The 57,671-nt window shown below is 65.7% G+C and carries 48 protein-coding genes and 2 pseudogenes (1 of these 50 running past the window's edge); 26 read left to right on the top strand and 24 right to left on the bottom strand.

All coding sequences use genetic code 11. The annotated features are described in order from the left end of the window. On the bottom strand, positions 1-501 hold the start of the coding sequence (locus AC27IO_RS01145) for a M23 family metallopeptidase (protein WP_284398334.1). 861 nt of this gene lie to the left of the window's left edge; 501 of the gene's 1,362 nt are visible here — the first part of the coding sequence; the start codon lies at positions 499-501; its stop codon lies beyond the left edge, outside the window. A 179-nt stretch (positions 502-680) separates the two neighbouring features. On the opposite strand from AC27IO_RS01145, the gene tyrS reads away from it, so the two are divergent. After that, positions 681-1,916, top strand: coding sequence for a tyrosine--tRNA ligase (tyrS, locus tag AC27IO_RS01140; RefSeq protein ID WP_284398336.1), 1,236 nt, complete (start codon positions 681-683; stop codon positions 1,914-1,916). 34 nt (positions 1,917-1,950) lie between these two features. Here the strand turns inward: tyrS and AC27IO_RS01135 are convergent, their stop codons facing one another. Further along, positions 1,951-2,943: a LysR substrate-binding domain-containing protein gene (locus AC27IO_RS01135; RefSeq protein WP_272565107.1), complete on the bottom strand. Its 993-nt coding sequence runs from the start codon at positions 2,941-2,943 to the stop codon at positions 1,951-1,953. Positions 2,944-3,061: 118 nt separating this feature from the next. Here AC27IO_RS01135 and AC27IO_RS01130 point away from each other — a divergent pair, with 118 nt between their 5' ends. The 6 genes and pseudogenes from AC27IO_RS01130 (at position 3,062) to AC27IO_RS01105 (ending at position 7,632) form a co-directional block, all read left to right on the top strand. Beyond that, complete coding sequence (locus tag AC27IO_RS01130; RefSeq protein WP_498736825.1) at positions 3,062-3,589, top strand: DUF2917 domain-containing protein; 528 nt, start codon at positions 3,062-3,064, stop codon at positions 3,587-3,589. A 194-nt stretch (positions 3,590-3,783) separates the two neighbouring features. Then, positions 3,784-4,083, top strand: coding sequence for a DUF2917 domain-containing protein (locus AC27IO_RS01125; RefSeq protein ID WP_498736823.1), 300 nt, complete (start codon positions 3,784-3,786; stop codon positions 4,081-4,083). Positions 4,084-4,368: 285 nt separating this feature from the next. Further along, positions 4,369-5,139: a Crp/Fnr family transcriptional regulator gene (locus AC27IO_RS01120; protein WP_284413751.1), complete on the top strand. Its 771-nt coding sequence runs from the start codon at positions 4,369-4,371 to the stop codon at positions 5,137-5,139. 167 nt (positions 5,140-5,306) lie between these two features. After that, positions 5,307-6,743, top strand: coding sequence for a bifunctional UDP-N-acetylglucosamine diphosphorylase/glucosamine-1-phosphate N-acetyltransferase GlmU (glmU, locus tag AC27IO_RS01115; RefSeq protein ID WP_498736820.1), 1,437 nt, complete (start codon positions 5,307-5,309; stop codon positions 6,741-6,743). A 3-nt stretch (positions 6,744-6,746) separates the two neighbouring features. Further along, positions 6,747-6,992 (top strand): annotated as a pseudogene (locus AC27IO_RS01110) (sensor histidine kinase); the annotation flags it as partial. 223 nt (positions 6,993-7,215) lie between these two features. Continuing rightward, on the top strand, positions 7,216-7,632 hold the full coding sequence (locus AC27IO_RS01105; protein WP_498736818.1) for a sensor histidine kinase: 417 nt from the start codon (positions 7,216-7,218) through the stop codon (positions 7,630-7,632). Between the two features lie 33 nt (positions 7,633-7,665). Here AC27IO_RS01105 and AC27IO_RS01100 read toward each other — a convergent pair whose 3' ends face one another. Continuing rightward, positions 7,666-8,178, bottom strand: coding sequence for an Lrp/AsnC family transcriptional regulator (locus tag AC27IO_RS01100; RefSeq protein ID WP_498736816.1), 513 nt, complete (start codon positions 8,176-8,178; stop codon positions 7,666-7,668). Positions 8,179-8,316: 138 nt separating this feature from the next. On the opposite strand from AC27IO_RS01100, the gene glmS reads away from it, so the two are divergent. From glmS to wecB, 4 genes are all read left to right on the top strand, one after another. Next, positions 8,317-10,239, top strand: a complete 1,923-nt coding sequence (glmS, locus tag AC27IO_RS01095; protein ID WP_498736814.1) for a glutamine--fructose-6-phosphate transaminase (isomerizing) — start codon at positions 8,317-8,319, stop codon at positions 10,237-10,239. A 414-nt stretch (positions 10,240-10,653) separates the two neighbouring features. Continuing rightward, entirely contained in the window at positions 10,654-11,844 is a 1,191-nt protein-coding gene (locus AC27IO_RS01090) for a glycosyltransferase family 4 protein (protein ID WP_284429768.1), read from the top strand. 248 nt (positions 11,845-12,092) lie between these two features. Beyond that, the gene (locus AC27IO_RS01085; RefSeq protein ID WP_498736812.1) at positions 12,093-13,502 is read left to right on the top strand and encodes an undecaprenyl-phosphate glucose phosphotransferase; all 1,410 of its coding nucleotides are present in this window, start codon (positions 12,093-12,095) and stop codon (positions 13,500-13,502) included. Positions 13,503-13,516: 14 nt separating this feature from the next. Further along, entirely contained in the window at positions 13,517-14,650 is a 1,134-nt protein-coding gene (wecB, locus tag AC27IO_RS01080) for a non-hydrolyzing UDP-N-acetylglucosamine 2-epimerase (RefSeq protein WP_498736810.1), read from the top strand. 142 nt (positions 14,651-14,792) lie between these two features. On the opposite strand, the gene AC27IO_RS01075 is transcribed toward wecB, so the two are convergent. The 18 genes from AC27IO_RS01075 to AC27IO_RS00990 all read right to left on the bottom strand — a co-directional run bounded on the left by AC27IO_RS01075 (position 14,793) and on the right by AC27IO_RS00990 (position 35,349). Then, on the bottom strand, positions 14,793-16,082 hold the full coding sequence (locus AC27IO_RS01075; protein WP_498736808.1) for an O-antigen ligase family protein: 1,290 nt from the start codon (positions 16,080-16,082) through the stop codon (positions 14,793-14,795). Between the two features lie 40 nt (positions 16,083-16,122). Further along, a complete protein-coding gene (locus AC27IO_RS01070) occupies positions 16,123-16,860 on the bottom strand; it encodes a WecB/TagA/CpsF family glycosyltransferase (RefSeq protein ID WP_498736806.1) in 738 nt (245 codons plus the stop codon). Next, on the bottom strand, positions 16,857-17,930 hold the full coding sequence (locus AC27IO_RS01065; RefSeq protein WP_487087543.1) for a glycosyltransferase family 4 protein: 1,074 nt from the start codon (positions 17,928-17,930) through the stop codon (positions 16,857-16,859). The genes AC27IO_RS01070 and AC27IO_RS01065 overlap by 4 nt, the downstream gene beginning before the upstream one ends. 4 nt (positions 17,931-17,934) lie before the next feature. Next, positions 17,935-19,257 (bottom strand): O-antigen ligase family protein, encoded by a 1,323-nt coding sequence (locus tag AC27IO_RS01060; RefSeq protein ID WP_498736804.1) that lies wholly within the window; start codon positions 19,255-19,257, stop codon positions 17,935-17,937. Then, the gene (locus AC27IO_RS01055) at positions 19,254-20,510 is read right to left on the bottom strand and encodes a hypothetical protein (RefSeq protein WP_498736802.1); all 1,257 of its coding nucleotides are present in this window, start codon (positions 20,508-20,510) and stop codon (positions 19,254-19,256) included. Before AC27IO_RS01055 ends, AC27IO_RS01060 begins: the two co-directional genes overlap by 4 nt. Further along, positions 20,497-21,495, bottom strand: a complete 999-nt coding sequence (locus tag AC27IO_RS01050; protein ID WP_317352997.1) for a class I SAM-dependent methyltransferase — start codon at positions 21,493-21,495, stop codon at positions 20,497-20,499. The genes AC27IO_RS01055 and AC27IO_RS01050 overlap by 14 nt, the downstream gene beginning before the upstream one ends. Positions 21,496-21,522: 27 nt before the next feature. Further along, positions 21,523-23,334 carry an asparagine synthase (glutamine-hydrolyzing) gene (gene asnB, locus AC27IO_RS01045; protein ID WP_498736800.1) on the bottom strand — a complete coding sequence of 604 codons (1,812 nt, stop codon included), beginning with the start codon at positions 23,332-23,334 and terminating at the stop codon, positions 21,523-21,525. A 17-nt stretch (positions 23,335-23,351) separates the two neighbouring features. Continuing rightward, positions 23,352-24,761 carry a hypothetical protein gene (locus tag AC27IO_RS01040; RefSeq protein WP_498736798.1) on the bottom strand — a complete coding sequence of 470 codons (1,410 nt, stop codon included), beginning with the start codon at positions 24,759-24,761 and terminating at the stop codon, positions 23,352-23,354. A 342-nt stretch (positions 24,762-25,103) separates the two neighbouring features. After that, a complete protein-coding gene (locus AC27IO_RS01035) occupies positions 25,104-26,060 on the bottom strand; it encodes an NAD-dependent epimerase/dehydratase family protein (RefSeq protein ID WP_498736795.1) in 957 nt (318 codons plus the stop codon). Next, positions 26,057-27,325, bottom strand: a complete 1,269-nt coding sequence (locus AC27IO_RS01030) for a hypothetical protein (RefSeq protein WP_498736794.1) — start codon at positions 27,323-27,325, stop codon at positions 26,057-26,059. Before AC27IO_RS01030 ends, AC27IO_RS01035 begins: the two co-directional genes overlap by 4 nt. A gap of 131 nt (positions 27,326-27,456) precedes the next feature. Continuing rightward, on the bottom strand, positions 27,457-28,704 hold the full coding sequence (locus tag AC27IO_RS01025) for a lipopolysaccharide biosynthesis protein (RefSeq protein WP_498736792.1): 1,248 nt from the start codon (positions 28,702-28,704) through the stop codon (positions 27,457-27,459). Positions 28,705-28,726: 22 nt separating this feature from the next. Next, entirely contained in the window at positions 28,727-30,481 is a 1,755-nt protein-coding gene (locus AC27IO_RS01020) for an ABC transporter ATP-binding protein (RefSeq protein ID WP_498736790.1), read from the bottom strand. Then, complete coding sequence (locus AC27IO_RS01015; protein WP_498736788.1) at positions 30,478-30,930, bottom strand: lasso peptide biosynthesis B2 protein; 453 nt, start codon at positions 30,928-30,930, stop codon at positions 30,478-30,480. Before AC27IO_RS01015 ends, AC27IO_RS01020 begins: the two co-directional genes overlap by 4 nt. A gap of 183 nt (positions 30,931-31,113) precedes the next feature. Further along, positions 31,114-32,286 carry a nucleotidyltransferase family protein gene (locus tag AC27IO_RS01010; protein WP_498736786.1) on the bottom strand — a complete coding sequence of 391 codons (1,173 nt, stop codon included), beginning with the start codon at positions 32,284-32,286 and terminating at the stop codon, positions 31,114-31,116. A gap of 127 nt (positions 32,287-32,413) precedes the next feature. Beyond that, positions 32,414-33,271 (bottom strand): sulfotransferase domain-containing protein, encoded by an 858-nt coding sequence (locus tag AC27IO_RS01005; protein ID WP_498736784.1) that lies wholly within the window; start codon positions 33,269-33,271, stop codon positions 32,414-32,416. After that, positions 33,268-34,170 carry a hypothetical protein gene (locus AC27IO_RS01000; RefSeq protein ID WP_498736782.1) on the bottom strand — a complete coding sequence of 301 codons (903 nt, stop codon included), beginning with the start codon at positions 34,168-34,170 and terminating at the stop codon, positions 33,268-33,270. Before AC27IO_RS01000 ends, AC27IO_RS01005 begins: the two co-directional genes overlap by 4 nt. 49 nt (positions 34,171-34,219) lie before the next feature. After that, the gene (locus tag AC27IO_RS00995) at positions 34,220-34,501 is read right to left on the bottom strand and encodes a PqqD family protein (RefSeq protein ID WP_317352968.1); all 282 of its coding nucleotides are present in this window, start codon (positions 34,499-34,501) and stop codon (positions 34,220-34,222) included. Positions 34,502-34,584: 83 nt separating this feature from the next. Then, a complete protein-coding gene (locus AC27IO_RS00990; protein ID WP_498736780.1) occupies positions 34,585-35,349 on the bottom strand; it encodes a class I SAM-dependent methyltransferase in 765 nt (254 codons plus the stop codon). A gap of 234 nt (positions 35,350-35,583) precedes the next feature. Between AC27IO_RS00990 and AC27IO_RS00985 the strand changes: the two genes are divergently transcribed. Both AC27IO_RS00985 and AC27IO_RS00980 read left to right on the top strand, forming a co-directional pair. Beyond that, positions 35,584-35,739 (top strand): hypothetical protein, encoded by a 156-nt coding sequence (locus AC27IO_RS00985; RefSeq protein ID WP_317352963.1) that lies wholly within the window; start codon positions 35,584-35,586, stop codon positions 35,737-35,739. Positions 35,740-35,768: 29 nt separating this feature from the next. Next, a complete protein-coding gene (locus tag AC27IO_RS00980; protein ID WP_498736778.1) occupies positions 35,769-37,688 on the top strand; it encodes an asparagine synthase-related protein in 1,920 nt (639 codons plus the stop codon). A 256-nt stretch (positions 37,689-37,944) separates the two neighbouring features. Here AC27IO_RS00980 and AC27IO_RS00975 read toward each other — a convergent pair whose 3' ends face one another. Next, positions 37,945-38,856: a LysR family transcriptional regulator gene (locus AC27IO_RS00975; protein ID WP_317352957.1), complete on the bottom strand. Its 912-nt coding sequence runs from the start codon at positions 38,854-38,856 to the stop codon at positions 37,945-37,947. Between the two features lie 124 nt (positions 38,857-38,980). On the opposite strand from AC27IO_RS00975, the pseudogene AC27IO_RS00970 reads away from it, so the two are divergent. The 13 genes and pseudogenes from AC27IO_RS00970 (at position 38,981) to AC27IO_RS00910 (ending at position 55,324) form a co-directional block, all read left to right on the top strand. Continuing rightward, positions 38,981-41,117 (top strand): annotated as a pseudogene (locus AC27IO_RS00970) (3-hydroxyacyl-CoA dehydrogenase NAD-binding domain-containing protein). Positions 41,118-41,267: 150 nt separating this feature from the next. After that, the gene (locus tag AC27IO_RS00965) at positions 41,268-42,446 is read left to right on the top strand and encodes an acetyl-CoA C-acyltransferase (protein WP_498736776.1); all 1,179 of its coding nucleotides are present in this window, start codon (positions 41,268-41,270) and stop codon (positions 42,444-42,446) included. Positions 42,447-42,525: 79 nt separating this feature from the next. After that, positions 42,526-43,722, top strand: a complete 1,197-nt coding sequence (locus AC27IO_RS00960) for an acyl-CoA dehydrogenase family protein (RefSeq protein ID WP_498736774.1) — start codon at positions 42,526-42,528, stop codon at positions 43,720-43,722. A 100-nt stretch (positions 43,723-43,822) separates the two neighbouring features. After that, positions 43,823-44,983: an acyl-CoA dehydrogenase family protein gene (locus AC27IO_RS00955; RefSeq protein ID WP_498736772.1), complete on the top strand. Its 1,161-nt coding sequence runs from the start codon at positions 43,823-43,825 to the stop codon at positions 44,981-44,983. After that, the gene (locus AC27IO_RS00950) at positions 44,980-45,786 is read left to right on the top strand and encodes an oxepin-CoA hydrolase, alternative type (RefSeq protein WP_498736770.1); all 807 of its coding nucleotides are present in this window, start codon (positions 44,980-44,982) and stop codon (positions 45,784-45,786) included. The genes AC27IO_RS00955 and AC27IO_RS00950 overlap by 4 nt, the downstream gene beginning before the upstream one ends. A gap of 40 nt (positions 45,787-45,826) precedes the next feature. Beyond that, entirely contained in the window at positions 45,827-47,074 is a 1,248-nt protein-coding gene (locus AC27IO_RS00945) for a CaiB/BaiF CoA transferase family protein (RefSeq protein WP_498736768.1), read from the top strand. Positions 47,075-47,182: 108 nt separating this feature from the next. Continuing rightward, the gene (locus tag AC27IO_RS00940; protein WP_317352939.1) at positions 47,183-48,187 is read left to right on the top strand and encodes a Bug family tripartite tricarboxylate transporter substrate binding protein; all 1,005 of its coding nucleotides are present in this window, start codon (positions 47,183-47,185) and stop codon (positions 48,185-48,187) included. Positions 48,188-48,264: 77 nt separating this feature from the next. Beyond that, positions 48,265-49,278 (top strand): tripartite tricarboxylate transporter substrate binding protein, encoded by a 1,014-nt coding sequence (locus AC27IO_RS00935; RefSeq protein WP_284429799.1) that lies wholly within the window; start codon positions 48,265-48,267, stop codon positions 49,276-49,278. A gap of 125 nt (positions 49,279-49,403) precedes the next feature. Beyond that, entirely contained in the window at positions 49,404-50,153 is a 750-nt protein-coding gene (locus AC27IO_RS00930; RefSeq protein WP_284404994.1) for an electron transfer flavoprotein subunit beta/FixA family protein, read from the top strand. 2 nt (positions 50,154-50,155) lie between these two features. Further along, the gene (locus tag AC27IO_RS00925) at positions 50,156-51,088 is read left to right on the top strand and encodes an electron transfer flavoprotein subunit alpha/FixB family protein (RefSeq protein ID WP_498736765.1); all 933 of its coding nucleotides are present in this window, start codon (positions 50,156-50,158) and stop codon (positions 51,086-51,088) included. A 79-nt stretch (positions 51,089-51,167) separates the two neighbouring features. Next, positions 51,168-52,958 (top strand): acyl-CoA dehydrogenase, encoded by a 1,791-nt coding sequence (locus AC27IO_RS00920; protein ID WP_498736763.1) that lies wholly within the window; start codon positions 51,168-51,170, stop codon positions 52,956-52,958. 106 nt (positions 52,959-53,064) lie between these two features. Further along, positions 53,065-54,021 carry an NAD(P)H-dependent flavin oxidoreductase gene (locus tag AC27IO_RS00915; RefSeq protein WP_284399013.1) on the top strand — a complete coding sequence of 319 codons (957 nt, stop codon included), beginning with the start codon at positions 53,065-53,067 and terminating at the stop codon, positions 54,019-54,021. 160 nt (positions 54,022-54,181) lie between these two features. Then, a complete protein-coding gene (locus AC27IO_RS00910) occupies positions 54,182-55,324 on the top strand; it encodes an acyltransferase family protein (protein ID WP_317355925.1) in 1,143 nt (380 codons plus the stop codon). A 65-nt stretch (positions 55,325-55,389) separates the two neighbouring features. On the opposite strand, the gene AC27IO_RS00905 is transcribed toward AC27IO_RS00910, so the two are convergent. Continuing rightward, positions 55,390-55,794 (bottom strand): hypothetical protein, encoded by a 405-nt coding sequence (locus AC27IO_RS00905; RefSeq protein ID WP_284431424.1) that lies wholly within the window; start codon positions 55,792-55,794, stop codon positions 55,390-55,392. Between the two features lie 157 nt (positions 55,795-55,951). Continuing rightward, the coding region (locus AC27IO_RS00900) for a glycoside hydrolase family 94 protein (RefSeq protein WP_498736759.1) at positions 55,952-57,671 on the bottom strand (1,720 nt) is incomplete at its 5' end.

The raw sequence follows: 57,671 nt of genomic DNA, 5'->3' as shown, positions 1-57,671 counted from the left end.
GTTGCCCTTGCGCTGCACGACCAGCCGGCGGAAATTGCCGCTGTCGTCCTGGACCCAGCGCGCTGTGAGGCTGATGAGGCGGTGATCGTCCGTGGTTTCTGCCGATACGGACCGGCCCGAGCGGCCCAGCAGGGTCTGGCGCACCTGGCCGTCGCTGCGCAGGAACGCGGCGGCCGCCGGGTCCGCCACACCCAGGCGCTGCAGGATGGCCTCGGCGGTGTCGCTGCTGCGGGTCTGGTCCGAGCGGTAGAGGGAATAGTTGGGAATGTCCACCAGCGCTGGCAGGGACTGGTCGCTGGCCAGCGAATCCACCGCGTATTCGACCGTGCTGCGGGGCAGGTCGGCGGGGTCCGGCGCGAAGGAGGCGACGGCGAAAGCGCCGCCGCCGCCCGTCAGCAACAGCGTTGCGATGGCGGCGGTGATGCGTTTGGGATGGGTCTGGGCGATGCGCGATAGCCGGTCCAGCAGTGCGAGGCTGGCGGATGTCAAGCCATTGTTCAAAGTGTCTTACCCCAGGGTGAGGTGCGTTCGGGCCGGGTGGGGGCGGAACGCACGAGCTTAGGTCAGGCTGCAGCCATTCGGTGCAAGGGTCCGAACCGGCAGGACCACTAGAATCCGCCACTGCAAATGTGGGCCGGAGTATAACGACGAGCGCCCCGGAAACCCCCAAAAAAACCCTTATGAATCAATCTGCTGTTACAACATTCCCAATCACCGATGGTGTAGGACGGGCGCTTGAGGTATCGCTCCGGGGCGCTGACGAATTGCTGCCCCGCGACGAATGGACGAAGAAGCTGGCACGCTCCGAGGCGACCGGCGTGCCGCTGCGCATCAAGCTGGGGCTGGATCCGACGGCGCCGGACATCCACATCGGCCACACCGTGGTGCTCAACAAGATGCGCCAGCTGCAGGACCTGGGGCACCAGGTGATCTTCCTGATCGGCGACTTCACCAGCCTGATCGGCGACCCCTCCGGCCGCAACAGCACCCGGCCGCCCCTCACCCCCGAGCAGATCAAGGCCAATGCCGAGACCTACTACCGCCAGGCCAGCATGGTGCTGGACCCGGCCAAAACGGAGATCCGCTACAACAGCGAATGGAGCGAGCCGCTGGGCGCGACCGGCATGATCCAGCTCGCCGCCAAGTACACGGTCGCGCGCATGATGGAGCGCGACGATTTCCACAAGCGCTTTTCGACCGGGCAGTCGATCAGCGTGCACGAATTCCTCTACCCACTCATGCAGGGCTACGACTCGGTGGCACTGAAGAGCGACCTGGAACTGGGCGGTACCGACCAGAAGTTCAACCTGCTGATGGGTCGCCATCTCCAGCAGGAGTACGGCCAGGAACCGCAGTGCGTGCTCACCATGCCGCTGCTGGTGGGTCTGGACGGCGTCGACAAGATGTCGAAATCCAAGAACAACTATATCGGCATTGCGGAAGACGCCAACACCATGTTCGCCAAGGTGCTGTCCATCTCCGACACGCTGATGTGGGACTGGTACACGCTGCTGTCGTTCAAGTCCCTCGCCGAGATCGCCGCGCTCAAGGCCGAGGTGGAGGCCGGCCGCAACCCCAAGGACGCCAAGGTGATGCTCGCCAAGGAGATCACCGCGCGCTTTCACAGCGCGGCGGCCGCCGATGCGGCCGAGGCGGACTTCATCAACCGCAGCAAGGGCGGGGTGCCCGACGAGATTCCCGAGGTGGCCCTGGCCGGGGCGCCGCTGGGCATTGGCGCGTTGCTGCGCCAGGCCAACTTGGCGCCTTCCGGCAGCGAGGCCAGCCGCCTGATCGATGGTGGTGGCGTGCGGGTGGACGGCGGTGTCGTCAGCGACAAGGGGCTCAAGCTGGAAGCGGGCACTTACGTGCTCCAGGTGGGCAAGCGCAAGTTCGCGCGGGTCACGCTCAGCGCCTGAACGCGCCTGAACGCGCCTGAACGCGGCACGCGCCTCAGTCCAGGTTGTCGCTCAGGTCGGGGTCAGGCACGTCGCCGATGGCCTCGCGCGTGGCCTGTGCCTGCAGGGTGAGCCAGGCGCAGAACGCCCGGATTTCCGGCCGCTGCCCGCTGCGCGGCCCCACGAGCAGCCAGTACGCCAGCGGTGAATCGAGCCGGTAGCCCGGCAGCACTTCCACCAGATCGCCCGACGCCAGCGCGTCGGCGATGAGCGGCATGCGCGCCAGGGCCAGGCCCTGGCCGGTGAGCGTGGCCTGCACGATCTGATGGGCGTAGTTGAAGTACAGCCAGCGCTTGGGCTGCAGCTTTTCCTGCCCGTTGAGTTCGAACCAGCGGCGCCAGGTGAGCCATTCGAGGTGCATGGTGCGGTGCGCATCGCCCGCTTCGATGAGCGTGAAGCGCGCCACGTCCGCGGGCCCGCGGATGGGCGGATTGCTCTTGATGAGCCAGGGGCTCGCCACCACGGCCAGCTGCTCGCCGAACAGGCGCTGCGAGCCGCTCATGTTGGCGCTGGGCAGGCTGTAGCGCAGGGCCAGGTCCACGTCGGCGGTTTCCAGGTCCACGGCCACATCGCTCGCGTCGATGCGAATGTCGATGTCGGGGTTTTCGCGCTGGAACTCTTCCATGCGGGGAATGAGCCACATCGAGGCGAAGCTGGCCCAGGTGGTGATGGCCACGCTTTTGCGGCCCGCGGTCTGCCGCACCAGCCGCACGCAGGCATCCATGCGTTCAAGAGCCGGGGCGACGGCCCGCTGCAGTTGCGCGCCGGCGCTGGTCAGCTCCACCGCCCGGGTGTGGCGCAGAAACAGCGGCACGCCCACTTCTTCTTCCAGCGCCTGGATCTGGCGGCTGACCGCCGACTGGGTAAGCGACAGCTCTTCCGCGGCCGCCCGGAAGTTCAGGTGGCGGGCCACCGCGAGAAAGGCACGCCAGTGGCCGACCGCCACTGGCCGGGTGCGCAAGTGGGTGATGGGGGCAGGCAGATTCATGGCTGGGATTGATGAGGCTTGGGAATCAAATTATCTCCGGCTTTTCATTGGACCGGATGGGGGTGATGGGCCGAATATCCAGTCCTGTCAACACCGAAATTCATGCAAGGAGCGCTCCATGTCAAACCCTTCCGTTCTGGAATCGCAACAATCCCGGGTGGGCGCTGCGTCGGCCCGGACGATGGCGGGTTGCTGGATTTTGCCCCCACGCCGCGCCTTGGGTTTGTATCCCACCCAGCGGTCGCGGCTGCGCATCGAGCGCGGCGGTGTCTGGCTCACGGTGACAGGGGGCAAGGGCGCACTGCCCGGCGACTGGTTCCTCCGCGAAGGCGATGAGCAGATGCTCGAGCCCGGGGTCCATGCCGTCATCGAGCCGTGGCACGGCGGTCGGGCCGCGCTTTCGGGTGGCGTGCTGGCCGAAGGCGTGCAATTTCGCTGGGATCCGGTCGCCCTGCCAGCGCCCGCAGCGCACTCCGAGGCTTGGTCGCGAGGCGTCGTAGTGCCTTGGGCGGACTTGGTGGGGGCTTTGCGCGGGGCGGCGTGGGCTGGGGCTCGGCTGGTGAAAGGGCTGCTGCAGTGGGCGGGAGCAGGCCGTTGGGCGCCAACGACTGCACCTCGGACCTGCATTGATGCGCAATGCGAATAGATCAGGGAGGTCTTTTGCATTGATGTGGTTCCGGCATGAATCGCCTGGGGCGTTTTCATTGGACGGTGCCACATTGCCAGACGCATGATAGGCGCATTGCTAGGGTTTTCCAGGAGAAAGAAATGACCGCTTCAAATGTTCTGAATTTTCAACAATCCGCTGTCTTGCCTCGCGGAGAGGCGAAAGACATTTGCATGCTGGCCATCGGCAATGCCCACAGCCTGCGCCCCCGTGTGCCGATGGCCCTGCGCGTGATGTCCGGCCATGCCTGGGTCACGCTCGACGACGGCCCGAACGGTGAACGCGACGTGGCAGCCGGCGACGTCTTTCTCAATGCCGGCCAGACCTTGTGGGTGGCGGCCGGCCAGCACGCCGTCATTGAGCCCCTGGGCCGCGATGCCGTGCAGTACCGCTTCAGCGCTTCTGCGGTGGTGCGCCATGCGGACAGTGCCTTGAAGTCCCGCTCCACGCAAGGCGAGGCCTGCTGCGCCTGAAGTCCGTCTTGCTGCCGTTCCCCCAGGGAATCGCAGCGAGGCGGCAAGAAACTGGCGCGGTGGCGCTGAAGGCGGGCCGGAAGCTGTCAAAGCTCCCGGCCCGTTTGACATTTCAGGGCCGGTCGGCAGGCTGATGAAAGACCTCCCAGCGGGGGAGAAAGTCAATCGGCGCTGGTGCGCCGGCGCAAGGTCTGTGGCGTGCGGTGCACAGTGTCAAAAGACATAGGGAGGAGTACCCTGGTGTGCCTAGAATCGCCGCCCACCAGTTCTCACCGATTCGCCTTTATGAGCGTGGACTTTGCTTCTGAATCCCTGGCGCACGCCATTCCGCGCCATTGCGATGCCTGCCGGTTGCGCAACACCCCTTCCGCTTTCACTCCGGTATCGCCGCAGGAGCTGCAGTTCATCGACCAGTTCCGCTGCGGCACCGCCACCGTGGCGGCTGGGGGCACGCTGATCCGCGAGCACCAACCCAACGGCAAGCTCTACACGCTCTACACCGGTTGGGCATTCCGCTACAAGACGCTGTCGGATGGGCGGCGCCAGATCCTCAACTTCCTGCTGCCGGGCGACCTGGTGGGGCTGCAGCAGGAGTTCGGCGACACCGCGATGCACGGCGTGGAGGCCGTCACCCCTTGCGCGTTCTGCGTGTTCCCGGCCGACGGGCTGTGGTCGCTGTTTCGCGACCATGGCCGGCTGGGCTACGACGTGACCTGGCTCGCGGCGCGCGGCGAAGGCATGGTGGACGACAACCTGCTCACCACCGGCCGTCGCAATGCCACCGAGCGCGTGGCCATGCTGCTCATGCACTTGTACCGCCGGCTCGACCGCCTGGGACTGTCCGAGAACGGCACCGTCGAATTCCCCATCACCCAGCAACACATCGCCGACTCGCTCGGGCTGTCGCTCGTGCACACCAACAAGACGCTGCGGCGCCTGGCGCAACTGGGTCTGCACGAGATCGCCGATGGGCGGCTGCGCATCATCAATCCGCGCGCGCTGGCCCGCATCGCCGAGTATTACGACGCCATCCCCCGGCCGGTACCCCTGCTCTAGGCTTTGGGTGAAATCGGCCTCCAGTGCAATAAGTACTAGGGCATATTGCTATTAATTTTGTAGCAATCTTAAAACCCCTGGCGGGCGCGGCAGGGCGCCGATAATCGGCGGATTCCCCTGGGACGCCGGTCGCCGTGCCGCGCGGCCGAAACCGAACGGACCCTTTCATGACAGCACTGGACATCATCATCATGGCGGCGGGCAAAGGCACGCGCATGAAAAGCCGCACCCCCAAGGTCCTGCAGCGCCTGGCGGGGCGCCCGCTGCTGCGCCATGTGCTGGACCAGGCGGCCAGCCTGCGGGCCCGGCGCGTGGTGGTCATCACTGGCCATGGCGCGGAGCAGGTGGAGGCCGCCGTCGCCGGCGGTCCGGGGGGCGATTCCGGCGCCGGTTTCGAATTGAAGTTCGCCCGCCAGGAGCCGCAGCTCGGCACCGGCCATGCCGTGCAGCAGGCGATGCCCGCGCTGGCGGGTGACGGCACCGTGGTCGTGCTGTCGGGCGACGTGCCCCTGACCCAGGCCGCCACCTTGCATGCGCTGGTGGAGGCCTCGGCTCGGGAGCGGCTCGCGCTGCTTACCGTGACGCTGCCCGACCCGGCCGGCTACGGCCGCATCGTGCGCGATGCCGCCGGTGCGGTGCAGGGCATCGTGGAGCACAAGGACGCGAGCGAGGCCCAGCGCGCCATCACCGAGGTGTACAGCGGCATCATGGCCGTGCCGGCGCAACGGCTGGCCGGCTGGCTCGCCCGGCTGCGCAACGACAACGCCCAGGGCGAGTACTACCTGACCGACATCGTCGCCATGGCCGTGGCCGATGGGGTGCCGGTGGTGGCCCATCGCATCACCGACGCATTGCAGGTGGCGGGCGTGAACAGCCCACTGCAATTGGCGGAGCTGGAGCGCGCGCACCAGGCCCGCCAGGCCGCGGCGCTGATGGAGCAGGGCGTGCGCCTGGCCGACCCGGCGCGCTTCGATCTGCGCGACGATGCCCGCCTCGGGGTCCGGGGCCGGCTGGTCTGCGGGCAGGACGTGGAGATCGACGTGAACTGCGTCTTCACCGGCCACGTGGAGCTGGGCGAGGGCGTGCAGATCGGTGCGCATTGCTGCATCGCCAATGCCACCATCGCGGCGGGCGCGGTGGTCCACCCCTACACCCACATCGACGGCGAGAAAGCCGGCGTGCAGGTCGGCCCGGGCGCCCTCATCGGGCCTTTCGCCCGACTGCGCCCGGGTGCCCAACTGGGCCGGGAGGTGCACATCGGCAACTTTGTCGAAGTGAAGAATTCCACGCTGGCCGATGGCGCCAAGGCGAACCACCTGGCCTATCTGGGCGATGCCACGGTGGGCGAGCGCGTGAACTACGGCGCGGGCAGCATCACGGCCAATTACGACGGGGCCAACAAGTTCCGCACCGTCATCGAGGCCGACGTGCACATCGGCAGCAACAGCGTGCTGGTGGCGCCCGTCACCATTGGTGCCGGGGGCACGGTCGCCGGCGGCTCCACCATCACGAAGGACGCCCCGCCGGGCGCCTTGAGCGTGGCGCGCGGCCGGCAGGTGACCATCGAAAACTGGAAACGGCCCGCCAAGCTGCCCAAGGCCTGAGCCATGGACGGGCTCGGTGATCTGCCCGGCGACGAACGGGGTCAACAAGCGCAGGCCGATGAAGTGGCGCGCCTGCGGGCGGAACTGGACGCGGCGCGGCAGGAGCAGGAGGCGTTCCTGCGGGCCGTGTCGCACGACCTGCGCGCGCCCGTGCGCCACATCCTCGCCTACGGCCGGCTGGTGCGGGAGACCGTCGCACAGAGCAATGCCGATCCCGAGGCGTTGCAGTTTCTGGACACCATCGCACAGGCAGGCCAGCAACTCGGCAGCATGATCGACGGGCTGATCCAGCTGGGGCGCATTGGCTCAGCGCCTGTCACGCCGGGCCCGGTCGCGCTGGGTCCGGTGCTGCAGAGCGCGGTGGCTGCGGCGCGGACGGCCGCCGCTGCGGCACCTGCGCTGAAAAAAAAGCGCGGCCGCGAAGGAGCCCGCCTCTTCCGGGGAGGGTGTGGCCAGCGCCTGGATCGACACCGTGCATTGGGATCTGCCCGCGGCCGAGGCCTGCCCCGTGCTGTGGGCGGACGCGGGCTGGCTGCAGGAGGTGCTGGTGGCCTTGTTGGACAACGCCCTCAAGTTCTCGCGCGGTGCCCAGCCGCCACGCATCGCCGTGCAGGTGCGGCCGGCACCCGGCGATCGGGTCGACATCACGGTGCAGGACAACGGCGCCGGCTTTCCTGCCGCGCAGGCGGGGCAGTTGTTCCAGGTGTTCCAGCGGCTGCATCCGGCGAGCCAGTTCGAGGGCCTGGGCCTGGGGCTCGCGCGGTGCTGGCGCCTGGTGGCGCGCATGGGCGGCACCATTGGCATCAGTGCAGCGCCCCACCAAGGGTGCACCGTGTGCCTGCAATTGCCGGCCGCGAGGTCGGCTGGGCCGGACGCCGCTGCCAGCTGAGCGCGGCGATGGCCGCCTCGCCCGTCCGGCGGCTCATGGCGTGCGGGGGGGCGGGCTCTCCGGACGCACGCACGGCAGCTTCGGCTCGAATTTGCTGCGCTTGAGGCTGAAGAAGGCCTTCACGTTGCGCACGTTGCCGTCGCTGGAAAACAGGCGCTGGGCCAGGGTCAGATAGCCCGGGATGTCCTGCGCGTAGATCACCAGGATGAAATCGGGCCCCGGCGAGACGCGGTAGCACTGCTGCACCGCGGTTTCCGGCTGCATGCGCTGCTCGAAGGCTGCCAGGCGTTCGGTGTCCTGCCGGTCCAGCGTCACTTCCACGATCGCGGTGATGCCGTGGCCCAGGTGCTGTGCCAGGGCATCGGGCTGGACCAGGGCCACCTCCCGCTCGATCAGGCCCGCCTCGCGCAGGCGCTTGACCCGGCGAAGGCAGGTGGGAGGCGACACGCGAACCGCTGCGGCCAGGTCCTGATTGCTGGCCGTGGCATCGTCTTGCAGGGCGTTCAGCAGTTGAAGGTCGGTGTCGTCGAGAAATAATGATTCCATGGTGTTAATTTTATGGAATTAAATTTCAATTTGTGTTTTGAGGGAAATTTAATTCCAAATATTTTTCGAATAATTTATACATATTTCTTTACGCCCTGCCTACCATCGCCCATCCACATTCCTTTCAGGAGATCGTCCATGTGCGGCATCGTCGGCGCGGTATCCACGCGCAACATCGTCCCCATCCTCGTGCAGGGCCTGCAGCGCCTGGAGTACCGCGGCTACGACTCCTGCGGCGTGGCCATCCACGATGCCAGCCTGGGCGCCTCCCGCACGGGCGGCCTGCGCCGCGCCCGCAGCACGGCCCGCGTGGCCGAGTTGCTCGAGCAGGTGAACGCCGAGCAGGTCGAGGGGGCCACCGGCATCGCCCACACCCGCTGGGCCACGCACGGCGCCCCGGCGGTGCACAACGCCCATCCGCACTTCAGCCATGGCACGGGCACGGGCGATCCCACGGCGGATGAGCCGCTGCGCCTGGGCCGCGTGGCGCTGGTGCACAACGGCATCATCGAAAACCACGAAGAGCTGCGCGCCGCCCTGCAGGCACGTGGCTACACCTTCACCAGCCAGACGGACACCGAAGTCATCGCCCACTTGGTGGACAGCCACTACAGCGGCGACCTGTTCCAGGCCGTTCAGGCCGCCGTCACCCAGTTGCATGGCGCCTATGCCATCGCCGTCATCCACAAGGACGAACCCCACCGCGTGGTGGGCGCACGCGCCGGCTCGCCGCTCATCCTGGGCGTGGGGGAGGGCGAGCATTTCCTGGCCAGCGATGCCATGGCGCTCGCTGGGGTGACCGACCAGATCGTGTACCTGGAAGAGGGCGACTTGGTGGACCTGCAACTGGGCCGCTACTGGATCGTGGGCAAGGGCGGGCAGCCGCTGGAGGCCCATCGGCGCCCGGTGCGCACCGTGCAGGCGCACAGCGGCGCCGCCGAGCTGGGCCCCTACCGACACTACATGCAAAAGGAGATTTTCGAGCAGCCCCGCGCCATTGCCGACACGCTGGAGGGCGTGCGCGGCATCGTGCCCGAGCTGTTCGACGGTGCGCCCGGCCCGGACGGCGAGCCCGGCGCCGCCGCCTGGCGCGTGTTCAAGGACATCGACTCCGTGCTCATCCTGGCCTGTGGCACCAGCTACTACAGCGGCTGCGCGGCCAAGTACTGGCTGGAGTCCATCGCCGGCATTCCCACCCAGGTGGAAGTGGCCAGCGAGTACCGCTATCGCACCAGCGTGCCGAACCCGCGCGCGCTGGTCGTCACCATCAGCCAGTCGGGGGAAACGGCCGACACGCTGGCCGCGCTGCGCCACGCGCAAAGCCTGGGCATGCTGCACACGCTCACCATCTGCAACGTGTCCACCAGCGCCATGGTGCGCGAATGCAAGCTGGCCTACATCACGCGTGCGGGCGTCGAGATCGGCGTGGCCTCCACCAAGGCCTTCACGACCCAGCTGGCGGGGCTGTTCCTTCTCACCCTTGCCATCGCGCAGTCGCGCGGCCGCCTGACCGACGACCAGGAGGCCGAGCACCTGAAAGCCATGCGCCACCTGCCCGTCGCGCTGCAGGCCGTGCTGGCGCTGGAGCCGCAGATCATCAGCTGGGCCGAGGACTTCGCGCGCATGGAAAACGCGCTCTTCCTGGGGCGCGGGCTGCACTACCCCATTGCGCTCGAAGGCGCCTTGAAGCTCAAGGAAATCAGCTACATCCATGCCGAGGCCTACCCGGCAGGCGAGCTCAAGCACGGCCCCCTGGCCCTGGTGACCAGCGCCATGCCGATCGTGACCGTCGCGCCCAACGACACGCTGCTGGAAAAGCTCAAGAGCAACATGCAGGAAGTGCGCGCGCGCGGAGGCGTGCTGTATGTGCTGGCCGATGGCGACACACGGATCGAAAGCGGCGAAGGCCTGCACGTGATTCGCATGCCCGAGCATTACGGCCCGCTGTCGCCGCTGCTGCATGTGGTGCCACTGCAATTGCTCGCGTACCACACGGCTTGTGCCAGGGGGACGGATGTGGACAAGCCCCGCAATCTGGCCAAGAGCGTGACGGTGGAGTGAGTGCCTGCGGCGGCCGACACGCGAATGAGCTCGTGAATCAGCCTCGGCATCCAGGTGGGTGCTCCGGCTCCAAGCCCATGCCTTTTCCTGGTTGATGCTCCCATATATGAATTGGTGTGGGTATCAAGGAGCCTGCATAGAAGAGCGTTCTGAATGTTCCAGCCATGGCCTGCACAAGGGGCTGGGCCACTGGATCGCTCTTCGGCAGCCCACATACAATCAACGCCACTCTGAACATGACAAGCCGCCATGTTCAGACGCCACCAGCTGCACTCTGGCATTTTCCCGCACTCCTTTGGAATGCAGGGATGCCAGTGCAGTCGCTGTCGAGCGCCCCGGCAGGCTCGTCAATGGCACATCCGCAGCCCCTGTGTCCACCAGGGAGATCCCGTCAACTCGAGAGGTGAGTCGGCAGTGAACGTCATTCTGGCCACGGAATCGATCCGACACCCGTTGACCGGGATTGGCCGCTACACGCACGAACTGGCACGGCATCTTGCCGAACTGCCGCAGATCGAATCCTTGCGGTTCTTGCACGGGCATCGGCTCAGTGAACAGCTGCCAAAGCCCGGGGTTGCAAGGACCGTCATCCCTTGGATTGGAGATCGTCTTTCACGGTTTCACTGGACTCTCGACACGTATCAGCGTTTGAATCAAGTCGCCAAAGCGCAGGCGCTACGCGGTTCAGGCGCCGCGATCTTTCACGGTTGCAACTATTCTTTGCCGCATCACGACGGGCCCTGTGTCGTGACTTTTCACGACATGTCGATTTACCGCTGGGCGCAGTGCCACCGTGCAGATCGGGTGCGTTACATGCGCAAGGAAGTGGCTTTATCGTTGCGCCGGACGCAGCTCATCCTCACGGTGTCGGAGTTCTCCCGACGCGAAATTGCGGCGCAGTTTGATTGGCCGCTGCAGCACATACGGGCCATACCGCTTGCATGCAGCGGTGCTTTCCGTCCTCACAATGAAGCGGAACTGGTTGCGCCTTTGCAAGCGGCAGGATTGAGGCAGGATGGCTACAGTCTTTTCGTGGGCACGATCGAGCCACGAAAGAACCTGCTGAACCTCATGGACGCTTATGCCCAATTGCCTGCGGCATTGCGTGCAAGATGGCCGTTGGTGGTCGTCGGTCATCCTGGCTGGAACAGCTCGGCTGAACACGAGCGCATGCGCCTGGCCGAACAGGCCGGTTGGCTGCGTTACCTCGGCTATATCGAAGACATTCGCCTGCCCGCACTCTTCGCTGGCGCACGGCTCTTCGTTTTCCCTTCGCTGTACGAGGGGTTCGGCCTGCCGGTCTTGGAGGCCATGGCCACGGGCACACCGGTTCTGTGCTCGGATGCGGCGGCGCTACCAGAAGTCTCCGGCGAGGCTGCAGCCTTGTTTGAACCGATGGACGTGAAAGCGCTGGCTGCCCAGCTGGCGCGCGGCTTGGAAGACGAAGCCTGGCGCACTGCCGCAAGCGCCGCAGGGCGTCAACGCGCCGCGCAATTCAGCTGGCAACGGTGTGCCGAACTCACCGCTCAAGCCTATCGTGACGTTCTCACGGGGACAGGTGCCGTACGGCGAACGACCGGCTCCCTTGTCTCCGCCACGACCTGACCGCCCATGAACTGCGAATTGGCCGGCAGCAAGCCCAGTAACGCGTTGACGCGGCGAGTTGACGGTGTGCGCGAGCATGGGCCTGCTGTCTGCGGCAAAGCTGAAGTCTTAAGATTCTGTATGCATCGCCCTGGAGGTTGGGGTGCATGCGACCAAGGCAACCACAATACAGAAGACGGTATGGAGGAGAACCAGTTGCGGTTCATTTTCGCGACGACCCGCCCGCGCGCCCCGAAGGACTATCCCGCATGAGCGTGATGGAGCGACTGTTGGCCCACGTGGCCGTGTCCCCGCGCGCGGCAGGCGACGGCATGGCAATGGCCGCGGCAGTGTTGAAACTGGCGGACATGGCGGTGGTGGTTGCCAGCGGGTTACTCGCGTACGCGTTGCGGACAGGGCATGTCGAGTTGCCTGATGCGCCCCACTATTTCTATGCCCTGCTGGCCGGAGCACTTCTCAATTTGTTCGTGTTCGTGCAACTGGCGCTGTATCAAAGCTGGCGCTTGGCGCTTCCCTCCATGGTGCTGGGGCGGCTGCTGTGGGGATGGTGCCTGGTGCTGGTCGCCCTGGCGTCGCTGAGTTTTTTAAGTAAAACGGGCCCGAGCTTTTCCCGTCTGTGGTTCTTGTACTGGGCGGGGATCGGAATCCTCGGTTTGGTCGGCGCACGGGTGCTGCTGGATCGACTGCTGCGCTGGCTGCACGCCCGTGGCATCGGCAATCGGCGGGTTGCGCTCCTGGGGCCGCCGGACAGGGTGGCGCAGGTGTCGGAGCGCATCCAGCGTGGCCCCTGGTCAGGCATCGAGGTGATTCCCGTGCCGCCCGTGATCAATGCGGGGGACTTCGCCGCTTTGCCAGACTGGTTGAGTCAGCACAGCGTCATCGAAGTCTGGCTGGCTTGGCCGATGCGCGACGAGCGGCTGATTCGCGAGAGCGTGCGCAATCTGGACGCCAGCTGTGTCGAGATTCGATGGATTCCGGACATTTTTGCGTTCCGTCTGATTCACCATGGGATGGCTGAAGTGGTCGGAACTCCCATGCTGGAGTTGTCGGTACGCCCCTTGTCCCTCACCTCGCAACTCGTCAAGTTGGTGGTTGACAAACTGATCGCCAGCGCGGTGCTCGTTCTGGCGAGCCCGTTGCTGCTGGCGCTGGCCGTGGGCGTCAAGCTCTCGAGCCCGGGGCCTGTGATTTTCCGGCAGATGCGGCATGGGTGGGACGGGAAGGCTTTCGAGGTGTGGAAGTTTCGGAGCATGCATGCCCACGATCCGGCAGAAGCGCCGCTTCAGACCTCGCGCACGGACTCGCGGGTGACCCGCTTTGGTGCGTTCATGCGCCGTACCAGCCTCGATGAGCTGCCGCAGTTCGTGAACGTGCTGCAGGGACGGATGTCAATCGTCGGGCCGCGGCCGCATGCACTGCGACACAATGCGGAATATCAGGATCTGATCCCGAACTATCTGCAGCGGCACCGGGTCAAGCCGGGCATGACGGGATGGGCGCAGGTCAACGGGTTGCGCGGAGAGACCCACTCGCTGGAAAAGATGCGCAAGCGTGTGGAGTACGACCTGTACTACATCCAGCATTGGTCGCTCTGGCTGGATCTGAGCATCATTGCGCAGACCTGCGCGATCGTGCTGTTCGATCGCGATGCTTACTGACAAGGCCGGAGTCCATGCGTTCTCAGATTGCCTATGTGCTAGGCACACGCCCAGAAATCATCAAGATGTCTTCCCTGATTGCCGCCAGTCAGCGGGAGGGCATTGGCCATAGCGTCATTCACACCAACCAGCACTACGCGGAATCCATGGATCGCGTCATCTTCGAGCAACTGGATCTGCCGCCGGCCGGCATTCATCTCGGGGTGGGGTCTGCACCGCAAGGCGAACAGATAGGGCGCATGCTGTGTGGCCTGGCGCCTGCCCTGGCGGAGATGCAGCCGGACATTGTGGTCGTGCAGGGCGACACCAACAGTGCCTTGGCCGGTGCATTGGCTGCCAGCAAGCTTGGTATTCCGGTGGCGCACGTGGAAGCTGGGCTGCGGAGCGGTGACCGGCGCATGCCAGAGGAAATCAACCGCATCCTGATCGATCAGATGGCGGACCACCTGTTCTGCCCCACCCCGCTGCAGGCGCAGATTCTGCGTGACGAAGGGGTGTCCGAAAGGCGCATCCACGTGACAGGCAACACGGTGGTCGATGCGACGCTGGCCTATGCACCGGCTGCACGGCAACGCTCGGACGTCCTGCGCAGGTTGTGCTTGCCCAGCAACGGCTATTGGCTGCTGACGTGTCACCGCCGTTCCAATACCGAAGAGCAAACGCATTTCGAGAGGCTGATGGACGCCGTGTGTGCGATGTCGTGGTCTGCAGGCATGCCTCTGGTGTTTCCGATGCACCCGCGCCTGGCCGCCATGGGGCGTTCTACGCTGGCTGGCCGACCTGGGCTGCTGGCCATCGAGCCGGTCGGCTACCTGGACATGCTGGCGTTGTTGCAGGGCGCTGCGCTGGTCATGACAGACAGCGGCGGCGTGCAGGAGGAAGCCTGCATCTTGCAGCGCAAGTGTCTTTTGCTGCGCACCAGCACCGAGCGCCCGGAGACGCTAGAGCGTGGCGGTGCCGAGCTGCCGGCCAGCCTGAGCGACGGTGACCTGCGGACGGCTTTGGAAAAGTTGCTGGCGCGTGCAGTGGCATGGAGCAATCCCTTGGGTGATGGAAACGCCTTCCGGCGCATTCTGGATATCCTGCTCGCGAAGGGCCAGGAAGACACATCGTCCCCACGCCATCGGCACCACAGAACCACTCACTGAAGACCGGCCTGGGCAGGCAAGCCGGCTTTCACGATCAGACGTCAGCGCAACCCTTCGTCCAAGAGATCCGGCGGCGGATGCAGCGCGACATGCACGTCGGTGCACAGACCGCACACCCAGACCGTGCGCTTTGGCTGAACCGTCAAGTTGTGGATCGTGATACGCCGTCGGCCTGCGAGGGCGCGCACTGTCCCGCGTGCAGTGAGGCCACTGCCAATGCGGCATGCATCGAGAACGGGAAAAACGGGAAGTAAAAATCAAACGTGCTCAGACCCAGCACGAGAATCAGCCACGCGATCGCCCATTGACGCTCGGCCGCAATGCGCAGCAGGGGACGCCACAGCGCAAAAATCAGCGCCAATCCGGCAAGCAGGCCGAAGAGTCCCGTTTCGGACAGTGCCGCCAGCAACAGGTTGTGAGCGTGCAATTCGCCGCGGTGGAAGCGGCCGCCGGTGTAGTCCGGAACCATGAACTGGAACACGCCTGCCCCAAGACCGAACCAGGGGTGGTCGCGCCAAGCATCCAGCGCGCCGCTCCAAAGGTACGTCCGCCCTAGCGTGAAGGCCGTCATCATGTTTTCCTGTGCCGCGCTGGTCATGTCTGGATAACGTAGCCACAACACGAAGACGGCAAGCACAGCGATTCCGCCCAACGCCACGCGTGCGATGTGGCGCTGTCTATTGGACGTGCATGCCCTTGGCCATGCCCACCATGCCATCAGCACCCCGACGGGCAGCAGGGTGTTGCGTACCTGGGTCAACGCCAGCGCCAACACGGCGCCCACCAACGCGAGCGCCAGCGAGATCCTCCCGACTTCACCCCGCTGCTGCAGCCTCAGCACCAACAGCAGCACCATGGCCGCGGACGTGGCCAACAGTGCAGGGTGCTCGTACATGCCCGAAATTCGCGGCAGGTACTTGAAAGTCTCTTCTGGATGGAATGCCAGGGCCACGCGCAGCGCCCCAGGCCATTGGAACCAGACGGCCCCGGCCAGCGCCAGGTTGAACCACACGGCGATGAGTGCTGCCAGCGTCGCCGCACGCGGCCAGCGCGGGCAGGCCGCAGCGAGGTTGAGCATGGCCCAAAGCGCCAAAAGACTGGTGGCATACCGCACGGCGAATGCGCATGCCAGCCCGATGTGGTTCGAAGCCAGGACCGATGCGGACAGGGCCGCGATGCACATCAGGATGGCCAGCAGGGGACGTCGCAATTCAGATGGCACGCCATGCCGCACGAGCGATCCTGCGGAAATGGCGAGCATGCAGCCCAGCATCGTCACGGACCCCAGTGACAGGGCCATGCCGAAAAACCGAAACGGCAGCACGATCTGCTGCAAGCAAAACAGCAGATAGAGGGCCAGGCAAATGCTCACCAGGAGCAGTTGCCCGCGCGGCGGTACGGCCGCCGGGGAGGGACCGAAACGTGAGTTCATGCACCCGTGCGGACGATGGCACGCGAACGATGTCGTCTGCTCATGCGCGCGCGTAACAGCAGCAGTAGATAGCGCAATTGGTTCGCAGATACCGGGCGAACAGGCGCCTGGGCTCCAGCCACAAACGGAACATCCATTCCATGCCGAATCTCTGCATCAGCAGTGGAGCGCGCGGCAGCATGCCGGACACGACATCGAACGATCCTCCCACCCCCATCGCCAGTGCCACGCCCAGTTCATACCAATGCCGCTGCAAAAAGAGTTCCTTCTTCGGCGAGCTGATGCCGACAAAAAGATAGCGCGCTCCCGAGTTCCGGATCGCAGCGACGACGTGCGTCACTTCGTCGTCCCGGAAATAGCCGTCGCTTGTCCCGGCGATGTGAAGTCCGGGAAACATCTCGCGCAGCCGTTGAGCGGCCGCCAAAACGATGGCCGGCCGCGCACCCAGCAGGTAGACCCCGACACCGGACTGTGCAGCCTGGCCGCAGAGGTCTTGCATCAGGTCAATGCCGGCGCGTCGAGCCGGGGGATCGACTCCCAGCCAGCGCAGGCCAGCACTGATGCCGCTCCCGTCGATGTGAACCAGCTCGGCCTCATCCAGTGCGTCACGCAGCAGTCCCTGCGCTCTTGCGTCGATCAGCTTGGCCACATTGAGCCCTTCGATGCGAACCGGGTCTCCACCGTGGGCGGCCTCCTGTGCACGCTGCAGCAACTGCGTGGGAGAGACGAGATCCAATGGGCAATCGAAGAAACGAATCCGTTCGGGACGGTGTATCAAGGCGCAGGCTCCTTTTTCGGCGCATCGTACAGTGCCCCTACACGCGATCGCATGTGCTCCCACGTGAAGCCTGCGCGAACCTGCGCAATGGTGTGCGGCAACACGCGTCGTTGCCGCTGGGTGGCTGCGCAGGCTGCCAGTGCGGCGACGTTACCGAGTGGATAGAGGGCATCGGACAGTCCGACTGCCTCCAAAATCGCCCGGTTGCCTGGGATGTCGCTGGCCACGACCGGGCAACCGAGCAATAGCATCTCGATCAGTACCGTCGGCATGCCCTCCATCGCCGATGGCATGACGAACAGATCGGCGACCGAGGCCATGGCGGCCACATCGGCATCGTCGACAAAACCATGGAGCCGCACCCGATCGGCCCATCCGCGTGTCTGTGCGAAAGATTCAAGCCGCGCGCGATCCGGCCCCCGCCCAACCACATGCAGAACTGCATGTTCCATGCCCGGCTCGCCCAGCAGCGCGATGGCATCGTGCAGGCGCTTCACCGCGTCGAGCCGCCCCACGGAGAGCAAAGCCGGCGCCCCTTCCAGCCCTGGTACTTCCATTGGTGGAGCGTGCAATTGCGCCTCAAGCACCGCATTGGGCAGCAGCACCGGGTGCGCGGGACGGAGACCGCGCCGCGTCAGGTAGTCCTGCCAGTAGGCCGACAGGAGCACCACCCGGTCTGCGCCTCGCAGCAGCGCGCGCTCGATCAATCCGTCCCAACACCGTTTTCCCAGGCGCTTGCCCAAAGCGGGATCGTCGTCGTAATAGCAGTGGGGCGTATAGACCAAGCGCTTGCCAAGCAGCCAAGCCATTGACGCTGCCAACGCGGAAATGGGGGTCCGCGCGCCATGGACATGCACGGCGTCGGCCCAGCCGATGTGCTGCCACATCGCCCGGGCACTCACGCGCACCACTTCGTAGGCGTGCACGTGCCCGCTCGCAGCCGACGGTGCCGCAACGCGCACGGCATGGCCTGCTTCCACGGCCAGCACGGCCAGCCCATGGATATGCCGGGCGACGCCGCCGCCCCCGCCATGGGGGGCAAAGTCTTTGTAGACGTGCAGGATGCGCATGGAGTCACGCCCTCGCCGCATGGATGCACGGTGCGCGGATGGTTCCGGGCTCGACAGCCGCGCCGAAGCGCGTGGCTGCTGCGCATTGGCGCAGCACGCCACCGAGCAGCAGCCAGAATCCGCCGGCGCCGGAGACGGTCAACGCATTTTCGGAAGACACGAAGGTCGTCACCATCCCGCACAGCAGCCAGAAAGTGGCCAATGCCAGGCGGTCACCGTGCCGGACGTGGGCTTGCCACAGGGTGCGCAGGCACCAAAAGACAAGGCCAAGAAACAAAAGCGCGCAGGGCACTCCCATCTGGTAGGCGATGCTGAACAAGGCACCTTCCCCGCCTCCCAGATCGGTCAGCGCTTGCCGGGCGGCGAAAGCGCCCTGGCGTCCCAGACCACCTCCCCACAGAGCGACTTGGCCCAGGTCGGCCAGGTTGCGCTGCAGTGCCCACCAATGGCCAATCGTGGAGCCGTCACGGAAATTCCACGAGGCCACCACAATGCCGTAGGACGCCCAAACCATCGCCACCAACGCGGCGCCGACCAGCAGCACCCGCGCAGTGGCGGAGCGGACCAGACCGCGGCTGGTCAACAAATAGCCGAGCAGCGCAACGATGCCTGCGAGCATCGAGCCACGGGTTCCCGACATCCACACGCCGACGAAAAGCCCGGCACACACCAGCAGTGCGCGCCAGGGCCAGCGCGTCTGCCACAGCCCCAGCGCTGCCAGGCCCGCAGTGACCAGGAACTGCCCCTGCGCCAGCGGTGCCGCCAATAAGCCGCCAGCGCGGCGCGCATACGTTTCTCCGCCAAAAAAATTCCATGGCAGGCCGGTATGGGGATCGGTGTCCTTTGGCATCACGCCCTTGATGTTCGCAAGGTAGTCAGGCAGGCGTACGGTGTCCACCCAGAACTGGGTGTTGACGATTTCCCACATGCCAAACAAAGTGCTGGCCAAGCCCAGCCAGACCAGGGCGGACGCGCCGAAACGGAGATTCCGAGGTGTCGAAAAGCAGCCGTATCCCGCCAACAGGAACACCATCGGCACCAAAATGACGCCAAGCGATCCCAGTACCACCCCGGCTGGAAGGCCATGCACGAGGCCCACCGGCGCGTAGGCAAGCGCCAATCCGCCGAACGCCAGCAACGACACCAGCAGCGCCCGCGGCATGCGCACCGTCAACAGGCACAGCGCTGCCAGCGCCAACACTGTGAGGTCCCGTATCGGGCGCAGCCAAGTGGCCTGCAACCAGGTGCCACCGCCGTACAACCACGCCACCAGCGGATCGCCGACATGCACCCAAAGGATGAGCAACGCCAAGCCCCAGCGTTTCATTGGCTGGCTCCAACATGGCTGGGCCAGTCTGGGTCGGAAGCGAAACTGCGTGACAGCCATTGTTGCTGCCGTTCAAGGAAAGCGCCGCGCGTGCAGGCATCCTCTCGCAGTCGGCGGACCAGTTCGCACAACGTCGTCACGTCGGGCACCTGCTGGGCCGGCCGCCCGATCTCCTGCGCATCCGCAGACCCTGAGGCCGGCCATGCCAGGCCGATGACATAGTGGCCTCGACAAGCCGCCTGCAACAGCGCAGTGGAACAGAAACCCACTACCAGCGCGGGTGCTGCGGTGTCCTCCAACAAGGCATGTGGCGGCGGCCGGCACAATGGGGCCATCGCGCTTTTAGCGTAGGGATGACCGTTGCGCACTTCCTCGGGATGCAGCAGGATTTGCAATGTGATGCCCTCGAGCCGGGCCTGGATCAGGGCGTCTGCCAGGGCTTGAAAATAGCCCGCGAGCGAGAGCCCATACACCGGTGTGTGCGTTTGCGATACGAGATACAGAACTGAAGGCGCGGCATGGGCACTGGCTTCAACCTGGGGACGCGCCGGACCGTAGCTGCACGCATGTGCGGCCACACCATGCCGGGCGTAGACCTCTGCGCTGCTTGGTCCCCACAGCAAATGGTGCTGGGCCCGCACGGGAAAGAATTCTTCGGTAGGCAGGCCGTGCTGTACGCAGATGCTGCGCCAGCCGGTGCCGGCGGCCTGCTGCGCCGCCACGGCGTAGAGATCGAAATCGTTGTGCAGCAGCAGCGTGGCGGTCGTGCCCGAGCACATCACGCTCGACCATGCGCCGCACCAGAGGCGTTGCCGAAACACGCAGCAGCGCACCAGCCAGGGCGCGGCGACCGGTGTCGTGCCTGGCGCATGCCGGAGCCGCCAGGCTGACCAGGCATGGCGCCAAGCCGATGCTGGCGGCCGGGCCGGAAGCTGTCCAGCGACCTGCCCGCGCAGGCGCGGATGTATGAGGACGGTGCAGGCGATGCCGCGCCGGGCTAGATCGGCAACGCACGGTGCGAGGGCGCCCCAGCCATTGCTGCCCGGTAGGGTGGCCAGCGCGGCCCATCCCGCCACTGGCATCGCGCGCCGTGGCAGCGTCGCACACAGCCAGGCATCCCGCAGCAAAGCGAGTACGGCACGCAGCACTGCGCTGCGACCTCGCAAGGACAGGAAATAGACCTCGTGGCGCACTGCTGCGGCGTCTTCGCCATACTGGATCCGCAGGGTCCGATGGAAGTCACCGAATTGCATCGCATTCCTCTTGCAACACACGCCACTGGTTCCGCCGACGCTGCAGTTCTCCAACCAGGCCACTGCCGAACAGACTCACGATGGCCTGCTTGAGCACGCGCCGCATCCGATCCCGCAGCGCCCAGGACACGCGATTGAGTTGCCGATCGAGCAGGCGCACCTCCTGTGCGGTTGCCGCCGCCAACGGCTTGGACACACAGGCGTGCCGTGGACGCCGCAGGTGCAGCCACAGGTTGTCCGCCAGCATGCCCCCGCCAGGGTAGGCACCGCAGTAGATCACATCCAGTCCTGCGGCTTGCGCCAGCCGTTGCAACAGCGAGGCCGAGAAATAGCTCAGATGTGCAGGATGCACGTAGTTCCGCGAACGCCAGTCGCTCATCACGTCCGGCACCTCGATCCATGCCTGACCGCCAGGGACCAACACCCGTGCCACCGTTGCCAGGAAATCGCGCGGATCCGGTAAATGCTCCATCACGTGGAAGGCCACGACCGCATCAAGCGTGGCTTCGTCCATCACCTGCTGCTGGGGCAGGAACTGAACGCGGGCGCCATCCAGCAGGCGCTCGCGGTGCGCCATATCCGGCTCCGACGCCAGTAAATGCAGGTCCGGACGCACCGCAGCGGCGGCGCCCAGGAAGGCACCAAAGCCAGAGCCCAACTCGAACAGGCGCGCACCCCTTGGAAGATCCGGCGAAATCCGGCGCAGCCGACGATTTGCGACCAACCGGTCGCCGCGCAAGGCGAAGAAGCGTTCCTCGCTGCGCCAGGGCACTTCCATCGGAAACAAGCGGCGGTAGTCGTGCGCGTAGAAGCGCGCCAATGCCTCCTCGCTGAAGTCGGGAGCGAGGTAGGCAGCAGCACACAGTCCGCAGCGCCGCAGTTCCTGGCCGCTGCCGAGGTACACCTCCCGCCACACCGTGCGCTGCGCGCAGGTCGCGCCGCAGCAACGGCAACGGCCGTCGTCAGGAGCGAAGTCTGCATTCATTGACCGCCTCGGTTGACCAGACAGACGCTATGCATAAATGCTCCGGTGCCACAGGGCGACTGACACCGCGAGCCAGAGCGTGGTGTGCGCGCGTCCCCGGGCCAGTTCGGTTCGCAGCCGGGGCACGTCGAGGAATTCGCCCAACTCCGGCGGCAGCGATGACAAGGTCCGCTGCACGGGCATGCGGTCCAACAGGAATTGCTCGGCGTGACCAAAGCCGGTGCTCTTGCGCCGTTCCACGATGCGCGGAGGCATGTCGGCAGCGAAGGCCCGCCGCAGCAGCGCTTTGCCGTGGTGGTCGCCCATGCGGGTGTCTGCCCGGGTCGCGAGCGCACGCTCCACCAGCCGGTAGTCCAGGAAAGGCGCTCGCACCTCGATACCGGCGGACATGCTATTGCGATCGGCCATGCGCAGCACCATTGGCAGATTGGTGGAGAGCACGTCACTGCGCATGCGCATCTCCACGCCAGCCCGGCGGTCGACCTGCAATGCGCGCAGGCGCGGCGACTGGTCGTGCCAGAGCGCGCCGGACATGCAGGCCACGCTGGGCCGGTTTCGCCGCAGCATCGCGCCCAGCAGCGGTCCCGGCAGATCCCAGGCCAGGCGGTGGAGCAACGCACGGGGCAGCACGGCGCCGCTGGCAAGCAGTTTCACCAGCGCAGGCAGGTGTGCGCCGCGCAGAGCGTCCCGTGCGGCCAGGGGTAGGTACAAACCCACATAACCGCCAAACAACTCGTCGGCGCCTTCTCCGTTGAGGACCACCTTGTATCCTGCCTCGCGGATCGCCCGGTACATGCGGAAGCTGGCGAAGATCGATGGAGTGCAGAAAGGCGCTTCCTGCGCGACCACCAGCGCCCGCAGTTCCTCCTCGTCCGGGACCGCGTGGGCGCGATGAACGTGGTGCCGGGTGATTTGACCCAACTCCTTCATCAGGGCGGCGGCGTCGGCCGTTTCATCGAACGCTGCATGGGCAGCATCGCAATATCCGTAGGTGAACGCGCCTGCAAAACAGGTGCGCGGTGCGGAATCGGCTTGCAGGCTGATGCGGGTCAGGATGGAACTGTCCAACCCGCCGGACAGGAGGGTCACGGTGGGAACATCTGAGCGCAGACGCAGGCGCGTGGCGTCTTCGAGCAGGGCCCGGGTTGCCTCTGCGTCAAGGGGATCGGCGGCGCCTGGAGCGGGCCAGTCGTGATAGCGGTGGCGGCGGCTGTGGCCAGTTGGCGATACCCGGTACAGCCAGCCAGGGGGCACGGCGCGGATCCCCTGGTAGAAAGTGTCGCAATTGTGATCGGACAGGCCCGCGACGAGGAAGTCGAAGATTGCGGCCGGGTTGGGTGGCGGGTACCCGCCCAGTGCACAAGCGATCGCACGGATTTCGCTCGCCAGCACCAATCGCTGGCCGTCGTGGTGCATGTAGAGCGGCTTCACGCCAAGCCGGTCGCGGCAGTACACCAGTTCGCCGGTCGCCTGTTCCAGGAGCACCACAGCCCACATTCCGTTGCAGCGCGTGAACAATGCCTCGCCCCATGCTCGCCAACCGTGCAGGATCACCTCGGTGTCGCTGTCAGTGCGGAAGCGATGGCCGAGCGCTTCCAGTTCGCGGCGCAACTCCAGAAAGTTGTAGATTTCTCCATTGAACACCACCACGTTGCCGCTCTCCGCACACCGCATCGGTTGCGTGGCAGCGTCACTCAGATCGAGGATCGCCAGCCGGCGGTGGCCCAGCGCCGTCGGTACGGGCTGGTCCAGGCACAGCAGACCTTGTGCATCCGGCCCGCGGCTCGACAGTGCATCCAGAGCATGCTGGGCGCGTGGCTGCAGCGCCGAATCGGCCACGAAACTCCGCAGGGCGACTATTCCGCACATTGAACAAAACCCAATCGGTTACCGAGTGCCGCTACCAGGAGATCGCACGCCATCGCGCAGATCGTGCGCTGGCGCGCAAAAAGATTGTGGTGGCGCCACGCTTTCCATGCGGTGGCTAGCAGGAGGATGGCGGCAATTCCGCGTCCAACAGGACTGCTCCAGAGAGCCGCTGCTAAGAGCACAGACAGCAGCGCGGCGTACCCGCCCAGATTCAACCACAGACCGCACAGGCGCAGCGCTGCGCCAGCCATTCCCAGAAGACACAGCAGACGTGCCCATAGCAACCACTGCGGCGCTGTCCAGGCCGCAGCGGCCAGTTGCAGCAAGCCGCTGCACAGGAAACCCAACAACAGCACCCGCAGCAGCGCGGTTTCGCGATGGCGCCCGATCAGCAGTGCAGACAGTACGCTGCTGGGCAGAATCACCATACCAGCGGCCAGTACCGGAGCAACCCAGACAATCCAGGCCCGTTGCTCTGCAGTGCCCGCCGCATCGATGACCGCGACCAGCAGTTGCATGCCCAGCGCGGAAAAGCCTAGCACCAGTGAAATCAGCGCCGTGGCCCAGCGCTCGCCCACCTCGCTGCGCGCCTCGATCAGCAGGAGCCGGTTGAACTGATTGAAAACGCCACTGGCTCCGTTGACCAAATATCCAATCATGAGATAAATCGGCAGAAATGCTGGCGCGATGGCGGCCAGAAGCAGGGGCGTCAGGCGGTCGTGCAAAGTTCCTACCATTCCCATCAAGGACAGTTGCAGCGACATCCCGAGCATCTGCCGGGAGCGGCCTGGACTGGGGCATAGCAATTGCCAGCGCATGCCGAACGCAGCCACATTGACCAGTGCTTGCACCAGATATCCCACGCTCACGGCCAGGCCTGCACCGGCTGGCCCGGCGCTCTCCGGATGCAGATGCAAAACCAGCCAGGCCAGTATCGCCACCGGCATGGCGACCTGTTGAACCGCGAATCCGAGCAGCCGTTTACCCTGCGCCAGCAAAGGCGCGGAATAGCCGACCAGGCCGAGCAGCGTTGCCGGGAGCACGGCGATCGTGTATTCAAAGGCGTTTCCCTGCCCTCCATAGCTCCACCATGCCGCTGCAGTCCATACCAAGTCGAGGAACAGTGTGGCAAGAAGGCGGTGGAACAGGGCACGCCGCCATCGATCGCCCCAATCGGGAGACGCCGGATCCTCGCGCAGGAACCAGGATGCATAGCCCAGATCCGCCACGAACAGCACGCTCATGAGCCAGAGGTGCGCCAGCCCCACCTCGCCATAGCCCTGCAGGCCGAACTGGCGTACCAGGAGCCACTGGAACAGCAGCGTGCAACTCTGGCCGAGCGTGTACAGGGCTGCTCCGGCGACGAAGCCCGCCTGCATGCGGGCGGTCGTGTTCACGGAAACACGGCCCCCACGCCGGATGGCGCATGGTCTGGACGGGTAGCGCAAGCCGGGCGAACACCGTGATCGCCGACGCAAAAGACGCAGGAATGGGTGCTAGGGCAAACACGATGGAGCGCGCGCCATGCCAACACACAATGAAGAAAGCCGGCATCCAACTCTGAATCTCCGACGGGCGCATGGCACGCCCTGAGCAACTGGTTAATACGGTTCTGCCGATGTGCGCGGAATTTTCGCATGCGAGCGTTCACCAGCAGATTTGCCAAACCACACGAAGGGGATCATGCGCATCGGCTGCCTGCGCGGAGCGCCCGCGACAGCCCGAACTTCCTGCAGCAGCTAGCCCATACGGCCATCGACATCCGAGGATGGGGGATCGAGCGTCATCTGCAGCGCCTGGTGCAGGCTCCATCGCGTGCGCCAGCCCAGACGTGACCACGCCTTGCCAGGATCGCCCAATTGGTGGGCGCGGTCGTTGGGCCGCTGGCGTTGTGGATCCACCTCGATCCGTGGACTGCGTCCCAGCAATTTGCCGATTTCTGAGACGAGATCGCCGACCGAATGCTCTACGCCCGAACAAAGGTTGAAAACATCGAAAGCCGGTGTCAGATGGGGATCGTCGAGCAGTGCCAGAACGCCGGCTGCCGCGTCGTCCGCATGCATGTAGTCGCGGCAAGGCTGAAGATTTCCAAGTCGCAATACCGGCTCCGTCCCCGGGTCCGCCCGGAATTGAGCCAGAACGTCTGGAATCAGATGGGCATTCGGATCGTCGTGCGCGATGCTGTTGAAGATTCGCGCCACGCGCCCGCGGCGTCCTTGGGCGCGGGAGCACCACAACCGCAACTGGCTCTCGTTGCAAAGTTTGGACAGCGCATAGTTGTCGCGTGCTTCGGTGGGGCTGTCGGCCTCGGTCAGCATCTCGCGGCCCCACGCGTAGACAGCGCCGCTGGATGCGATGACCACCTGTTGCAGACCAGTCTGCGTCGCGGCATGTAGCACGCTTTCGGTGCCTTCCACGTTCACCCGCAGACAATGCATGCGCTGTGTCTCGCATGTGGGAATGTGATGCACCGCCGCCAGATGAACGATGGCGTCCGCACGGAGATCCCTCAGCGCGGCCTCCACGGTGGCGGTATCGCACACATCTGCCACCACACTGAGGGTCAGTCCCAGCGGCATCGGCATGCCACTGGACAAATTGTCCAAGCCCGCCACGGCATCGCCACGGCGCAGCAAGGCGGAAACGAGGCGGTGCCCAATCATGCCGGCCGCACCGGTGACAAGCACCCGCCTCACGCTGGATCCTTGTCGTAAGCGATGGACGCCCGCTCCGGCAGCAGCCTGCGCCGCAGGCCGGCGGGCAACCAGGCAAACAATGGGTCGCTATGGGCCGACCATGGCAGCTGCGCTGCGCTGTCCCTGCGACGCAGTGCCGCGTAGGACGCAAGCGCCAGAGACAGCACACCCAGGGTGCACAAGAACGCCGCCAAGGCCACCAGCCACGGCCGGCGCAACGGCACCGGCGCTGCCGAAATCGCCGGCTGGGCCTTGTAGCGCAATTGCTCGGCCTTGTATTGCAGTTGGCCCAAGGTCATCTGTATTTCGCTGCCAACCTGTTGCTGAGCCGCATCCACGGTGGCGTCGGGTGGAAACATCTCATGCTGGTTCAGCCGAAGCCAGTCCGCCAGCGCAGTCCCCGAATACAGGCTGCGCATGCGTGCATCGACCCGGCCGAGATAGCGCTGCTTCCAGTCCAGTTGTTCGAGTTCGCGCTGCCCCTTGCGCAGGCTGGCCCGTGTCTCCGCGACAGTGGACTGCAATGCGACCGTTTGCGCGAGCGGCGACAGGTACTTGCCGCCTCCATCGCCGACGGATACCACCGTGCTGAAACCGTTGCGCCGCAGCTCAGGGTACTGCTGCAGCAGCTTCTGCATCTCTTGGACCTGCTTCAGGTTTTGTTCGATGGAGAACTGTTGCCTGATCTGTTCGATCTGCAGACGTGCGCGCTGCTCAAGTACCTCGAGCTGCAGCTTGTCCAGGTATTCGCGCAGGTCCGACCACCACATGACCTGGCGGATGTGCTGCGCGATCAGTTCGAACTGCTGGGACGCCGCCGCGTCGTCGCGTACCAGGAGAGACACTTCCAGTCCCAGCGCGCCCACCTTTTTGGGATCGATGTTGATCTGCTCGCGGATGTCATCGCGCCCCACGGTGCTCCGGTAGCTCACGCGGGAACTCCAGTAGCGCGGTTGCTGAAACTGCATCAGCAATCGGTCTCGCTGTCCAGCAGGCAACTTTGCTTCGGCCAACGACGCAGCGACCAAATGCCGGTCCGACAGCATGGGCTGTAGCCTGCGCCACTGGTCCAGCGGCATCTGTGCCGTGTCCAGCAGGGCGACGGCGCTGTAGACCGGCACCAATGCGACGGCTGCCCCGGCGACCAAGGCAAACAGCAAAGCGACCGGGACCAGCAATCGGCCGAATTCGCGGTAAAAGTGCAGCAGTTCCAGCAGCAAGTCGGCCAGCGACACATCGTCGCCGCGCTCCCGCACGTTGTTCATCCCTGGCATCGGAATATGGGCCGGTGTTCAATGTATTTACAGGGGGTGTATCTTCCATCCGACACGATGCTGGGTCTCCATCGAGGCATGCGGCCAGAGGCGAGAAACGAAAACATCTTGCCACACAAATCTCACCGCGAAGGGATTCGCGGCCGTTCTGGCTTGTGCCGCCCAAACAGGCCGATGCACAGCGCGGCACACAGCATGGCTTCGGTTGCGATCACGGCCGTGGCCGCGCCCCTCGCGCCATGCTGCGGGACCAGCAGCAGATTGAGGGCCAGGTTGGTCACTGCTGCCAAGCCCGCTCCCCATGCATAGCAACGTGCTCGATCCAGCGCGATCGCGGCCTGCGTCAGCACATAGTTGGGCAGCACGAAAACGAACGCCGCGAACAGCCAGCCCAGCAGCGATCCTGCCGACTGGTATGCAGGGCCGAACAGAAATTCGATCAGCCACGGACCCAGCCAGGCGCCGCCCAGGGCCAGCCCCAGGCCGGCGGCCCCTGCGGCGAACAAGCTGCGCCTTAGCAGCCTGCGCGCCGCGGCCGCATGGTCGCGGGTTTTGCGCAGGCGACGGAAAAAGAACAGCGCCAGTGGCATGGCCAGCAGCAGCACACCGTCGAACAGGCGATACGCCGCAGCATACTGCCCAATCTCTGCAGGGTCCGCCATCCTTTGCAGGATCACGATGTCGCTGCGCCGGTAAAGGCACGTGGCCAAATCGATCCACAGAAAGCCTGCCGCGGCGTGATAGAGCGGGGCAGGCGGCGGCCACCGGGTTCGATCGCGCACATCCTGCCCAAGTACGGCATACGCCAGCATCAGGCCTATCCCCCAGGCGCCGAACACGATGCCGGGCTCGGGCCCAAACAGCAGCACCCCGAAAATGATCGCCAGGGCACTCGACATGCGCGCTCCCGCCTGCCACCGGCCTTCGCGCTGCCACTGCCCCGCTGCCTTCAACTGCACCGATACCAACTGCGAGAGCGACACGGCAGCGAAGCACCACACAGCCGCAGGCAATGCGAGATCTGCGCCGAAAGGTATCAGCGCTAGACAGCCGCCTACGAGCAGCAACGTGGTCACCAGCAGGTGGCCCCGGGCCAGCCCCGGCAGCACCGCCTCGAACGACTTGAGGGCGGGGCTGGGTGAGACTTGCTCTCGCAGCACGAGAGTGCGCAGCCCTGCGTCCTGCGCAAGGGCCAGCAGCGTGGCCAGGTTCAGCAGGTAAGCATAGCGGCCGAAGCCGGACGGCTCCATGCGCCGCGCCAGCCACACAGACAGGGCCAGCGATATGGCCGCCGTCACAAGCACTGATAGCCACTGAGCCGACAGTGCCCAGACGCCTGCATGCCAACGACGCGGATTCAGTGAAGTCATGGTCGGTCCTCGCCGGCGAGCGTCATGGACCTTCCGTCCAGGCCGGCGACACCTCATGCCAGAGTCCTTGTGCGCGAACCCTCCCTTGCTCCAGCAGCACAACTTGGTCCGCACGCTCCAGCAGTCCCAGCCGATGGCCGATGACGACCACGGTCAGTTGGCCATGCAGTCGTTCGATGGCGGCGTGTATGCGTGCCTCGTTTTCGTGGTCCAGCGCGCTGGTGGCCTCATCGAGTATCAGCAGCGCCGGGCGCTGCAGCAGCGCGCGTGCCAGCGCCAGCCTCTGCCGCTCACCTCCGGACAGGCACACGCCGCGCTCGCCCACGATCGTGTCCCACCCCTGCGGCAATGCATGCACGAATCCGGCGGAGGCTTTTTCCAGTGCGGCGCGCAACATCTCATCGTCGGCCTGCGGTGCGGCAATGCGCAGATTGTGGTGGATGGTGTCATTGAAGAGGAATGTGTCCTGCGAGACGTACGCCACCGCCTGCCGCCACGACCTGCGCATCCGTCCGTCCAGCGGCACTCCATCGATCGCCAGACTGCCCTCGTCCGGACCCAGCAGACCGCACAGCACGTCGGCCAGCGTGCTCTTGCCGGAACCGGAAGCGCCAATGATCGCAGTAGTGGTGTGCACGGGGAGCGTCAAGGACACCGAGTTCAAGGCCGGTACTGTCCGTTCGGCATAGCGGACACTTACCGCACGCAGTGTTATCGACCTGCGCACCTGCGGCTGCGCAGCGGGCTGCGCAGCATCTGGCTCGGCCCACTCACGGGCCTGGCCGATCTGCTGATCCATCTCGGTGAACGCCGGCAGCGCGTGCAGCCAGTACTGGTGTTGCTGGTGCGTTGCCGCCAAAAGAGGCAGCAGGCGCGCGAACACCAACACCAACGTCAGCAATTCGGCGACAGGCACCTGCCAGACCCGAAGCCCCAGGTAGATGTAGGCTGCCAGCAGCATCGCGCCGCTACTGTGCAGCAACGCTTTTGACAAGCTCAGTGCGGATGCGAAACGCAGGTGCTGATCGCGCAGCGCGCTGGCGTCACGGGCGATCCAGGCGGCGTAGCGCGACTCGGCGCCCAGAATTTTGGCCAGTCGCAAACCGGCCAGGCTGTCTTGCAGGCTGGCATGGAGCCGCTTGCTGGACAACGTCAACTGTCGGCCCAGCGCCAAGACACCTCGGCGTTGGCCGGCCAAAAGCGCCAGCAGCAGCGCTCCGCCCAGCGTCGATGCCAAGGCCAGCTTCCAGTCCAGCGTGAATCCTGCAAGCACATAGATCGCCGCAGTGGCAAAAGAGGCCAGCATCGCCAGACCGTGACCCAGTCCCACCCCCACACGGCTGGCATTGCTCAGCATCAGGCTGGCATGGTCGGCGGTGCGCTGCGCCTGGAGCCAACGCCATTGTGCGCCGAGCAAAGCGGAAAAGCTGGCTTCGCGCAGGCGCTCGGCCACGTCCTGCTGAAGCCGTGCCGCAGCGCACTCGCGTGCATGCTGAACCACGTTGCGCAACAGCAGCAGCGCGCAGAAAGAAAGCAGCAGCCAGGGTAGCGACGCCGTCGCTCGCAGATCGAAAGCGGCGATGGCCTGGGTGGCCGCGCGTGCAACCATGCTCTCGCCGCCACCGGCGTCACCCTGCAAGGCACTGAGCAAGGGCACGAGCAGTAAAACCCCCAGACCTTCACTGACACTGGCCAGAACCATCAGCAGGAACAACGAGACGCGACGCTGCGGACTGGCCCATGACATCAGCTGCATCAGGGCCCGAGCCGCCGTCATGGGGCCTTCCCGGGACGGCTGACGTAGCAGGCCACTCTTGTGAAGCGCTTCGCACCTGCGCCGCCAGTGACGCAAAAGTCTCCGGCGAGAACCCAGGAATGGGCTTGCAGTTGCGTCGCATCGGAACGCGCGACGCCGAAGCACACCATGTGACCAACCCGAAACAGGCAGAGAAAGCAATGCGCTGCCAGCGCCTGGGTCAGGCAGTTGGACTGCCACGGCGTGTGCCCGGAGGCCAGCCTGATGGTCCGCGCGATCTGCACCGCACGACGTTTCGCACGTTCGTCCGGCGCCGGCATGGGAGGAGGCACTGCCACGCTTTGACCCAGCCACGGTGCCAACCGGCGAAAACCCAGGCACCGCACCGCCGCACGGGCCGCACCCAGAAGCAGCCAGGCCGGCAGAAGCAGCCAGCGCTCGAAGCGCGGCAAATGCAGAAATGCCAGCACCCGGTCAAAGTGGGATATCTGGCGGCGCGGCGGTGGAGTCATGCACCACCTCGCCGAGGACCTGATTCGATGCCTGCCCGAAGTTCGCAAGGCCATTCGGGCGCTAACGCCGCACCTGCGGCGGCGCGCCTGTTCAGGAAAAGTGGCATCCCCCGATTGAACTCGGTGGTTGGGCTGGTAAGGCTAGACACGTCTTCGCTTGGTCATGTGCTGGTGCGCGAGCCGCACCGCACGCACGCCCGGATAGGCCCACCGCAGATAGGGGGGAAGTGCCACGGCCGCGCGGTCATCCTTCGTGGGCGCCAGCAGAAAGGGTATGAGCTGCAGACGTCCATGCCAACTGGATTCCAGCGACAGCAGCCGCAGCCCGTAGCGGACCATGCCCATCCGTGCGGCAAGGTCGGCGCCGCGATCGGAGCCAAGTGCGTCCAGATGCGGCAGCAGTGCGTCGGCGGCGGGACGCGCTGCACGAAGCAGCAGGGCATGCGAACGGAATACCTCCGGCGTTGCGACACCGAGTGTGGCCTCGGCAAGCAGGACCGACATCGCCAGATGGCGCTCGGTCCCCAGGCGCTGCGCCAGGTCCAGCACCTGCGCCCAGTCCATAGTGGTGCTGCGCATCGCCAAAGCCATGTCCACCAGCCAGAATGCCCGGCACCAGTTGTGTTTTGTGCCATGGAACGCCGCATAAGCCACCGCGGCGGGCGCCGACAGGGTGGCGACTTCCATGCCGCCCACCATCACCCTTGCGATGTGCCGGTCCCACAGTTGCAGATTTTCCAGTTGGAACTGGCCGGGACGGTTGGCGAGACGGAGATGCAGCTCCAGCACCACGCCACTCGTCGCATGTCGCAGCGGCAAGGCATGGTTGTCGGCGCAGTATTGCTCCAGATCGGATGCGGCGGCGGGATCCAGCCTGTAGCCCAGGGCCTGCAAATGCCGTAGTGCCGGGTTCCGGTATGCCGCAGAGATCAACAGGTCGATATCGCAGGCTTCCCTGCGCTGCGTGGCTTCGAACAGCGCGGCATAACCCTGACCCTTGAGCAGGCAGTAGCGAAGGCCAGCCTGGTCAAGGCATGCCACGATCTCCCGCAATGCGGCCGTCTGTTGCAGCATTCGCAGTGTCATTTGGCGCTGGCGTTGGCGCAGAACGGCACGCAGCGTTTCTGGCATGCCCGGGGGCAACGTATCGGCCGCTGGCAGTGCAAGCGCCAGCCGATGCCACGCCAGCGTATGCGTGAACGACCGTGCGTCGACCAGGGCCAGCGCCGCATCGGTGGGTGCCTTCGCCTCCGCTTGCCAAAGATGCAGTGCGTAGCGGAACGCCGGCGACCATTGTGCTGATGTGCGCATCATGGGGCCGGGCGCCATTGGTGCGGGCGATCTGCTGCCAGCGGGGCGCATAGAACCCCGATGCGTTCCAGAGCCGTACCCGGCCCTGCCGTGGTGTGCGAGCTTGCGGTGACCTGCGGGTTGGCCTTCATCATCGGGCCTGCAGGTTGTCTATGGACGCTCGGTCAGAGGCGTAACCCAGCCGCTGCATGATGGTCCCGTGTTGTTCCGCCAAGCGCTCGGCCTGATCGGGTTGCAAGGTCCCACGCCATGCACCCGCCCGGCCTTGGCGGAAGAACCGCTGCTGCACCGCGCGGCGCTCGATGAAACCATGCTCCTCCTCCATGCTGCGCAGTGTCTGGAAATTGCACGCACTGACAGCACGCGCCACGCACCCGGAATCCGCTGGCAGACCCAGGAACTCCGCAAGCCGCGCGGCTTCGCGCAGCGGTTCAGTCAGCAAGGCCTCGTAGTGCAACAGCAATAGCGGACCTGGTGCATCATCCAGCCAAGACCGCACGTGCTCGGACCAGGAGGCAAGGTGTTGCGGAGCCTGTAATGTGAATGCAGAAAAGCCACGGCCTACAGTGAATTCGGCATCGGCCATCCGCACAATGGTGGTCTCCACATCCACGCCCATGTGGTCGGCCCAAGAAGGAGCAATGTCGCGCGGATCGCGAACGATGTAGACCGTTCCCAGGCTGGCATCTGCGGGGAACAGCGCCGCGTCATAGCGGTCGTGCACCTTCAGCATGCCGCAGTGCTGCTTTGCATACAGCTGGTACGCCTGCAACCGCATTGCGCGCAGTTCGTCCGGATTCAGATCCTCGCTTGCCACATCCACATAGGCTTCCAGCCAGGTGCGCACTGCGGCATTGGGCAAGGCTTTGCCCAGGCCGTGCAGTTTCACAGGCGCCCCCTGCGCTTGGAGACTGGTGATCAAACACCGCACCCACGTATTGCCTGATTTTGGATACGAGGCGATCCAGAAGATGCCGCGGCGGTTCATGGGGCGAAGTTCGCTTCGATCAAATCGGCAGTTGCATCAAGTGCATCGAAGCTTCGCGGACGGTGCAATTCCCAGACGGGGGTTATCCGGCCTACCGCAGCTGCCTGGGCGAATGTGGCCGCACGCAGGCCCAGGCGGTAAGCGACTTGCGGCCGCGACAGATAACCGTGCAGCATCGGCAAGGCTTCCGAAGGTGTACAACGCTTCAATAGAGGGGAAGGCGCATCGCGCAGTACCAGTACCGCATCCAGGTGTTTCGTCGAAACATCGAAGCCCGCATGCGGCCGCAGGTCGTACTTGCTCATGCCAGGTCGTATCTGCGGCAGCCCATTCACGGGAATTTCCAGTGCATCCATCGTTTCGCGCCACAGTTTCAGCCGCGGGAAAGCGGGCAGCACCTCAATGCCGCGGTCCTCGGACGTCTGCAAAACGGTCAGGTCGTCGCTCAGGAGGCAATGGCCTCGCCGGAGCAGCACCGCGGCGAGCGTGGACTTGCCAGCACCGCTGTGCCCCGCAATGGCCAGTGTGCGCGTCCCGACACGCACACATGCTGCATGCAGCGGAAAGAGGCCGCGCTGAAGGCACAAGTAGGCCAGTGCCGATCCGAGCAGAAACAAGCGCCATCCCTCGTCTTGTGTTTGCACACGATCCACCCGTATGGAACGGCCGTCCCGGATAAGGATGCGCACCAAGTTCTGAATGCTCAACAGAACGCTCCCATCCGGACTCACGCTCAACCAGGGCGATGGGCCTTCAAAGCCGTCAAGCCGCTCAGGCACCGGCCCTTCCTCGATGATGAGGTCTTCTCCCGCACCGGCTCCCGTCCATTCGGGCAGCTCGGGCAGGAAAATTTCGCTGCGAACGTGCCATCCGCACAGTTGGTACTCGTATAGGCTCACAGGCAAGGTCCCTGGTCGGATGTTGCAATCGCCCTGGTTAGGCCGCTGTTCAGTGGCTTATGGCGACTGCGCCGGCATCGTGAAGGGTGCCGAGCAACGTGGCCACATCCGCCTCAATGCTGGTTCTGGATGCTTCGTAGGTCTCGCTCAGCCCGTCGCACAAGGCACTGAACGTGCAAGGCGTTGCAATGCGCGACCACACATCCCGTCCGATCGGATCCAAGGCCAGATAGATGGAACGTCCGGCGATCATGATGACCAGTTCCTCGCCCATGTCAGCAGCGAGGCAATCCGGAGTTTGGGCAATCAAGGCATCCGAATCGACGTTCATCCGTGGCTTCTCTCGTTCAAAAAAAAAGGGCACATCGCTCAGGGACACAGGAGTTCAAATTCTATAGTGGCATTTCGGAGCGGTCACTGAATCCCGCTGCCCGATCCAAACGCATGAGGGGAGGATCGGCGCCGGAATACTGCCTCGTCGTCACCCTGTTTTGCGAGCCGCCGGTTGTCCGGGCCAAAAAGGGGGGTGTCCGCCCGTGCTGGTGTTGGCACGCGCAGGACCGGGTCGAACCAGCGTGCCGCGCGGGCGTCGCGCAACCGGAAGTTGGCGTGACGCAGTACCAGGAAGCCGCCAGGTCGCAAACAGCGGGCAAAATCTTCCAGTTGGGCATCGAAATCCTGGAAGCGAATGAGATGGTCGCAGCATTCGCCGCGGTGCCTGGCCAAGTCGCCCCGCCGCATCACAGCCAGGCAGAAGATCGCATCGTACGTGGCGGTAGCCTCCGCAGCGGTATCGCCTGCCACGCGAAATCGCATGCCGGGATCCGGCTGCCCCTGCTGCTGTTGAAGGCATCGGGCAATGTGGCCTGGATGGATGTCCAGGCCCGTGATGTCGGCGTGGGGAAAGTATTGGCGCAGGCTGAGGACTTCCTCGCCCGTGGAGCAGCCGAATGAAAGCAGTCTGGGAGACGCGCAGTCTGTCAGTGCTTCACGTACGAACGCGAACAGGCGAGGATATCGATTCATCGAAGTGGTGCCGTAGTCCTGGAACAGCGGTGCCGAAGAGGTCAGTCGCAGCCAGACGTAGCTGCGGCCCTCGCGATGACGCAGCGCGCGGTAGAGCAGGCGCCCTCCGACGCGCTCCAGCAGACTGCGCCAATCAAAGACGGGCCAGCTCATGGAAACGGTTTTTTGCCACACCACGCCCTGAGTGCATTGGGCAGGGGGCTGACAGGCCTGGTGTGGCGGTCGATCCGGCAAAGCCGGGCGGCAAGAAAGTGCATGGGCGATCCAACATTGGCGAACGGTGATTTCCACGGCTCGCGTGCGAGACTGGCCAGCAGACCGTCGTATCATCGGCCCGATGGTGCGGCGGGCGCCGCGTCTCGCGACTGAAACTGCAAGGATACCGAGATGAACGAACAAAATCCTCCCGTGTGCAACGATCAGCCGGCGCAAGTTGTGCGCAAGGTTTGGACGGCGCCAGTGGTCTCGTTTCTGGCGATCGAAGAAACAGCAAATGGTCCCACCATTGGCAACGATGGCGTTGGCTCGACCAACGGTTCATGAATGCGGCATTTGCCGCCGCCACGAGTTGAATGAGCGACTTCGCTGGAATCTGGCATCTGGACGGAAAGTCCGTACCCCGTGAGTGGGTCATCACGCTGGGGGAGGAATTAGAGGGGCGGGGCATCGGACCTCCCGTAATCTGGCACGGCGGCGACATGGCGATGGTGCACCGCCAGCACTTTTTCACAGACGAAGACCACTGTGAAACCATGCCGCGGGTTGGTGATTCGGGCGCCGTACTGGCGGCAGACGTTTGCCTGGGGGCACGTGCTGAACTGGCCACTGCGCTGGGCGTAACGGCACACCCCGCACGTCCCGACGGCGATCTGATGTTGGATGCTTTGCAGCGATGGGATATTCATGCGCTGTCGCGCCTTCATGGATCCTTTTCACTGGCGTTCTACAGTCCGACGCGGCGGCAGCTTTTGCTTGCGCGTGACCCTTTAGGACAGCGCTCTTTGTTCGTGCATCGCGGGCCGCGCATGATCGCGTTTTCCACGCGGTTGAGGGCTTTACTGGCGATTCCCGGGATTTCACTCGATCTGGACGAGCAGGCCTTGGCCGATCAGCTCGTCATGGACCCGTCGCGTGCCTCGCGCACGATCTACCGCGCCATTGACAGGGTGCCGATGGCGCATTTCATGGTGCTGACATGGGAGACGACCCATAGCGAACGATGGTGGCGGCCACCCGAGGCAGGCTCTTTGTGCCTGCGGAGTGATGCCGAGGTCGAGGCGGCCGCAGCCGAGGTTGTGGACCGTGCCGTGGCCGATGCGTTACGGGCACGGGGGCCCGTGGCGGCGTGCCTCACTGGAGGGCTCGACAGCGGCTCGATGGTGCTTTCCGCCTCACGGCAGCTGGCACCCGCACCCTTGCTGACCCTCACGCGGATTCCGAGGATGGAAACTGCCAGGGCCAATGCGAACCACTATTACGATGAATCGCCCCGTGCGCGCCTGCTGGCTGCAAGCCGCTCCAACATCGACTGGCATCCCGTGGGCGATGATGGCGACGATTGGGGCGAACACGATCCGGAGCGCTGGTGGAAGGAGAGCGGCCAGCCAACACGCTCGCCGCTGAACATGGCCTGGTTCTTTCCGCTTTACCGTCTGCTGCATGCACGTGGCGGGCGCGTTTTGATCGGTGGTGAGCTTGGCAATGCATTTTTCAGCTACGACGGCCTGTTGCGCCTGCCGCAACTGCTGCGCGACGGCGATTGGCGGACGTTGGCGCGGCAGACGCGTGCCCTGGCGAAGGCCGAGGGGTTGAGCGCGCGCAAAGCCTTTCAGCGCTATCTGCTGCGGCCATTTGCCCCGACGACGCTTCTGCGTTACTGGCATGGCCTGCCAGCGGCGGTATGGGAGCGTCACGGGGCCCTGCATCCCGCACTGGCGCAGGAGCTCGGCATGCACCAAAATCTGGACCGCGGTCGCTACAGGATTCGATTGGGTGGAAGCCATCGATCGTTGAGCGTGCTGCGTGAATGGCTCCTGGGCAATGCCGCTGCGATGGACGGATGGGGTGCGCTGCGTGCCATATCCGGCACCGACGTGCGCATGCCCCTGGGCGACCGGCGGGTGATCGATTTCTTCGGTGCTTTGCCACTGGACCAGTTTCTGCGCGATGGCATTCGCCGCTCCCTGCCTCGGCGCCTGCTGGCGGCACAAGGCGGTCCGGCCGAGGTGCATGCCAACCGCGCGGTGGGTGTGCAGCACGGTGACTGGTTCGCGCGCTTGAACGCGCAGCGAGGAGCGCTGCAGCAGCAACTCGATCGGTTGCACACGTCTCCTCTCGCGTGCCGTGTACTCGATCTGCAGCGGCTGCAAGGCCTGCTCGACGCCTGGCCCCACGATGCGCTCTCTGCTGAACCAAGGCGCGAGGAATATCTCAACGTGCTCTCGCACGGTTTGCAAATGGGCGGTTTCCTGGCTTGGCGAGAGCGCCGCTAGAGTGGAGGCCCATCGAACCGCCGCCCTGGCAAGCTGGGAGCATCAGGACGACTGGCATGGGTGACCTCCAGGCGCCGCAGTGCGAGCATGGCTTGCGTGAAGCCTTCAACGCATTGCACTGGCTGGGCCGAGGAAAATCCATCTTGCGCATGCTTCCCGATGCTGCGCGGTAGCGAGGGCTGCATCGCGTTGAGCGCATCTCTTTCGATGTATGGCACCCCGGCCGGCGAGCAAGGACTTGGCAGCGGCAGGAGGTTCATCTCACGCTCTCGACGGTACCGCTTCCAGGTGAGGCCTTGGCCAGAAGAAAGTCAATACAGGTGCGCACCGCCCGCGTCTGGTGGCGGTTGGGCAGATACAGCAGGTACATGTGGGTGCCGAAGATGCTCAGGCGGTACTCGTCCAGCGTGGTCAGCACCTCGCCGCTTTCCAGCTTGTCCTGCACCACGTAGTCCGGCACCAGACCGACTCCGAGGCCGGCCAGGATGCCCTGGCGCAGGAAAGGGAAATGCTCGGAGATCAGCGTGGGCTCCAGCATCACCTCATTCCGTTCGCTGCCTTGGTAGGCCGCCAGGCGCAGTTGCCGCCCGGTCACGCCGGCGGTGATCACAGGGCTGGTGCGCAGGGCGTGCAGGGTGCGCGGCAGCCCGTGGCGATGAGCATAGTCGAGGGAGGCGCAGGCGAGGTAGCGCACGGTGCCCAGGCTGCGGGCCACCAATGACAGTGGCGGCTCCTGCACCACGCGGATGGCGATATCGACTTCGTCGCGCAGATTGTCGGCGCGGTTCTCGAACAGCACGTCCAGCACGATGCCCGGGTAAGCGCGCTTGAACTCGATCAGCCAGTCGCTCACCACGATCTGTCCATAGCCGCTGGGCACGCTGATGCCCACGCGGCCCTGCAAGCCCTGGCCCAGGGTCGTGATGGCTTCACGCGCGGCCAGCATCTCGTTGTGGATGGTGCGTCCGTGCTGGTAAAGGCGCAGGCCGATCTCCGTGGGCTCCACGCGGCGCGTGGTGCGCTGCACCAGCTGCACGCCCACATCCTTCTCCAGCTTGGCGAGGTGGTAGCTCACGTTGGCGCGCGTCATCTTCAGCTTGCGGGCGGCCTGGCTCAGGTTGCCGCTGTCGATGATTTCCACTAGCAGGGTCAGCGATTGGGAGTCCATGTCTCAAGCGTATTGGTTTAAACCATTTGACAGTCTGTCAATGATTCATGGGATTGTTAGAAATCATTGTCGCCGTAAGAATGGATGCTGGACGTTCCAGATCCACAACAAAGGAGACAAACGCATGACCCGTGAGGCAGCGGCTTCCATCGTTCAAACCCGCCGACAAGGCGATGTGCTGGTGGTCGGCATCCACAATCCGCCTGTCAATGCCTTGGGCGCTGCCGTGCGCCAGGGCCTGTTGGCTGCGGTGGCGCAGGCCGAAGCCAGCGCAGCGGTGAAGGCCGTGCTGATCGTGGGCGAGGGCAAGGCGTTCATCGCTGGTGCCGATATCCGTGAATTCGGCCAGCCTGCCGTGCTGCCGTCGCTGCCTGAAGTCTGTGCACGGATCGAGGCGTGCACCAAGCCGGTCGTCGCTGCCATCCATGGTGCTGCGCTGGGCGGAGGGCTGGAGGTGGCGCTGGCGGCCCATTACCGCCTGGGCTTGCACAACGCTGCCGGTGGTGCGCAATTGGGCCTGCCCGAAGTGAACCTGGGCCTTCTGCCAGGCGCTGGAGGCACGCAGCGTGCGCCGCGCCTGATGGGTGCCAAGGCCGCAGCCGAACTGATGCTGAGCGGCAAGCCCATGTCGGCACGGGCTGCGCTGGCCGCAGGCCTGTTGGACCAGTGCGTGGAGGGCTCCGATGCCACGGCTGCAGGCTTGGCCTTTGCCAACGCCTTGCTGGCCCAGAACGCTCCGGTGCGCCGCACGCGCGACCTGCCCATTCCGGACGCGGCTGCGGCGCTGGCCGATCTGGACGCGTTGGCAATCGACACGGCCAAAAAGAGCCGAGGCTTGTTTTCACCCTCGAAGATCGTCGAATGCGTGCGCGTCGCAGTCGACTTGCCGTTCGACGAGGGACTGGCCGAGGAGCGCGCGCTGTTCGTGGAGTGCCTGAACAGCCCGCAGCGCGCTGGCCTCATTCATGCGTTTTTTTGCCGAGCGCGAGACTGCCAAGATTCCCGAGGCCCGGGCCGCAGCGCCGCGCACTGTCGATCGGATCGCCGTCATCGGGGGCGGCACCATGGGCGCGGGCATTGCGGTGTCTGCACTCGATGCCGGATTCTCGGTGGTGATGTTGGAGCGTGATGCCGAGGCCATCGCGCGGGGCCAGGCCAATGTAGAAAAAGTCTATGACGGCCTGATCGCCAAGGGCCGCATGAGTGATGAGGCCAAGGCTTCCATCCTGGCACGCTACGTGCCGACCACCCGCTATGAAGACATCCAGGCGGTGGACCTGGTGATCGAGGCCGTGTTCGAGGACATCGAGGTCAAGAAGGCCGTGTTCAAAGAGCTGGACCGTTTCTGCAAGCCCGGTGCGGTGCTGGCCACCAATACCTCGTACCTCGACATCGATGCCATTGCGGCGGCCACCTCGCGCCCGCAGGATGTGATCGGTCTGCACTTCTTCAGCCCGGCCAACATCATGAAGCTGCTGGAAATCGTGGTGCCGGCCCGGGTCGCCCCCGACGTGGTGACGACGGCCTTCGAATTGGCCAAGCGCATGAAGAAGACTCCGGTGCGCGCTGGCGTGTGCGATGGCTTCATCGGCAACCGCATCTTGGCGGTGTACAAGCAGGCCGCCGACTTCCTGATGGAAGACGGCGCTTCGCCCTATGAGATCGACGCTGCGTTGCGCGGCTTCGGCTACCCCATGGGCCCTTTCCAGGTGACCGACCTGGCGGGTGGCGACATCGGCTGGGCGACGCGCAAGCGCCGCGCTGCTACGCGCGACCCGAAGGCCCGCTATGTGGAGATCGCCGACCGCATTTGCGAGCGCGGCTGGTTCGGTCAGAAGACAGGCCGGGGCTTTTATGTGTACCCACAGCTCCCGCGCGGCCAGCCCGACTCCGAGGTGCTGGCCATCGTCGATGCCGAGCGCGCCAGGAAAGGCATCACGCCGCGCAGCTTCACCCCGGAAGAGATCGTTCGCCGCTACATGGCCGCGATGGTCAACGAAGGCGCCAAGGTCGTGGACGAGGGCATCGCGCTGCGCCCGCTGGATGTGGACGTGACCTTCCTGTCGGGCTACGGGTTCCCGCGTTTTCGCGGCGGACCGATGAAGTACGCCGACATGGTGGGGTTGGACGCCATCCTGGCAGACATCCGCGAGTTCGCGAAGGAGGACCCGCTGTTCTGGCAGCCTGCGCCATTGCTGGAAAAGCTGGTGGCCGAAGGCCGGAACTTCGACAGCCTGAACCAAGCTGCGGCAAAGGCCTGAGACGGGCGCTGTCGGTCGAAATCAAAACTGAGAGCGTTTGCTGTTGGACTGTCGGCAGATTCAGATGCCTTTGGCGCTGAATCGTCCGTGGCGCCAGCGCAAGCCGCTACTGAAAACGCAGTAAACCACCCACCGAGACAAGAGACAAACATGCGCGAAGCCGTCATCGTTTCCACCGCCCGCACGCCCCTGGCCAAGTCCCACCGCGGCGAGTTCAACGCCACCCCTGCGCCCCAGTTGGCGGCGTATTCGGTCAAGGCCGCCGTGGAGCGCGCGGGTATCGACCCGGGGATGATTGAGGACCTCATCCTGGGTTGCGGCAATCCCGAGGGCATGCAGGGCAAGAATCTGGGCCGCCAAACGGTGTTGCGGGCCAAGCTGCCGCTGTCCATCGCTGGCACCACGGTCACGCGTTTCTGCGCTTCAGGTCTGCAGGCGCTTGCCATCGCTGCCGGCCGTATCGTGGCTGAAGGCGTGGATGCCATGATCGCGGGTGGGGTGGAAAGCATCTCGGGCGCGCGCCCCCTGGGCACCCCGGCCGACCTGGACCCCTGGCTCGTGGAGCGCAAGCCCGAGCTGTTCATGGCCATGATCGACACGGCCGACGTGGTGGCCCAGCGCTATGGCATCACGCGCGAAGACCAGGACGCCTTCTCGCTGCAGAGCCAGCAACGCACCGCCGCCGCGCAAGACAAGGGCGTGTTCGCCGAGGAAATCATCGCCTGCGCCGCACGCATGGCCGAGAAGAACAAAGACTCCGGGGAGGTCACCTACTGCGACGTGATCGCCACCCGGGACAATTGCAACCGCCCCGGCACCACGCTGGAGGGGCTGGCCAAACTTGAACCCGTCAGAGGCGAGGGCCACTTCGTGACAGCCGGCAATGCCTCGCAGCTGTCCGATGGATCCAGCGCTTGCGTGCTGATGGAAGCCAGGCAGGCCGAACGCCTGGGTCTGCAGACCCTGGGCGCCTTTCGCGGCATGGCCGTGGCGGGCTGCGAACCGGACGAGATGGGCATCGGCCCGGTGTTCGCAGTGCCGAAGCTCCTGAAGCGCCATGGGCTCACGGTGGATGACATCGGGCTGTGGGAACTGAACGAAGCCTTCGCCTCGCAGGCCCTGTACTGCCAGCGGCAACTGGGCATTCCCATGGAACGCCTGAATGTCAATGGGGGAGCCATCTCCATCGGCCATCCTTTCGGTATGACGGGCGCGCGCCTGGCCGGCCATATCCTGCTCGAAGGCCGGCGCCGCAAGGCGAAGTACGGCGTGGTGACCATGTGCATCGCTGGCGGCATGGGAGCGGCCGGCCTGTTCGAGATGTATTGATGCCCCTGAATCGCTGTGCGCCGTCTCCCCGGCAGGGGCGAAAGGCGCTTGGTTCCAGGGACGACTGAGGAAATAGCAAATGGATCTCCAATTCACACCGCAGGAAGAAGCCTTCCGCACCGAAGTGCAAGCCTTCCTGAAGGCCGAGTTGCCGGTGCGCATCGCTACCAAGGTCAAGGCCGGACAGCGACTGACCAAGGCCGACCAGGAGGAGTGGCACGCCATCCTGAACGCGCGCGGCTGGCTGGCCAACCACTGGCCGCAGGAGCACGGCGGCCCGGGCTGGAGCGCGGTCGAGAAGTTCATCTTCGATACCGAATGCGCACTGGCCGGTGGCCCGCGCATCGTGCCGTTCGGCGTGAGCATGCTGGGCCCGGTACTCATCAAGTACGGCAATGAAGCGCAGAAGCGTTACTGGCTGCCGCGCATCCTGAGCGGCGCCGACTGGTGGTGCCAGGGCTATTCCGAGCCCGGCGCGGGCTCGGACCTGGCCTCGGTCAAGACCATGGCGGTGCGGCAGGGCGACCATTACGTCGTCAACGGCCAGAAGACCTGGACCACCCAGGGCCAGCACGCCAACATGATCTTCTGCCTGGTGCGCACCCAACGCGAAGCCAAGGCCCAGGCCGGCATCAGCTTCCTGCTGGTGGACATGAACAGTCCCGGCGTGGAGTTGCGCCCTATCCGCACACTGGACGGCGATCACGAGGTCAACGAAGTCTTCTTCACCGACGTGAAGGTGCCCGTGGATAACCTGGTAGGCGAGGAGAACAAGGGTTGGACCTATGCCAAGTACCTGTTGACCTATGAGCGCACGGGCATCGCGGGCGTGGGTTTTTGCATCTCGGTCCTGGCCAAGCTCAAGATCATCGCTGCCAAGGTGCAAAAGAACGGTAGGCCCATCGACCAGGACCCGCTGTTCGCCGCGCGCATGGCCCGCGTCGAGATCGACCTGGAGAACATGAAGACCACCAACCTGCGTGTGATTGCCGCCGTGGCCGGCGGCGGGGTGCCGGGCGCGGAAAGCTCCATGCTCAAGATCCGCGGCACCGAGATCCGCCAGGAGATCCTCTCGCTGATCCGCCGCGCCATGGGCCCTTATGCCGCCCCTTTCATCGAGGAAGCGCAGTACGAGGGCTACACGCAAGCGCCGGTGGGCCCGCAGGAGGCTGCAACGGCCGCCGCCAACTACTTCAACTACCGCAAGCTGTCGATCTTCGGCGGCTCCAATGAAATCCAGAAGAACATCATCTCCAAGATGATTCTCGGCCTGTAGCCATGCAAGACCCCTTGAGTCGTTTAGCGCCTGCCCCTTGCGAGGAGACGACCTGCGCGGTGGCCGCTTTCGGGCCCCATGGATTGAGAAAGAGTTTCCTATGAACTTCGTACACACCGAAGACCGCCGCATGCTGGCGGACAGCCTGAACCGCTTCATCGCCGAGCAGTACGGCATGGAGCGCCGCAACCAGCTCGCCTATGGCGACGAGGGCCACAGCCCCGCCCTTTATGCCCAGTTCGCAGAGCTGGGCGCCATCGGTGCTTTGTTTCCCGAAGCCGCAGGAGGATTTGGCGGCGGAGGTTTCGACATCAGCGTGGTGTTCGAAGCCCTGGGCAGAGGCTTGGTGGCTGAGCCCCTGCTGGGGGCCCTGGTCGTGGGCCAGGCGCTGATCGCGGCGGGCACCGAGGCGCAGAAAGCCAGGGTGCAAGACATTGCCGCCGGTGGCGTGGTCGCTGCTTTGGCCCACGACGAACCCGGCAGCCACTACGAGCTTTCCAATGTCTCGGCGACAGCTGCCAAGACCGCCCAGGGCTGGGTGCTGAACGGTGCCAAGTCGGTGGTGGCATTTGGTGGAAAGGCCGATCTGCTGCTGGTTTCCACACGCACGGCGGGCAGCCCGTTCGACACCGCCGGCATCAGTCTGTTCCTGGTAGATGGCAGTGCGGCTGGCATCGCCAAACGCGGCTACAGCCGGATTGACGGCGGCCGTGCGGCTGAACTGACGTTCACCGATGTGCAGCTTGGCTCCGAAGCGCTAGTGGGCCAGGAAGGGGAGGGCTACGCGCTGCTAGAGCTCGTGCAGGGCTATGCGCTGCTGGCACTGGCGGCCGAAGCCCTGGGTGCCATGGATGTGGCCAAGCAGAGCACTCTGGAGTACCTGCAGACGCGCAAGCAGTTCGGCGTGGCCATCGGCACCTTCCAGGCCCTGCAGCACCGCATGGCCGACCTGTTGCTGGAGGTAGAGCAGATGCGTTCGGCCGTCATCAACGCGGCCGACGCCATCGACAACGCGCGGGGCGGGGCGCGCGAACGCACTTTGTCGGCTGCCAAGTACACCGCAGGCTATGTGGGCGCGCTGGTCGCGGAGGAAAGCATCCAACTGCACGGCGGTATCGGCATGACCTGGGAGTTGCCCCTGTCGCACTACGCCAAGCGCCTGGTGCTGATCGACCATCAGTTCGGCGACGAAGACCACCACCTGGCCCGATTCATCGCTCTGGGCGCGGCATCCGCTGATTCCTCGAAAGGACGGCCATGACAGAGACCACCCCGCCTTTGCTGCAGCGGCGCGATGGCGCCGTGCTGGTGCTGAGCAACAACAACACGGCTGCGCGCAATGCGCTGTCCCCCGCGTTCTACGCCGCACTGACGCAGGCCTTGGTCGAGGCGCAGGCCGATCCTTCGGTGGGCGCTGTCGTGCTCACAGGAGAGGGCGGCCATTTCTGTGCGGGTGGCGACCTGAGGCAGTTGGCCAAACGGCGTGAGTTGAGCGTCGAACAGCGACGCGAGAAGCTCGAAGGCCTGCACGACCTCATCCGCGCCGTGCGCGACTGCGAGAAGCCCGTGATCGCTGCAGTGGAGGGCGCCGCCGCGGGTGCTGGCCTGTCCCTCGCCCTGGCGTGCGACATGCTGGTGGCGGCGCGCGATGCCGTGTTCTCCGTGGCCTATGTGAAGGTCGGCCTCACTCCCGACGGCGGTGCGACGGCGTTCCTGGCCGAGTTCGTTTCCCGTCAGGTGCTGACCGAGTTGTGCCTGACGGGCGAGCGTCTGTCGGGCGAACGCCTGCATGCCCTGGGTGCGGTCAACCGCCTGGTCGAACCGGGCAAGGCTCTGGCAGGTGCTGTGGCACTGGCCACCAGCGTGGCGGACGGTCCGCAACGGGCGATGGCACGCATCAAGGCCTTGTGCCGTACTGCGCCCCATGCGTCGCTGGAGGAACAGCTGGAAAGTGAAGCCCGCTTCATGGTGATGTCGCAAGCCACCGAAGAGTCGCGCGAAGGCATCGGCGCGTTCCTGGAAAAGCGCACGCCGGACTTTGCACCGCTGCGCGGTGCGGACTGACGCGCGCATGCCCACTACGACCAACACAGGAGACAACACCATGACCGCCCCAGACCCGTCACAGGACATCGATTTTCCGCTGGAAGGCGTGCGCGTGCTCGATCTGTCGCGCGTGTTCGCCGGGCCGCTGTGCGGCCAGGTGCTGGCCGATTTCGGCGCCGAGGTCATCAAGGTCGAGCACCCGGGCCGCGGCGATGACACGCGCGACTGGGGCTTGCGCATCGGCAAGACCGAGACCACTTACTACAACAGCATGAACCGCAACAAACGGTCCATTACGATGGATCTGCAAAGCCCCGAGGGCCTGCAGATCATCCGTGACCTACTGCCGCAGTTCGATGTCGTCATCCACAATTTCAAGACCGGTGGGGCCGAGAAGCTGGGCCTGGGCTACGAGCAGTTGAAGGCGCTGCGGCCTGGCCTGATCTATTGCGCAGTGGCTGGCTACGACAGCAGCGGCCCGGAGGCCAAACGCCCTGGCTACGACTTGGTGATCCAGGGCGAGACGGGCCTGATGGCGCTCAACGGCGAGGCCACGCAGCCACCGCTGAAATTCGGCGTGGCCGTGGTGGACCTGATGACCGGCATGTACGCCGCGCAGGCCGTGTTGGCGGCGCTGTTTCGCCGGGAGCGCACTGGGCACGGCCGGCTCATCGAAATGGCTTTGTACGACTGCGGCATCATGGTCACAGGCTACTACGGCCTCGACGCCATGCAGCTGGGCCGCGATCCGGAGCGCTACGGCAATGCGCACCCATCCATCGTTCCCTACGGCATGTACGACGCGGCCGATGGTCCGTTGATCATCGCCGTAGGCAACAACGCGCAGTTCGACAAGTTCTGCCGCCAGGTCATCGAGCGGCCCGACATCGTGGAAGACCCGCGCTTTTCCACCAACGTGAACCGGGCCAGGAACCGCGTTGAACTGGGCCCCTTGTTGAAGGCACTGATCCATGCCTTCCCGCGCGATCTGCTGCTGGAGCGCCTCACGGCCGCCGGCATTCCCTGCGGCCGTGTGGCGGGGTTGCATGAGGCGCTGACCAGCGAGAGAACTCGCCGCAGCGGCCTGCTGCGCGACATGCCGCACCCCGTGGTCGGAACCACGCCCGTCTTTGCACCTCCTTACCGCATGGACGGCCGGCGCCTGCCCATCCGCAGCGCGCCGCCCACGCTGGGCGAGGGCACACGCGAGGTGCTGCACCGCCTGCTGTCGATGAGCGACGCCGAACTGCAGCAACTGCAGCAGCGCGGCGTGCTGACCTTGCCGGACGATTCGCCACCGGCCTGAAGGCCTTCCATTTCACCGCCCGGTCCCTTGCGAAAACACCGCATCAGATGGTGCATGGGGCCGTTTTCATCCCTTGACGACGATCGCACTGATCCAGGAGACAACGCTATGGGAATCCAATACAACCGCCGCAACCTGCTTCAGGGGCTGGCGGCGCTGGGGGGCACCAGCCTGCTTGGCCAGGCCGCAGCGCAAACCGCCAAAGCAGCCTGGCCGACCAAGCCCATCCGGCTGATCGTGCCGTTCAACGCCGGGGGGGCGACGGACATCATCGCCCGCACGGTGGGCGAAGCGCTAGCAAAACGCGTGGGCCAGCCCGTGGTGGTGGACAACCGGGGTGGTGCCGCCGGCATCCTGGGTACCGACGCAGTCGCCAAGGCCGCATCCGACGGGCACACCCTGCTGGTATCGCTCAGCACATCGATGCTGATCAACCAGTTTCTGTACACCAAGCTGCCCTACGACCCGCAGAAGGACATCACGCCCATCACCCAGATCGCGGCAGCGCCCGTCACGCTGGTGGTGCACCCGTCGGTGCCCGCGAGCAATATGAAAGAGTTGCTGGCCTACGTGAAGGCCCACAAGGGCAAGCTCTCGTACGGTTCCTGGGGCGTGGGTTCCTACGCGCACCTGGCCGGGGCCTACATGAGCAAGACGATGGACGCCGACATGACCCACGTGGCTTACAAGGGCGAGGCACCCATGATCCAGGAGCTGATCGGCGGCCAGCTGCAGCTGTGCTTCTCCAGTGCGCTGAACACCAAGCCCTTCATCGATGCGGGCCGCCTGAAGGCCATCGGCGTGACGGGCAAGCAGCGCATGGACATTCTGCCCACGCTGCCCTCCATCTACGAGCAAGGGGTGCCGGACGATGCGTATGCCATCTTCGGCTGGGTGGCCATGGGTGCTCCTGCCGGACTGCCCAAGGAGATCGTGGACCAGCTCTACGGCCACCTGCGCGAGATCGCCAAGGACCCGAAGGTGCTGGAGCGCACCGTTGGGGCCGGCTTCATGCCCCTGATGAACAGCCCGGAAGCCTTTCGCGAGAACTACCAGCGCGATATGCCTGTCTGGAAGGCTTTGGTCGACGAAGCTGGCGCCAAGCTCGACTGAAACCTGGCGGCCGCAGCTCAGCAACGAGTCAGTGGCGGCCCCTGCAATGACTGACCGATGGATTGACGGGAAACACCATGCCTTTGCCTCACAAAACGTTTCTTGCCTGCACGCGCCGGAACACCCTTCTGGCGCTGGCCGCCGCCCCCTGGCTTTTCGGGAGCGCCAGCGCGCAGCAAGCGGCGGCCGTCTGGCCGACCAAGATGATCAAGCTGGTGGTGCCTTTTCCGGCAGGGGGGCCCACGGACACGGCTTCGCGCATCGTCGGGCAGAAGCTGGCCGACCGGTTGAAGCAGTCCGTAGTGGTGGACAACCGTCCGGGTGCCTCGGGCTCCATCGCCGCCTCCCAGGTGGCCAAGGCCGACCCGGATGGCTACACCTTCATGATGCTGGCCACTCCGACCTTGCTGGCCCCGCATCTCTACAAGAAGCTGAGTTACGACACGGTGAAGGATTTCACCCCCGTCGCCACGGTCTATGACCTGCCCATCGTGGTGGTGGTCAACCCGGCGCAGTTGCCGGACGTGACCGACCTGCGCACGCTCATTGCCCACGCCAAGGCGCAGAAGACGCCGCTCAACTACACCAGTTCCGGGACCGGCAGCTTTGGCCATCTCAGCATGGAGTTGCTCAAGCAGATGGGCCATTTCGACATGCAGCATGTGCCCTACAAGGGCGGCGTTCCTGCCATCACCGACACCATCGGCGGCCAGGTGCCCATCATGTATGCCGACCTGGTCGCTGCACTTCCGCATATCCAGGCCGGCAAGCTGCGGGCCATCGCCGTGGGCTCACCCCAGCGCGTCAGCATGCTGCCGGATGTGGCAACCATCGCCGAGCAAGGCTTCAAGGGTTACGACGCCGTGTCCTGGGGCGGACTGCTTGCACCACCCGGTACGCCGAAACTGGTGGTGGACCGGGTGGCGAACGAGGTCAAGCAGATCCTGGCTGAAAAAGAAACGCAAGAGAAGCTGCTGCACGCTGGCGCCATCGCGCGTTTCGAAGACCCCGCGCAGATGGGTAAGCATGTTCAGCAAGACTATGCCAAATGGGGCCAACTGATCCGAGACAAAGGCATTGCGTCGGAGTGATCCGTGCAGCAATCCATCGTCCGCCTCATGGGTGAAGTCCAAGCACCCGTCAGCGAGCGCGTGGCTGGAGTGGTCCGCCGAGCACTCCTTCAACCCATCCTTTAAACACAGGAAAGAACACTGCCATGAAAATTCTGGTCCCTGTCAAGCGCGTGGTGGACTACAACGTGAAGGTCCGGGTGAAGTCGGACAACACGGGTGTGGACATCGCGAACGTGAAGATGAGCATGAACCCCTTTGACGAGATCGCCGTCGAGGAGGCCGTGCGCCTGAAGGAAAAGGGCGTGGTGACCGAAGTCATCGCCGTCTCCTGTGGCGTCGCGCAGTGCCAGGAAACGCTGCGCACCGCGATGGCCATCGGTGCCGACCGTGCCATCCTGGTGGAGACCACCGAAGAGCTGCAGCCCCTGGCCGTGGCCAAGATCCTGAAGGCGCTGGTGGACAAGGAGCAGCCCCAGCTCATCATCCTGGGCAAGCAGGCCATCGACGACGATGCCAACCAGACCGGGCAGATGCTCGCCGCGCTCGCCGACCTGCCCCAGGCCACCTTCGCCTCCAAGGTGGAAGTGAGCGGCGACAAGGTCAACGTCACGCGTGAAGTCGATGGCGGGCTGGAGACCATCTCCCTCACGCTGCCGGCCGTGGTCACCACCGACCTGCGCCTGAACGAGCCGCGCTACGTCACCTTGCCCAACATCATGAAGGCCAAGAAAAAGCAGCTCGACACCGTCAAGCCCGAAGACCTCGGTGTGGACGTGAAGCCCCGCCTGAAGACCCTGAAGGTCTCCGAACCCCCGAAGCGCGGCGCCGGCATCAAGGTGCCCGACGTGGCCGCCCTGGTGGACAAGCTCAAGAACGAAGCAAAGGTGATCTGAACATGACAGCCCTCGTAATTGCCGAACACGACAACGCCAGCATCAAGCCCTCCACCCTGAACACCGTGACGGCCGCCGTGGCCTGCGGTGGCGACGTGCACGTGCTGGTGGCGGGCAGCGGCGCCGATGCCGCCGCCCAGGCCGCCGCGCAGATCGCCGGCGTCAGCAAGGTCATCCTGGCCGATGGCGCGAGCCTCAAGGACGGCCTGGCCGAGAACGTCGCCGCCCAGGTGCTGGCCATCGCTGGCCAATACAGCCACATCCTGTTCCCCGCCACCGCGGGCGGCAAGAACGTGGCCCCCCGCGTGGCCGCCAAGCTCGACGTCGCGCAGATCAGCGACATCACGAAGGTCGACAGCCCCGACACCTTCGAGCGCCCCATCTACGCCGGCAACGCCATCGCCACCGTGCAAAGCAGCGATGCGACCAAGGTCATCACCGTGCGCACCACCGGCTTCGATGCCGCGGCCGCCACGGGGGGCTCGGCCGCGGTCGAGAAGCAGGAGGCCGCCGCCGACTCGGGCAAGAGCAGCTTCGTGGGCCGCGAGGTCACCAAGAGCGACCGCCCCGAGCTCACCGCCGCCAAGATCATCGTCTCGGGCGGGCGTGCGCTGGGCAGCAGCGAGAAGTTCAACGAAGTGATGACGCCCCTGGCCGACAAGCTGGGTGCGGCGATCGGCGCGAGCCGCGCGGCGGTGGATGCGGGCTACGCGCCCAACGACCTGCAGGTGGGGCAGACGGGCAAGATCGTGGCGCCGCAGCTGTACATCGCGGCGGGCATCTCGGGCGCGATCCAGCATCTGGCGGGCATGAAGGACTCCAAGGTGATCGTGGCGATCAACAAGGACCCGGAGGCGCCGATCTTCAGCGTGGCCGACTACGGCCTGGAGGCCGACCTGTTCACGGCCGTGCCGGAACTGGTCAAGGCGCTCTGATCGCGCGGCCCCGTTCCCCGGAAGGCATCGCTTGCGATGCCTTTTTTTCCGACATTTTTCGCCCCCGGAGACTTCTTCCATGAGTTATACCGCCCCCGTCAAGGACATGCTGTTCGCGATCGAGCACCTGGCGAACATCGAGCAAGTGGCCCGGCTGCCCGGCTTCGAGGACGCCGGCCTCGATACCGCCCAGGCGGTGCTGCAGGAATGCGCCCGCTTCAACGAGGGCGTGGTGGCGCCATTGAATGGGGTGGGGGACCGCAACCCGTCGTCCTGGAAGGACGGGGTGGTCACGACCACGCCGGGGTTCAAGGAGGCCTTTCGCCAGTACGCCGAGGGCGGCTGGCAGGGCCTGCAGCACCCGGCCGACTTCGGCGGCCAGGGCCTGCCCAAGACCATCGGCGCGGCCTGCATCGAGATGTGCAACAGCGCCAACCTGAGCTTCGCGCTGTGCCCGCTGCTGACCGACGGCGCCATCGAGGCGCTGCTCACGGCCGGCAGCGATGACCTCAAGGCCACCTACCTCGAAAAGCTGGTGACCGGCGAGTGGACCGGCACGATGAACCTCACCGAGCCGCAGGCCGGCTCGGACCTGGCGCTGGTGCGCACGCGCGCCGAGCCGCAGGGCGACGGCACCTACCAGGTGTTCGGCACCAAGATCTTCATCACCTACGGCGAGCACGACATGGCCGCCAACATCGTGCACCTCGTGCTGGCGCGCGTGCAGGGCGCGCCCGAGGGCGTGAAGGGCATCAGCCTGTTCGTGGTGCCCAAGTTCCTGGTCAACGCCGATGGCAGCCTGGGCAAGCGCAACGATGCGCACTGCGTTTCCATCGAGCACAAGCTGGGCATCAAGGCATCGCCCACCGCGGTGCTGCAGTTCGGCGACCACGGCGGCGCCGTGGGCTACCTGGTGGGCGAGGAAAACCGCGGCCTCGAATACATGTTCATCATGATGAACGCGGCCCGCTACGCCGTGGGCGTGCAGGGCATCGCGGTGGCCGAGCGCGCCTACCAGCAGGCCGTGGCCTACGCGAAGGACCGCGTGCAGAGCCGGCCCGTGGACGGCAGCGTGAAGGCCAGCGCCACCATCATCCACCACCCCGATGTGCGCCGCATGCTCATGACCATGCGCGCCTACACCGAAGGCTGCCGCGCCATGGCCACCGTGGCCGCGGCCGCCTACGACGCCTCGCACCACCACCCCGATGCCGAGACGCGCCGGCAGAACACGGCGTTCTACGAATTCATGGTGCCGCTGGTCAAGGGCTACAGCACCGAGATGAGCCTGGAGGTCACCAGCCTGGGCGTGCAGGTGCACGGCGGCATGGGCTTCATCGAGGAGACCGGCGCCGCGCAGCACTACCGCGACGCGAAGATCCTCACCATCTACGAAGGCACCACCGCCATCCAGGCGAACGACCTCGTGGGCCGCAAGACGGCGCGCGACGGCGGCCAGACGGCCAAGGCCATCGCCGCGCAGATCGCGGCGACCGAGGGCGAGCTCGACGCCAGCGGCACGCCCGCTGCCCGCGCCGTGGCCCGGCGCCTGTCCCAGGCCCGCGCGGCGTTCCTGGAGGTGGTGGATTTCATCGCCGCCAGCGCCAAGGCCCAGCCCAACGCCGCCTATGCGGGCAGCGTGCCGTACCTGATGCTGGCCGGCAACCTGGTGGCGGGCTGGCAGATGGGCCGCGCGCTGCTGGCCGCGCAGCGGCTGTTGCCGGAGGGACAGGACGAAGCCTTCCTGCGCGCCAAGATCGCCACCGCGCAGTTCTACGCGGACCACATCCTGGTCAAGGCCGGCGGCCTGCGCGATGCCATCGTGGAAGGTGCCGACAGCGTGACCGCGCTGGCGCCCGAGGCGTTCTGACACTGCTTTGGCTGCCTTGATTGCTATTGAATCGATAGCTGAATGCCCTAGAGCAATATGCGCTGGGGCCTTTTTTCGTCATTAATACCAACCCCGGAGACCGTCCATGTCCCAGTTGCCACCGGCGCTTCAGAAACTCTCGCTGCCCGTCATCGGTTCGCCGCTGTTCATCATCAGCAACCCCCAGCTGGTGATCGCGCAGTGCAAGGCGGGCATCGTGGGCTCGATGCCCGCGCTCAACGCCCGCCCGGCCGAGCAGCTGGACGACTGGCTGGCCGAGATCACCGAGGCGCTGGCGGCGCATGACAAGGCGCACCCCGACCGGCCTTCGGCCCCGTTCGCCATCAACCAGATCGTGCACAAGAGCAACGACCGACTGGAGCACGACATGCAGGTCTGCGCCAAGTACAAGGTGCCGATCGTCATCACCAGCCTGGGGGCGCGCGAGGACGTGAACCAGGCCGTGCACGGCTGGGGCGGCATCGTGCTGCACGACATCATCAACAACAAGTTCGCGCACAAGGCGATCGAGAAGGGCGCCGACGGCCTCATTGCCGTGGCCGCGGGCGCGGGCGGGCATGCGGGGGTCAAGAGCCCCTTCGCGCTGATCCAGGAGATCCGCCAGTGGTTCGACGGCCCCGTGGCGCTGTCCGGCGCGATCGCCTCGGGCGGCGCCGTGCTGGCCGCGCAGGCCATGGGGGCCGACTTCGCCTACATCGGCTCGGCCTTCATCGCCACGCACGAAGCGCGGGCGCAGGAGGCCTACAAGCAGGCCATCGTGGACGGCAACTCCGACGACATCGTCTACAGCAACCTGTTCACGGGCGTGCACGGCAACTACCTGGCGCCCTCGGTGCGCGCGGCCGGGCTCGACCCCGACCACCTGCCCGAGTCCGACCCAAGCAAGATGAATTTTGGCGGCGACGCCAAGAAGGCCTGGAAGGACATCTGGGGCTGCGGCCAGGGCATCGGCGCGATCACCGAGGTGACCGGCGCGGCCGACCTCGTGGCCCGCCTGCGCCGCGAGTACCAGGCCGCGCGGGGCCGCCTGGCCGTCCTCTGAGCCGCGCCGCCGGGCCGGCTGCCCCGGCCCGGGACGCTATACTTTTCGACCCCCGCGCTCCCGGCGCTGCCGCATGGCAGTGCCGGGAGCGCTTTTTTGCGGGCCCGCGGGCACTTTGCCGCGCGGCCCGTTCCATGGTTCGTCCCTCGCCGGTTTCCGCATGTCCTCCGCCTCCCGCAGTTCCCTGATCGACACGGTCAAGGGCCTGGCCTGCGCGACCATCGTCGCGCACCACCTGGTTTTCTACGGCCCCATGTCCGATGTGGCCCTGCCGCTGATGCCGCAGGTGATGGCGTGGCTGTCCCAGCATGGGCGGATGGCCGTGCAGGTGTTTCTGGTCCTTGGCGGCTACCTGGCCGCGGCCAGCCTGGCGCCCACCGGCGCGGCGCGCTTCGACAGCGCCTCCGAGCAGATCGGACGGCGGTTCGTGCGGCTGGCCGTGCCCTACGCCGTGGCCCTGGTGCTGGCGGTGCTGGCATCCGCCGCGGTGCGGCCGTTCCTGGATCACCCCTCGGTGCCGGGCGAGCCCAGCCCCACCCAGCTGGTGGCGAACGCGCTGATGATCCAGGACATCGTGGGCGAGGAGGCGCTGTCCGCCGGGGTCTGGTACGTGGGCATCGACTTCCAGCTCTTCGCGCTGGCGGCGCTGCTGTTCTCGGCCGTGCGCCGCTGGCCGGGCGTGAGCCGGCCCCAGGCGGAGCGCCTGGGCAAGGCGCTGGTGCTGGCCGGCACGGCGCTGTCCCTGCTGTGGCTCAACCGCGAGCCGGGCCTGGACATGTGGGCCTGCTATTTCTTCGGCTCGTATGGCCTGGGCATGCTGGCGTGCTGGACCGTGCGCGCGCCCCGTGCGCGGGCGGGGCTGCTGGCCATCGCCGCGCTGGGGGTGGTGGCGTTGGCGGTGGAGTTCCGCGAACGCATCGCGGTGGCCTGGGTGGCCGCGCTGGTGCTGGTGCTGTGGCTGCGCTGGGGGCAGCCCTGGCTGTCGGCGCGCTGGCCCGCCGGGGCACCCAGTGCCGTGCCCCATCCCCTGGAGCGGCTGGGGCGCATGTCGTACTCGGTGTTCCTCGTGCACTTTCCCGTGTGCCTGCTGGTGAATGCCGTGTTCCAGCAGGCCTGGCCGGACTCCGCCGCGATGAACCTGCTGGGCATGGCCACCGCCTTCGGCCTGTCGCTGGCTGCGGGGCGCCTGCTGTACTGGCGGGTGGAGCGCCACGTGCCGTCGTGGACGGTGGCGCTGCGCTGGCAGGCCGGGCTCGTGGGCACCGGCGTGGTGGTGGCGTTCGCGGCCGGGCGCTTCGGCTGATCAGGCCCGGCGGTGGGCCCGTGCGTTCAGGCTCGGGGCCCCGCCATGCCAGGCCGGGATGACGCTCAGGCGGGGTCCTTCGCCACCTCGCGCCCGCGGCGGCGCCAGTCGATGAACCAGGCCATGAAGGGCAGGATGAGCATGGAGCCGGGCACCACCCACACCAGCAGGTAGGGGCTGACCGACGAGGCCGAGCGCATCACGCTGCGCAGCCGGTCGCGCTCCTCGGCCGTCCACAGCCCCTGGCGGCGCTGCTGCACCAGCCACGTCACCGACCCCTTCATGGTGGCCAGTTCCTTGAGGAAGCGGTTCTTCTCCCGGTTGCTGCCCGCCAGGAAGGCGCAGAACCATTCCGGTGCGCACTCGACGCGGCGCTGCAGGGCCGCGGCGGACGCGGGATCGGACGCCTGCGTCAGGGCGGTGTCGGGCGGAAGCGGGGGCTCCGGATCGTGGGGAGAAGCGGTGGTCATGGGTTGGGGGGCGTTCACTGCGCAGTGCCGGGCGGGTTGCCTGCAGGCGTGCCCTCCGACTGTGCCACAGAGCGAAATCCATGGTGGGCCAGAGTGTACTGAGTGTCTGTATTTAAATACAGTATGGGCGGGCTTTGGTGCACGGGGCGCACCGCGATCAGAGCGTCAGCAGCAAATCATGCCCTCCACCGTCGAGCGGCACGCGCACGCCGCTGTCTTCGCAGGGCACGGAGACACCGTCCAGCCAGGCCTGCGGCGGGCCGCCGGCACCCGGGGCACGGGCGACGCGGATCGCGCAGTGGCTGGTGCCGATGGTGACCGTCGCCTCGAACCCCGGCCAGTCCGCAGGAATGCAGGGCCGCACCCGCAGCGCCGTGCCTTCTCGGCGCAGCCCCAGGATGCCTTCGATGCCCGCGCGGTACATCCAGGCGGCCGAGCCGGTGTACCAGGTCCAGCCGCCGCGCCCGGCATGCGGGGGCACGGCATAGACGTCGGCCGCGACCACGTAGGGCTCGACCCGGTAGCGGGCGACCTGCTCGGGCGTGCTGGCGTGCAGGATGGGGTTCACCAGCCGGAACAGCGCGGCGGCCCGGTCGCCATCGCCTTGCTGCGCGAAGGCGAGGATGGACCACATGGCGGCGTGGCTGTACTGGCCGCCGTTCTCGCGCAGGCCGGGCGGGTAGCCCTTGATGTACCCCGGGTCGCGCGGCATCTGGTCGAACGGGGGGGCCAGCAGCAGCGCGAGCCCGTCGTCCTGGCGGATCAGGTGCCGCTCCAGCGAATCCATGGCCTGGGCGGCCCTTGCCGGGTCGGCGGCCCCCGACAGCACGGCCCAGGCCTGGGCGATGGCGTCGATGCGGCACTCTCCGCTGTCCTGCGAGCCCAGCCAGGTGCCGTCGTCGAAAGTGGCGCGGCGATACCAGGCGCCGTCCCATGCCACCGCCTCGATGGCGGCGCGCACCGATTCCGCGTGCGCGCGCCAGAGCGCGGCCCGGGCGTCGTCCCGACCTTCGGCCAGCGGCGCGAAGAGGGCGACGGTGCGGATCAGCAGCCAGCCCAGCCACACGCTCTCGCCTTGCCCTTCGGCGCCCACGCGGTTCATGCCGTCGTTCCAGTCGCCGGTGCCGATGAGCGGCAGCCCCTGCCGGCCCGTGAGCGCCATGCACTGGTCCAGCGCGCGGGCACAGTGCTCGAAGAGCGAGGCCGACTGCCCGGACGGCATGGGCTGGAAGAACGCATCGTGTTCGCCGGGCTGCAATGCGGGGCCTTCGAGGAAGGGCACGGCTTCGTCCAGCACGGCGCGATCGCCCGAGGTGGCGACGTACTCCGCCGCCGCATAGGCCAGCCAGGCGCGGTCGTCCGAGATGCGGGTGCGCACGCCCTGGCCGGAGTGCGGCAGCCACCAGTGCTGCACGTCGCCTTCCGGGAACTGGCGGCCGGCGGCGCGCAGCAGGTGCGCTCGGGTCTGCTCCGGGTGGGTGAAGCGCAGCGCCATCCCGTCCTGCAACTGGTCGCGGAATCCGTAGGCGCCGCTGGCCTGGTAGAAGGCCGCCCGGGCCCAGAGCCGGCAGGCGATGGTCTGGTAGAGCAGCCAGCCGTTGAGCAGGATGTCCATGGCCCGGTCGGGCGTGCGCACCTGCACCGCGCCCAGCGTCTGCCGCCAGCCTGCGGTCACCTGCGCCAGCACGGCGTCGAGATCGCAGGTGCGGTAGCGGGCGATGAGCGCCTGCGTGGCCTGCAGCGAGTCGCCTTGCCCCAGCAGGGACACCACCTCCACCGAAGCCCCTGGGGCCAGTTCGACCACGCACTGCAGCGCCGCGCAGGGGTCGAGCCCGGCGCCCGTGCGGCCCGACAGCGGCACATGGCCTGTGAGCGCG

The organism is Acidovorax sp. KNOB132 (assembly GCF_057541515.1).
This window is presented reverse-complemented; position numbering and strand designations above follow the sequence as displayed.

Coding starts and splice junctions, on each gene's coding strand:
- tyrS (WP_284398336.1), top strand. CDS start 681: ATGAATCAATCTGCTGTTACAACATTCCCAATCACCGATGGTGTAGGA.
- AC27IO_RS01135 (WP_272565107.1), bottom strand. CDS start 2,943: ATGAATCTGCCTGCCCCCATCACCCACTTGCGCACCCGGCCAGTGGCG.
- AC27IO_RS01130 (WP_498736825.1), top strand. CDS start 3,062: ATGTCAAACCCTTCCGTTCTGGAATCGCAACAATCCCGGGTGGGCGCT.
- AC27IO_RS01125 (WP_498736823.1), top strand. CDS start 3,784: ATGCTGGCCATCGGCAATGCCCACAGCCTGCGCCCCCGTGTGCCGATG.
- AC27IO_RS01120 (WP_284413751.1), top strand. CDS start 4,369: ATGAGCGTGGACTTTGCTTCTGAATCCCTGGCGCACGCCATTCCGCGC.
- glmU (WP_498736820.1), top strand. CDS start 5,307: ATGACAGCACTGGACATCATCATCATGGCGGCGGGCAAAGGCACGCGC.
- AC27IO_RS01100 (WP_498736816.1), bottom strand. CDS start 8,178: ATGGAATCATTATTTCTCGACGACACCGACCTTCAACTGCTGAACGCC.
- glmS (WP_498736814.1), top strand. CDS start 8,317: ATGTGCGGCATCGTCGGCGCGGTATCCACGCGCAACATCGTCCCCATC.
- AC27IO_RS01085 (WP_498736812.1), top strand. CDS start 12,093: ATGAGCGTGATGGAGCGACTGTTGGCCCACGTGGCCGTGTCCCCGCGC.
- wecB (WP_498736810.1), top strand. CDS start 13,517: ATGCGTTCTCAGATTGCCTATGTGCTAGGCACACGCCCAGAAATCATC.
- AC27IO_RS01075 (WP_498736808.1), bottom strand. CDS start 16,082: ATGAACTCACGTTTCGGTCCCTCCCCGGCGGCCGTACCGCCGCGCGGG.
- AC27IO_RS01065 (WP_487087543.1), bottom strand. CDS start 17,930: ATGCGCATCCTGCACGTCTACAAAGACTTTGCCCCCCATGGCGGGGGC.
- AC27IO_RS01060 (WP_498736804.1), bottom strand. CDS start 19,257: ATGAAACGCTGGGGCTTGGCGTTGCTCATCCTTTGGGTGCATGTCGGC.
- AC27IO_RS01055 (WP_498736802.1), bottom strand. CDS start 20,510: ATGCAATTCGGTGACTTCCATCGGACCCTGCGGATCCAGTATGGCGAA.
- AC27IO_RS01050 (WP_317352997.1), bottom strand. CDS start 21,495: ATGAATGCAGACTTCGCTCCTGACGACGGCCGTTGCCGTTGCTGCGGC.
- AC27IO_RS01030 (WP_498736794.1), bottom strand. CDS start 27,325: ATGAACAACGTGCGGGAGCGCGGCGACGATGTGTCGCTGGCCGACTTG.
- AC27IO_RS01025 (WP_498736792.1), bottom strand. CDS start 28,704: ATGACTTCACTGAATCCGCGTCGTTGGCATGCAGGCGTCTGGGCACTG.
- AC27IO_RS01020 (WP_498736790.1), bottom strand. CDS start 30,481: ATGACGGCGGCTCGGGCCCTGATGCAGCTGATGTCATGGGCCAGTCCG.
- AC27IO_RS01010 (WP_498736786.1), bottom strand. CDS start 32,286: ATGATGCGCACATCAGCACAATGGTCGCCGGCGTTCCGCTACGCACTG.
- AC27IO_RS01005 (WP_498736784.1), bottom strand. CDS start 33,271: ATGAACCGCCGCGGCATCTTCTGGATCGCCTCGTATCCAAAATCAGGC.
- AC27IO_RS00995 (WP_317352968.1), bottom strand. CDS start 34,501: ATGAACGTCGATTCGGATGCCTTGATTGCCCAAACTCCGGATTGCCTC.
- AC27IO_RS00990 (WP_498736780.1), bottom strand. CDS start 35,349: ATGAGCTGGCCCGTCTTTGATTGGCGCAGTCTGCTGGAGCGCGTCGGA.
- AC27IO_RS00985 (WP_317352963.1), top strand. CDS start 35,584: ATGAACGAACAAAATCCTCCCGTGTGCAACGATCAGCCGGCGCAAGTT.
- AC27IO_RS00980 (WP_498736778.1), top strand. CDS start 35,769: ATGAGCGACTTCGCTGGAATCTGGCATCTGGACGGAAAGTCCGTACCC.
- AC27IO_RS00975 (WP_317352957.1), bottom strand. CDS start 38,856: ATGGACTCCCAATCGCTGACCCTGCTAGTGGAAATCATCGACAGCGGC.
- AC27IO_RS00965 (WP_498736776.1), top strand. CDS start 41,268: ATGCGCGAAGCCGTCATCGTTTCCACCGCCCGCACGCCCCTGGCCAAG.
- AC27IO_RS00960 (WP_498736774.1), top strand. CDS start 42,526: ATGGATCTCCAATTCACACCGCAGGAAGAAGCCTTCCGCACCGAAGTG.
- AC27IO_RS00955 (WP_498736772.1), top strand. CDS start 43,823: ATGAACTTCGTACACACCGAAGACCGCCGCATGCTGGCGGACAGCCTG.
- AC27IO_RS00950 (WP_498736770.1), top strand. CDS start 44,980: ATGACAGAGACCACCCCGCCTTTGCTGCAGCGGCGCGATGGCGCCGTG.
- AC27IO_RS00945 (WP_498736768.1), top strand. CDS start 45,827: ATGACCGCCCCAGACCCGTCACAGGACATCGATTTTCCGCTGGAAGGC.
- AC27IO_RS00940 (WP_317352939.1), top strand. CDS start 47,183: ATGGGAATCCAATACAACCGCCGCAACCTGCTTCAGGGGCTGGCGGCG.
- AC27IO_RS00935 (WP_284429799.1), top strand. CDS start 48,265: ATGCCTTTGCCTCACAAAACGTTTCTTGCCTGCACGCGCCGGAACACC.
- AC27IO_RS00930 (WP_284404994.1), top strand. CDS start 49,404: ATGAAAATTCTGGTCCCTGTCAAGCGCGTGGTGGACTACAACGTGAAG.
- AC27IO_RS00925 (WP_498736765.1), top strand. CDS start 50,156: ATGACAGCCCTCGTAATTGCCGAACACGACAACGCCAGCATCAAGCCC.
- AC27IO_RS00920 (WP_498736763.1), top strand. CDS start 51,168: ATGAGTTATACCGCCCCCGTCAAGGACATGCTGTTCGCGATCGAGCAC.
- AC27IO_RS00915 (WP_284399013.1), top strand. CDS start 53,065: ATGTCCCAGTTGCCACCGGCGCTTCAGAAACTCTCGCTGCCCGTCATC.
- AC27IO_RS00910 (WP_317355925.1), top strand. CDS start 54,182: ATGTCCTCCGCCTCCCGCAGTTCCCTGATCGACACGGTCAAGGGCCTG.
- AC27IO_RS00905 (WP_284431424.1), bottom strand. CDS start 55,794: ATGACCACCGCTTCTCCCCACGATCCGGAGCCCCCGCTTCCGCCCGAC.